60 protein-coding genes are annotated in these 52,462 nt (G+C 66.4%); 32 read left to right on the top strand and 28 right to left on the bottom strand.

Annotated features, from left to right (window positions below; translation table 11 throughout):
• A partial coding sequence (locus B2R83_RS07820) for a hypothetical protein (RefSeq protein ID WP_292039860.1) occupies positions 1-324 on the top strand: 324 nt, incomplete at its 5' end.
• Positions 325-384: 60 nt separating this feature from the next.
• Here B2R83_RS07820 and B2R83_RS07815 read toward each other — a convergent pair.
• The 3 genes from B2R83_RS07815 to B2R83_RS07805 form a co-directional block, all read right to left on the bottom strand.
• The gene (locus B2R83_RS07815) at positions 385-1,584 is read right to left on the bottom strand and encodes an NADH:flavin oxidoreductase (protein ID WP_292039858.1); all 1,200 of its coding nucleotides are present in this window, start codon (positions 1,582-1,584) and stop codon (positions 385-387) included.
• A gap of 131 nt (positions 1,585-1,715) precedes the next feature.
• The gene (locus B2R83_RS07810; protein WP_292039856.1) at positions 1,716-2,135 is read right to left on the bottom strand and encodes a hypothetical protein; all 420 of its coding nucleotides are present in this window, start codon (positions 2,133-2,135) and stop codon (positions 1,716-1,718) included.
• A 39-nt stretch (positions 2,136-2,174) separates the two neighbouring features.
• Positions 2,175-2,531, bottom strand: coding sequence for a hypothetical protein (locus tag B2R83_RS07805; protein ID WP_292039854.1), 357 nt, complete (start codon positions 2,529-2,531; stop codon positions 2,175-2,177).
• Positions 2,532-2,681: 150 nt separating this feature from the next.
• Here B2R83_RS07805 and B2R83_RS07800 point away from each other — a divergent pair, with 150 nt between their 5' ends.
• Complete coding sequence (locus tag B2R83_RS07800) at positions 2,682-4,079, top strand: DUF1254 domain-containing protein (protein WP_292039853.1); 1,398 nt, start codon at positions 2,682-2,684, stop codon at positions 4,077-4,079.
• On the opposite strand, the gene B2R83_RS07795 is transcribed toward B2R83_RS07800, so the two are convergent.
• On the bottom strand, positions 4,072-5,403 hold the full coding sequence (locus tag B2R83_RS07795; protein ID WP_292039851.1) for a cryptochrome/photolyase family protein: 1,332 nt from the start codon (positions 5,401-5,403) through the stop codon (positions 4,072-4,074). The two genes, B2R83_RS07800 and B2R83_RS07795, sit on opposite strands and share 8 nt — an antisense overlap.
• Entirely contained in the window at positions 5,396-6,070 is a 675-nt protein-coding gene (locus B2R83_RS07790) for a GntR family transcriptional regulator (RefSeq protein WP_292039849.1), read from the bottom strand. Before B2R83_RS07790 ends, B2R83_RS07795 begins: the two co-directional genes overlap by 8 nt.
• A gap of 141 nt (positions 6,071-6,211) precedes the next feature.
• Here B2R83_RS07790 and B2R83_RS07785 point away from each other — a divergent pair, with 141 nt between their 5' ends.
• From B2R83_RS07785 to B2R83_RS07765, 5 genes are all read left to right on the top strand, one after another.
• Positions 6,212-7,060, top strand: coding sequence for a fumarylacetoacetate hydrolase family protein (locus B2R83_RS07785; RefSeq protein ID WP_292039847.1), 849 nt, complete (start codon positions 6,212-6,214; stop codon positions 7,058-7,060).
• Between the two features lie 82 nt (positions 7,061-7,142).
• Positions 7,143-7,607, top strand: a complete 465-nt coding sequence (locus tag B2R83_RS07780; protein ID WP_292039845.1) for a MarR family winged helix-turn-helix transcriptional regulator — start codon at positions 7,143-7,145, stop codon at positions 7,605-7,607.
• A gap of 5 nt (positions 7,608-7,612) precedes the next feature.
• Positions 7,613-8,326 carry a response regulator transcription factor gene (locus B2R83_RS07775; protein ID WP_292039843.1) on the top strand — a complete coding sequence of 238 codons (714 nt, stop codon included), beginning with the start codon at positions 7,613-7,615 and terminating at the stop codon, positions 8,324-8,326.
• The gene (locus B2R83_RS07770; protein WP_292039841.1) at positions 8,319-9,671 is read left to right on the top strand and encodes an ATP-binding protein; all 1,353 of its coding nucleotides are present in this window, start codon (positions 8,319-8,321) and stop codon (positions 9,669-9,671) included. Before B2R83_RS07775 ends, B2R83_RS07770 begins: the two co-directional genes overlap by 8 nt.
• A 63-nt stretch (positions 9,672-9,734) precedes the next feature.
• Entirely contained in the window at positions 9,735-10,151 is a 417-nt protein-coding gene (locus tag B2R83_RS07765) for a YgiW/YdeI family stress tolerance OB fold protein (protein ID WP_292039839.1), read from the top strand.
• 12 nt (positions 10,152-10,163) lie between these two features.
• On the opposite strand, the gene B2R83_RS07760 is transcribed toward B2R83_RS07765, so the two are convergent.
• Positions 10,164-11,252 carry a mechanosensitive ion channel family protein gene (locus B2R83_RS07760; RefSeq protein ID WP_292039837.1) on the bottom strand — a complete coding sequence of 363 codons (1,089 nt, stop codon included), beginning with the start codon at positions 11,250-11,252 and terminating at the stop codon, positions 10,164-10,166.
• Positions 11,253-11,476: 224 nt separating this feature from the next.
• Between B2R83_RS07760 and B2R83_RS07755 the strand changes: the two genes are divergently transcribed.
• Complete coding sequence (locus tag B2R83_RS07755; RefSeq protein WP_292039835.1) at positions 11,477-12,862, top strand: DUF389 domain-containing protein; 1,386 nt, start codon at positions 11,477-11,479, stop codon at positions 12,860-12,862.
• On the opposite strand, the gene B2R83_RS07750 is transcribed toward B2R83_RS07755, so the two are convergent.
• The 5 genes from B2R83_RS07750 to B2R83_RS07730 all read right to left on the bottom strand — a co-directional run bounded on the left by B2R83_RS07750 (position 12,863) and on the right by B2R83_RS07730 (position 16,985).
• Positions 12,863-13,564, bottom strand: coding sequence for a potassium channel family protein (locus tag B2R83_RS07750; RefSeq protein ID WP_292039832.1), 702 nt, complete (start codon positions 13,562-13,564; stop codon positions 12,863-12,865). It lies immediately after the preceding gene.
• The gene (locus B2R83_RS07745; protein ID WP_292039830.1) at positions 13,554-14,882 is read right to left on the bottom strand and encodes a TrkH family potassium uptake protein; all 1,329 of its coding nucleotides are present in this window, start codon (positions 14,880-14,882) and stop codon (positions 13,554-13,556) included. Before B2R83_RS07745 ends, B2R83_RS07750 begins: the two co-directional genes overlap by 11 nt.
• A 157-nt stretch (positions 14,883-15,039) precedes the next feature.
• Positions 15,040-15,594 carry a PEP-CTERM sorting domain-containing protein gene (locus B2R83_RS07740; RefSeq protein ID WP_292039828.1) on the bottom strand — a complete coding sequence of 185 codons (555 nt, stop codon included), beginning with the start codon at positions 15,592-15,594 and terminating at the stop codon, positions 15,040-15,042.
• A 174-nt stretch (positions 15,595-15,768) separates the two neighbouring features.
• The gene (gene trmL, locus B2R83_RS07735) at positions 15,769-16,239 is read right to left on the bottom strand and encodes a tRNA (uridine(34)/cytosine(34)/5-carboxymethylaminomethyluridine(34)-2'-O)-methyltransferase TrmL (RefSeq protein ID WP_292039865.1); all 471 of its coding nucleotides are present in this window, start codon (positions 16,237-16,239) and stop codon (positions 15,769-15,771) included.
• A gap of 11 nt (positions 16,240-16,250) precedes the next feature.
• Positions 16,251-16,985, bottom strand: coding sequence for a ComF family protein (locus B2R83_RS07730; protein ID WP_292039826.1), 735 nt, complete (start codon positions 16,983-16,985; stop codon positions 16,251-16,253).
• Between the two features lie 97 nt (positions 16,986-17,082).
• Between B2R83_RS07730 and B2R83_RS07725 the strand changes: the two genes are divergently transcribed.
• From B2R83_RS07725 to B2R83_RS07700, 6 genes are all read left to right on the top strand, one after another.
• The gene (locus tag B2R83_RS07725; RefSeq protein ID WP_292039824.1) at positions 17,083-17,976 is read left to right on the top strand and encodes a methyltransferase domain-containing protein; all 894 of its coding nucleotides are present in this window, start codon (positions 17,083-17,085) and stop codon (positions 17,974-17,976) included.
• Positions 17,977-18,321: 345 nt separating this feature from the next.
• Positions 18,322-19,509 (top strand): cytochrome c oxidase subunit II, encoded by a 1,188-nt coding sequence (gene coxB / locus B2R83_RS07720; RefSeq protein ID WP_027867002.1) that lies wholly within the window; start codon positions 18,322-18,324, stop codon positions 19,507-19,509.
• A gap of 40 nt (positions 19,510-19,549) precedes the next feature.
• Positions 19,550-21,145 (top strand): cytochrome c oxidase subunit I, encoded by a 1,596-nt coding sequence (gene ctaD / locus B2R83_RS07715; RefSeq protein WP_027867003.1) that lies wholly within the window; start codon positions 19,550-19,552, stop codon positions 21,143-21,145.
• 2 nt (positions 21,146-21,147) lie between these two features.
• Positions 21,148-21,258, top strand: a complete 111-nt coding sequence (locus tag B2R83_RS07710; protein ID WP_209587845.1) for a cytochrome oxidase small assembly protein — start codon at positions 21,148-21,150, stop codon at positions 21,256-21,258.
• 13 nt (positions 21,259-21,271) lie between these two features.
• Entirely contained in the window at positions 21,272-21,844 is a 573-nt protein-coding gene (locus B2R83_RS07705; protein ID WP_292039820.1) for a cytochrome c oxidase assembly protein, read from the top strand.
• A 125-nt stretch (positions 21,845-21,969) separates the two neighbouring features.
• Complete coding sequence (locus tag B2R83_RS07700) at positions 21,970-22,827, top strand: cytochrome c oxidase subunit 3 (protein ID WP_292039817.1); 858 nt, start codon at positions 21,970-21,972, stop codon at positions 22,825-22,827.
• A gap of 83 nt (positions 22,828-22,910) precedes the next feature.
• Here B2R83_RS07700 and B2R83_RS07695 read toward each other — a convergent pair whose 3' ends face one another.
• Entirely contained in the window at positions 22,911-23,111 is a 201-nt protein-coding gene (locus B2R83_RS07695; protein ID WP_027867006.1) for a twin transmembrane helix small protein, read from the bottom strand.
• Positions 23,112-23,144: 33 nt separating this feature from the next.
• Here B2R83_RS07695 and B2R83_RS07690 point away from each other — a divergent pair, with 33 nt between their 5' ends.
• The 9 genes from B2R83_RS07690 (at position 23,145) to map (ending at position 29,721) form a co-directional block, all read left to right on the top strand.
• Entirely contained in the window at positions 23,145-23,930 is a 786-nt protein-coding gene (locus B2R83_RS07690; protein ID WP_292039815.1) for an SURF1 family protein, read from the top strand.
• Positions 23,917-24,528 carry an SCO family protein gene (locus tag B2R83_RS07685; protein ID WP_292039813.1) on the top strand — a complete coding sequence of 204 codons (612 nt, stop codon included), beginning with the start codon at positions 23,917-23,919 and terminating at the stop codon, positions 24,526-24,528. Before B2R83_RS07690 ends, B2R83_RS07685 begins: the two co-directional genes overlap by 14 nt.
• 55 nt (positions 24,529-24,583) lie before the next feature.
• Positions 24,584-25,696, top strand: a complete 1,113-nt coding sequence (locus B2R83_RS07680) for a COX15/CtaA family protein (RefSeq protein ID WP_292039811.1) — start codon at positions 24,584-24,586, stop codon at positions 25,694-25,696.
• Between the two features lie 92 nt (positions 25,697-25,788).
• Entirely contained in the window at positions 25,789-26,682 is an 894-nt protein-coding gene (gene cyoE, locus B2R83_RS07675) for a heme o synthase (RefSeq protein WP_292039863.1), read from the top strand.
• Positions 26,683-26,684: 2 nt separating this feature from the next.
• Positions 26,685-27,275 carry an SCO family protein gene (locus B2R83_RS07670; protein ID WP_292039809.1) on the top strand — a complete coding sequence of 197 codons (591 nt, stop codon included), beginning with the start codon at positions 26,685-26,687 and terminating at the stop codon, positions 27,273-27,275.
• Between the two features lie 73 nt (positions 27,276-27,348).
• Complete coding sequence (locus B2R83_RS07665; RefSeq protein ID WP_292039807.1) at positions 27,349-28,428, top strand: AI-2E family transporter; 1,080 nt, start codon at positions 27,349-27,351, stop codon at positions 28,426-28,428.
• Positions 28,429-28,474: 46 nt separating this feature from the next.
• Positions 28,475-28,615: a hypothetical protein gene (locus B2R83_RS07660; RefSeq protein ID WP_292039805.1), complete on the top strand. Its 141-nt coding sequence runs from the start codon at positions 28,475-28,477 to the stop codon at positions 28,613-28,615.
• Between the two features lie 102 nt (positions 28,616-28,717).
• Entirely contained in the window at positions 28,718-28,960 is a 243-nt protein-coding gene (locus B2R83_RS07655; RefSeq protein WP_051996465.1) for a ParD-like family protein, read from the top strand.
• The gene (map, locus tag B2R83_RS07650; RefSeq protein WP_292039803.1) at positions 28,957-29,721 is read left to right on the top strand and encodes a type I methionyl aminopeptidase; all 765 of its coding nucleotides are present in this window, start codon (positions 28,957-28,959) and stop codon (positions 29,719-29,721) included. The genes B2R83_RS07655 and map overlap by 4 nt, the downstream gene beginning before the upstream one ends.
• Here map and B2R83_RS07645 read toward each other — a convergent pair.
• From B2R83_RS07645 to B2R83_RS07615, 7 genes are all read right to left on the bottom strand, one after another.
• Positions 29,718-30,473, bottom strand: a complete 756-nt coding sequence (locus B2R83_RS07645) for a TerC family protein (protein WP_292039801.1) — start codon at positions 30,471-30,473, stop codon at positions 29,718-29,720. The genes map and B2R83_RS07645 overlap by 4 nt on opposite strands.
• Positions 30,474-30,547: 74 nt before the next feature.
• Positions 30,548-30,970, bottom strand: coding sequence for an HIT family protein (locus tag B2R83_RS07640; protein WP_292039799.1), 423 nt, complete (start codon positions 30,968-30,970; stop codon positions 30,548-30,550).
• 60 nt (positions 30,971-31,030) lie between these two features.
• Complete coding sequence (locus B2R83_RS07635) at positions 31,031-31,246, bottom strand: hypothetical protein (protein ID WP_292039797.1); 216 nt, start codon at positions 31,244-31,246, stop codon at positions 31,031-31,033.
• A 126-nt stretch (positions 31,247-31,372) separates the two neighbouring features.
• Positions 31,373-32,965, bottom strand: a complete 1,593-nt coding sequence (locus B2R83_RS07630) for a hybrid sensor histidine kinase/response regulator (protein WP_292039794.1) — start codon at positions 32,963-32,965, stop codon at positions 31,373-31,375.
• A 4-nt stretch (positions 32,966-32,969) separates the two neighbouring features.
• Positions 32,970-33,785, bottom strand: coding sequence for an alpha/beta fold hydrolase (locus B2R83_RS07625; protein ID WP_292039792.1), 816 nt, complete (start codon positions 33,783-33,785; stop codon positions 32,970-32,972).
• Between the two features lie 113 nt (positions 33,786-33,898).
• A complete protein-coding gene (locus tag B2R83_RS07620; protein WP_292039789.1) occupies positions 33,899-35,245 on the bottom strand; it encodes a hemolysin family protein in 1,347 nt (448 codons plus the stop codon).
• A 59-nt stretch (positions 35,246-35,304) separates the two neighbouring features.
• Positions 35,305-36,213 carry a LysR family transcriptional regulator gene (locus B2R83_RS07615; protein WP_036210749.1) on the bottom strand — a complete coding sequence of 303 codons (909 nt, stop codon included), beginning with the start codon at positions 36,211-36,213 and terminating at the stop codon, positions 35,305-35,307.
• A 158-nt stretch (positions 36,214-36,371) separates the two neighbouring features.
• Here B2R83_RS07615 and B2R83_RS07610 point away from each other — a divergent pair, with 158 nt between their 5' ends.
• From B2R83_RS07610 to B2R83_RS07595, 4 genes are all read left to right on the top strand, one after another.
• On the top strand, positions 36,372-37,418 hold the full coding sequence (locus tag B2R83_RS07610) for a DUF475 domain-containing protein (protein ID WP_292039784.1): 1,047 nt from the start codon (positions 36,372-36,374) through the stop codon (positions 37,416-37,418).
• Between the two features lie 114 nt (positions 37,419-37,532).
• A complete protein-coding gene (locus B2R83_RS07605; RefSeq protein WP_027867019.1) occupies positions 37,533-38,108 on the top strand; it encodes a TerD family protein in 576 nt (191 codons plus the stop codon).
• 55 nt (positions 38,109-38,163) lie between these two features.
• A complete protein-coding gene (locus B2R83_RS07600) occupies positions 38,164-38,859 on the top strand; it encodes a TIGR00266 family protein (RefSeq protein ID WP_027867020.1) in 696 nt (231 codons plus the stop codon).
• Positions 38,860-38,884: 25 nt separating this feature from the next.
• Entirely contained in the window at positions 38,885-39,469 is a 585-nt protein-coding gene (locus tag B2R83_RS07595; protein ID WP_036210757.1) for a TerD family protein, read from the top strand.
• Between the two features lie 164 nt (positions 39,470-39,633).
• On the opposite strand, the gene B2R83_RS07590 is transcribed toward B2R83_RS07595, so the two are convergent.
• The 4 genes from B2R83_RS07590 to B2R83_RS07575 all read right to left on the bottom strand — a co-directional run bounded on the left by B2R83_RS07590 (position 39,634) and on the right by B2R83_RS07575 (position 42,175).
• Positions 39,634-39,849 carry a helix-turn-helix transcriptional regulator gene (locus B2R83_RS07590; protein ID WP_292039776.1) on the bottom strand — a complete coding sequence of 72 codons (216 nt, stop codon included), beginning with the start codon at positions 39,847-39,849 and terminating at the stop codon, positions 39,634-39,636.
• 3 nt (positions 39,850-39,852) lie between these two features.
• Positions 39,853-40,293 (bottom strand): hypothetical protein, encoded by a 441-nt coding sequence (locus B2R83_RS07585; protein ID WP_292039771.1) that lies wholly within the window; start codon positions 40,291-40,293, stop codon positions 39,853-39,855.
• 105 nt (positions 40,294-40,398) lie between these two features.
• Positions 40,399-41,607 (bottom strand): ATP-binding protein, encoded by a 1,209-nt coding sequence (locus B2R83_RS23970; protein WP_414674376.1) that lies wholly within the window; start codon positions 41,605-41,607, stop codon positions 40,399-40,401.
• Positions 41,543-42,175, bottom strand: a complete 633-nt coding sequence (locus B2R83_RS07575) for a PAS domain-containing protein (RefSeq protein ID WP_292039765.1) — start codon at positions 42,173-42,175, stop codon at positions 41,543-41,545. The genes B2R83_RS23970 and B2R83_RS07575 overlap by 65 nt, the downstream gene beginning before the upstream one ends.
• A 199-nt stretch (positions 42,176-42,374) precedes the next feature.
• Between B2R83_RS07575 and B2R83_RS07570 the strand changes: the two genes are divergently transcribed.
• From B2R83_RS07570 to B2R83_RS07560, 3 genes are read left to right on the top strand one after another with little or no spacing between them, the layout of a single operon-like run.
• Positions 42,375-42,773: a GntR family transcriptional regulator gene (locus B2R83_RS07570; protein ID WP_209587864.1), complete on the top strand. Its 399-nt coding sequence runs from the start codon at positions 42,375-42,377 to the stop codon at positions 42,771-42,773.
• Complete coding sequence (locus tag B2R83_RS07565; protein ID WP_292039763.1) at positions 42,770-43,519, top strand: ABC transporter ATP-binding protein; 750 nt, start codon at positions 42,770-42,772, stop codon at positions 43,517-43,519. The genes B2R83_RS07570 and B2R83_RS07565 overlap by 4 nt, the downstream gene beginning before the upstream one ends.
• Positions 43,520-43,527: 8 nt before the next feature.
• Positions 43,528-44,943, top strand: a complete 1,416-nt coding sequence (locus tag B2R83_RS07560; RefSeq protein ID WP_292039760.1) for a hypothetical protein — start codon at positions 43,528-43,530, stop codon at positions 44,941-44,943.
• 7 nt (positions 44,944-44,950) lie between these two features.
• Here B2R83_RS07560 and B2R83_RS07555 read toward each other — a convergent pair whose 3' ends face one another.
• The 5 genes from B2R83_RS07555 to B2R83_RS07535 form a co-directional block, all read right to left on the bottom strand.
• Entirely contained in the window at positions 44,951-45,841 is an 891-nt protein-coding gene (locus B2R83_RS07555; protein WP_292039758.1) for a bile acid:sodium symporter family protein, read from the bottom strand.
• A gap of 166 nt (positions 45,842-46,007) precedes the next feature.
• Positions 46,008-46,982 (bottom strand): hypothetical protein, encoded by a 975-nt coding sequence (locus B2R83_RS07550; RefSeq protein WP_292039756.1) that lies wholly within the window; start codon positions 46,980-46,982, stop codon positions 46,008-46,010.
• A gap of 50 nt (positions 46,983-47,032) precedes the next feature.
• A complete protein-coding gene (locus B2R83_RS07545; protein ID WP_292039754.1) occupies positions 47,033-48,298 on the bottom strand; it encodes a GGDEF domain-containing protein in 1,266 nt (421 codons plus the stop codon).
• 126 nt (positions 48,299-48,424) lie between these two features.
• A complete protein-coding gene (gene ggt, locus B2R83_RS07540; protein ID WP_292039752.1) occupies positions 48,425-50,185 on the bottom strand; it encodes a gamma-glutamyltransferase in 1,761 nt (586 codons plus the stop codon).
• A gap of 19 nt (positions 50,186-50,204) precedes the next feature.
• The gene (locus B2R83_RS07535) at positions 50,205-50,606 is read right to left on the bottom strand and encodes a hypothetical protein (RefSeq protein WP_292039750.1); all 402 of its coding nucleotides are present in this window, start codon (positions 50,604-50,606) and stop codon (positions 50,205-50,207) included.
• Positions 50,607-50,787: 181 nt separating this feature from the next.
• On the opposite strand from B2R83_RS07535, the gene pstS reads away from it, so the two are divergent.
• The gene (gene pstS / locus B2R83_RS07530) at positions 50,788-51,825 is read left to right on the top strand and encodes a phosphate ABC transporter substrate-binding protein PstS (protein ID WP_292039747.1); all 1,038 of its coding nucleotides are present in this window, start codon (positions 50,788-50,790) and stop codon (positions 51,823-51,825) included.
• 137 nt (positions 51,826-51,962) lie between these two features.
• A partial coding sequence (locus tag B2R83_RS07525; RefSeq protein WP_292039745.1) for a response regulator transcription factor occupies positions 51,963-52,462 on the top strand: 500 nt, incomplete at its 3' end.

Below are 52,462 nucleotides of genomic sequence, written 5' to 3'. Positions count from 1 at the left end.
GTGGTGACCGCGCCCGCTCCGCTCGCGCTGCCCGAGCCCACGCGGGCGATCGCCCGGGTGGTCGAACTCGCCACCTCGGGCGCCGCGACCAGCCGCGACGGCGGCCCGCTGGGAGTCGCGTCGCTGCAGGGTTCGCCGCAACAGACCGACTACGGCCACCTCGCGGCGGTCGGCGGCTACCAGTTCCATCTCGTACTCGACATCGTCCGCGCCGCAACGGATTCGTTGTGCGGCGTCGCCGGTCTGCTCACCGCCGAGCAGGTCTGGGCGGAGTGGGCCGACGACGTCCGCGAGGCTGTCGAGTTCGCGTGGGACTGTATCTAGGACGCGAACGCGTCAGCCGTCGAGAACGCGTGCGCGTCAGCCGTCGAGAACGCGTGCGCGTCAGCCGCCGATGCGCACCGGCCCCGGGTCGACCAGTACACAGCGGGCGCCCGAGAAGATCGTCGGCATGCACTTGTTGCAGTGGATGCACAGCGACCTGGTGCGGGACTCGGCCTCGATCCGGTTGACCAGATCGGGTTCCCGCAGCAGCGCCCGTGCCATCGCGACGAACTCGAACCCCTCCTCCATCGCGGTGTCCATGCCGGCCCTGTCGGTCACGCCGCCGAGCAGCACCAGCGGCATCTTCACGGCCGCACGGATCTGCCGGGCCTCCTCGAGCATGAACAGCGGCTCGTACGGGTAGGCCTTGATGAACGCCTTGCCCACCAGCTGCACGCCGAGCTTGACCGGCTGCGGCATCGCGTTGGCGAAGTCGCGGACGGGGGCGTCGCCCTTGAAGAGGTACATCGGATTGAGCAGCGAGCTGCCCATCGTCAGCTCCAGCGCGTCGAGGCTTCCGTCGGCCTCGAGCCACTGCGCCACCTGGATCGCCTCGTCCACCCAGAACCCGCCGGGCACACCGTCGTCCATGTTCAGCTTGGCGAGGATCGCGATCCGGTCGCCGACCGCCTCGCGGACGGCGCGGGCCGTCTCCCGCACGATCCGCGCGCGATTCTCGAGCGATCCGCCGTAGTCGTCCTTGCGCTTGTTCAGCTTGGGACTCAGGAAGGAGCTCGCGAAGTAGTTGTGGCCGAAGTGGATCTCGACGGCGTCGAAGCCGCCCTCGATCGCGAATCCGGCGGCGTCGGCGTGCGCCTGGGTGATCCGCGCGATGTCCGACGCGCTGGCCGCGTGAATCCTCTTCATGCTGAGCGGGCTGAACGACGTCGACGGAGCCAGGGCCGGCAGTCCGTTCGACTTCTCGTTCGCGACGGGGCCGGCGTGACCGATCTGCGCGGACGCCGCCGCACCCTCCGCATGGATCGCGTCGGTGAGCTTGCGGAGCCCGGGCACCACCTCGGGACGCATCCACAGCTGGCCGCGCTCGGTGCGCCCCTCGGGCTGCACGGCGCAGTACGCAACGGTGGTCATACCGACGCCGCCGGCCGCGGGCTGACGGTGGAACTCGATCAACTCGTCCGTGACCAGCGCCTGGGGGGTTCGCCCCTCGAACGTCGCGGATTTGATGATCCGATTGCGCAACGTGATCGGGCCGAGCTTGGCCGGCGCGAACACATCGGGGGCAGTGATCTGGGACACCGCGAGTCCTTCCGTCGGGAGCGGCCCGAGGCTATACCGATGCCAGCGGTCTCGAAAGTGGGGGTGTCCACTGGGTGGGACACCTGCGCGGGTGGGCCACGCACGTGGGTGGGACACGCGCAGGTCCGCGATCAAGGACAGACGGTCGCCACGAGTCCGTAGATCTCACGGGACTGTTCAGCCGTCGGCGTCCGGCCGGCGTGCCCGGCACGGGCGACGATCCGCGAACTCACCGCGTCCGCGTCGACGTGGTTCCCGAGATCCTCGCACGATTCGATGGCGATCTCTGCGATATCCCCGTCGTCGCGGTCGACGGTCAGTTGGGGGTACTGGGCTCGGAACGACGCGACGAAAGCCGCCACCCGAGCCGGGTCGTACGCGCGCATCGCGGGCTGGACGTGATGGTGCTCGTCCGAGTGCGAGGGCATCACGTCGGTGGTGGCGGCCGGCCCTTCCGGGCCTTTGTGTTCGACGTGCTCGCCATCGTCGCCGCAGGAGGCGGTGAGCAGCACGACCCCGACCGCGATTCCGGCGATCACTGCTCTGGTCATGCTCAGGAGGTTCCCCGGCCACCACGTTTCGAAACGCGCTCAGCCGGTCACGCTGCGCACCGCAATACCCAGATACATGAGCATCAGGACGAACAGAAACCAGCCCGCCGCCTGCCAGATCGGCCACGTCCCGTTGCGACGCCACACGCGGTACGTCTGGACGAAAGCAGCGATACCGCCGAGCAGCAGCAGAGCCGACGGCACCACCACCACGACGATGCGTGCGGTGTCGGTGCACAGTCGCCCCTCGTCGGGAGCGCAGTCCCCGGCCCCGGACCCCACCGAGATCGTGACGGCCATCGCGATCAGGGCGAGAACGATCGTGGCCGCGTCGAAGAGCGCCGCCCGCCGAAAGGTTTGCGGGTCCGACCACCGCTTCTCCACGTCCCGTGTCATGGGCCTCCTTCCACGTGACTTCCTCCGGTCACCTACCCGAACCCGAGAGGAACGAAACCGACGCTCACCCCCCACGGATGAGGCCGACGGCGCGACGGTGCGGTTCATTCGTGGGACAGGACCGAACGGCCCGCCGACGGAGGACATGCGATGACGACACCGGACCCGAACGATGCCCCGTACGAGCTGCCCGGTGGGTACCCGACGGCAGCGTCCGCGTCCCGCGCGCGCGACGACGCCGACTACCAGCGAGCGGTGACGGCCTACCGGTTCTGGTACCCGACCGTCTCGGTCGAGGGAATCTTCAACGGCAACCGGGAGATCGGCATCGCGGACAACGTGGCCGTGGGGATCGCGTCGACCGGGCCGCTCCAGGTCGGATTCACGCTCAACTCCGACACCCCGTACGGCGCGGCCGCCCTCGACCTGACGGACGGGCCGATGGTGATCGAACTTCCCGCGGGCCCCTACATCGGTCTGGTCGACGATCACCACCAACGGTGGATCATGGACATGGGCATTCCCGGCCCCGACGAGGGCAAGGGCGGACGGCACGTCGTGCTGCCACCGGGATACGACGGCGACGTCCCGTCGGGCCACCACATCGGCCGGTCGAATTCGTTCACGGTGTTGATGGCGCTGCGCGCGCTACCCGTCGGCGGGGACATCGTCGGCGCACTGAAGGCGTTGCGCGAGGTCAAGATCCACCGCCTGGGCGCCGACACCGAGTGCCTGGACTTCGTCGACTTCACCGACAAGGCCCTCGACAGCACGTGCCTGCGCTGGGAGGACGACATCGAGTTCTGGAAGGTGCTGCACGGCATCCTCGACCGCGAACCGGTGGTGGACGAGTTCCGGCCCATGTACGGACTGCTGGCCGGACTCGGGATCCGCAAGGGCGAACCGTTCGCACCCGACGCGCGCACCACCCGAATCCTCGAACGCGCCGCCCGGGCAGGGCGGGATCAGATGCTGGTGTCCGCCTTCGCCGGAACCCGCCCCGACCGGATCGCGTGGCCGGATCGCGCATGGGAATGGGTGGGGTTGGTGCCGGACAACGCCGACTTCGAGACCCCCGCCGGGCTCGATCTCGAGGCCCGCGACCGCTGGTTCGCGCAGGCGATCGTCGCGTCCCCGGCGATGTTCCGGAGGCAGGTCGGTGGCGGTTCCCTGTACTGGCTCGGGACACGGGACGCGCAGGGCGACTACCTCGACGGCAGCATCGACTACACGCTGACGGTGCCCACACCCGTTCCGGCCGGCCTGTTCTGGTCACTCACCGTCTACGACGCCCAGACCCGGTCGCAGGTCCAGACTCCGCTGGGCAGGGCAGCCGTACGCTCGCTCTTCGAACTGCCACAGGACGACGCGGACTCGATCGACCTGTACTTCGGCCCGAACGCACCGGTCGGCGTGGAGAACCTGTGGGTCGAGACGCTCCCCGGCCGGTCCTGGTTCGCGTACCTGCGGATCTACGGTCCGCAGGAGAGCGCGTTCGACGGCACGTGGCGGCCGGGAGATTTCGTCCGGGTGCCCCCGCTCAGCTGAGCTCGCCGTACCGCGCCAGCGCCTCGCGACGTTCCTCGGCGTGGTCGACGATCTGCTCCGGATAGTTCTCCGGCCGAGCATCTTTCAGCGTGTGCACCGCCTTGCCGCCGATGCCGCGCAGTTCCGGCACCCAGCGCCGCACGTAGTCGCCGGTGGGGTCGAACTTCTCGCCCTGCCCGGTGGGGTTGAACACCCGAAAGTACGGTGAGGCGTCGGTGCCGGACCCGGCCGTCCACTGCCAGCCGTGCTGGTTCGACGCCAGATCGCCGTCGACCAGGTGCTGCATGAAGAAACGCGCCCCACGCCACCAGGGCAGGTGCAGGTCCTTCACCAGGAACGACGCGACGATCATCCGCACCCGGTTGTGCATCCAGCCCTCGGCGGCCAGTTGCCGCATGCCGGCGTCGACGATCGGGTAACCGGTGCGGCCCTCGCACCACGCCGCGAACAGCGCGTCGGCGTCGCGTCCGGCGTCGTGGCGGATCGCGTCGAACTTGGTGTCGTAGTTGCGACGTGCACTGTCCGGACGCTGGAACAGGATGTCGGCATAGAAGTCTCGCCACGCCACCTGACGCCGGTACTGCTCGGCGCCGCGGCTGCGCCGACGGGCCAGATCGGCGAGCATCGTGCGCGGGTGGATGTTCCCGAACTTGAGGTACACCGACATCCGGCTGGTGGTGTCGAGGTCGGGGCGATCGCGTTCGTCGTCGTAGCGGAGCAGGTCGTCGTCGCAGAACTCGCGCCAACGCTCGTGCGCCGCAACCTCACCCGCTTCCGGACCGGGTGCGTCGGGCGCCGGGATCCGCACCCGTCGGCCCCGGCCCTCCACGTCGTCGGGGTCGATCCAGTCGAGCGTGTCCGCGCCGGTGCCCGCCGGTCCGCGCCAACCGTGGTCGAGCCAGCGCTTGAACCACGGCGTGAACACCTTGTACGGGCTGCCGTCGTCCTTCGTCACCCGGCCGGGCGCGACGGCGTACGGCGACCCCGTGGCCACCAGGTCCACGTGCTCCGCGACGGCCGCGTCCCGCTCCCGCCCGTACGGGCCGTAGTCGGCACTAACGTGTACCTCCTGCGCGCCAACCGCTTTCGCGATCCTCGGCACCACCTCGACCGGGTCCCCGCGCACCACCAGCAGGCGTCCACCGAGTTGCTCGTCGAGCGCGGACAGGCTGCGATAGAGGAAATCGCGTCGCGGGCCGCCGGACGGGCCGAGCAGCCGGTCGTCGAGCACGAACAACCCCAGCGCGCGTTCCCCTGCCGCGCTCAGCGTGGGCAGATCCCCTACCCGCAGGTCGCGGCGGAACCAGACCAGTGACTCAGACATCGTGTGCCGCCCGCTGCCCGGCGACCAGGAGGTCGGTCGTGAGTTCTATGTGGCGCCGCAGCTCGTCCACCGCACGGTCGGCATCCCGGTCGACGGCGGCCGCCGCGATGCGGTCGTGCTCGGCGTCGACGTCGCGGGCCGCGGATTCGGGGCTTCGCACGCTCCAGCAGCGGTACACCTCCGAGACGTCGCGCAGCGATCGGGCGATGTGCACGAGCCGGGTGTTGGGACACGCCTGCAGGAGGGTGCCGTGGAAGGCGCTGTGCGCTGCGAGCCACGCCTCGGAGACCCGGCCGCAGGCATCCACGGGCGCGGTCCGTGACAGCCGGTGGCGCGCGGCGAGGACGGCCGACTCCCATTCGACGTCACCGTGCGCGATCGACCGACGCAGCGCCTCCGATTCGACGAACACGCGAGCGTCGGTCAACTCCACCAGATCCGGCACCGACACCGGGACCACGCGGAAGCCCAGCTGCGCCTCCGACACCGCGAGCCCCTGCTCGACCAGCCGGGGCAACACCTCGCGCAGCACGCCGGTGCTGACGTCGTAGCGGGTCTGCAGTTGCCCGAAGGCGAGCTTCTCTCCCGGTGCGAGGACGCCGCCGAGGATGTCGGCGCGCAGCCGCGCATGGATCTCGTCCGCGCGGGTACCGGTCGCTCTGGCCATCCCGCCAGTACAGGCCGTTCCGAATCACGAGTCAAGTTTCGAAATTATATTGCTTTTCCGATATTTCTCGGGTCTACTGGGCGCCACACTCCCCGGCGTCCCAGCCGGAAGCGCTCACCGACACAGACAGGAACGATCGCCATGCGCGTGGCCAACCTCTCCGGACGCACCGTTCTGATCGACGGCGACCGCGCCGTCGACGTCCACACGGCCAGCGCCGGCCGCTTCGGCCCCGATCCCGCCGCGGTCTACGCCGAGTGGCCGGCCTTCGCCGACTGGGCGCGCACCGTCTCCGGCACCGCCGCCGGCGAGGCGTTCGACAGCCGCGACCTCGGTGCACCGTCCCCGGCGCCCAGCCAGGTGTTCGCGATCGGTCTCAACTACCGCGACCACGCCGCCGAGACCGGGCTGGACGCACCCGACGCTCCGCCGACCTTCACGAAGTTCGCGAGCTGCCTCACCGGCCCCGACACCGATCTGGCGCTGCCGACCGACACCGTCGACTGGGAGGTGGAACTGGTCGCCGTCATCGGCCGCGAGGCGATCGGCGTGGCAGCCGACGACGCGTGGGCGTACGTCGCGGGACTGACCGTGGGGCAGGACTTCTCGGAGCGGACCTCGCAGATGGCCGGGCCGGCCCCGCAGTTCTCGCTCGCCAAGTCGTTCCCCGGCTTCGGCGCGACCGGGCCCTGGCTGGTGACCCCCGACGAGTTCACCGACCGGGACGACCTCGCGATCGCGTGCGAGATCGACGGCGAGACGGTCCAGTCCGGCCGCACCGCCCAGATGATGTTCCCCGTCGCGGAGCTGGTCGCCCACCTGTCGGCGGTGTGCGCACTGCGCCCGGGCGACCTGATCTTCACCGGCACCCCGGCCGGGGTCGGCGTCGGCCGCACTCCGCAGCGATTCCTCGTTCCCGGCAACGTCGTCACCAGCCGCATCGAGGGCATCGGATCGCTCGTCCAGCGCTGCGTGCCCGGGCCGAGGTAGGCGGTTCGCGCGCCTCTCCCCCACCCGCACCGGCGGCGTCCGATTCAGTGAACAGCATTCACAATGAACTAACATCACCGCCGTGCCCGAGGATCCCGACCACCACCACGACGCCGACGCCGCACTCGGTCGCGCCTACGTGCTCACCGAGCACCTGTCGATGTCGCTGCAGTCGGGCACCCGCGATTTCGGCCTGACGACCGCACGGACCCGGGCACTGCTGTGCGTCCTCGAGAATCCGCCGATGACGCAGCGCGATCTCGCGGGCGCGCTGCGCTGCAGCACCCGCCAGGTGACCGCACTGGTCGACGCTCTCGAGAAGTCCGGGCACGTGCGCCGGGACCCGCACCCGACCGATCGGCGCGCCCACATCGTCGCGCTCACCGAGCGCGGTCACCGCGACGCCGACCGGGTCCGGCACCTGCGCGCGAGCACCGCGCAACGCCTGTTCGACGGCGTCGATCCGCACGACCTCGACGCGTTCGTCCGGGTCGCCGACACGCTCATCGCACGATCCGACCGAGTGCGTCCGCGGCCGGAGGAGTGACGAAGATGAGGGGAAACGTCGCGGTCGCCGGGCACAATGCTCAGGTGACCGCCACCGCAACCGTCCTGGTCGTGGACGACGACCCGGACGTGCTCGCCTCGCTCGAGCGCGGGCTCCGTCTGTCCGGCTTCACGGTCCTCACCGCGTCGGACGGGGCGCTCGCCCTGCAGGTCGTCGCAGATGCCGCACCCGACGCCGTCGTGCTCGACATGAACATGCCCGTGCTCGACGGCACCGGGGTGGTGACCGCCCTGCGCAAGGAGGGCAACGAGGTCCCGATCTGTGTTCTCAGCGCCCGCAGCTCGGTCGACGACCGCATCGCCGGCCTCGAGTCCGGCGCCGACGACTACCTGGTCAAGCCCTTCGAGCTGGAAGAGATGTCGGCGCGCATCCGTGCGGCGGTACGGCGCGGCGCCAGCCAGGCCAGCAACCTGCTGGCGCACGCCGGCATCGCGCTCGACCTGGAGACCCGCCAGGCCAGCCTGCATGGCCAGCCGGTGGCGCTGACGGCGCGCGAGTACCACGTGCTGCTCGCGCTCCTGCAGCGCAGGAACGGCATCGTCACCCGCGCCCAGATCGAGGAAAGCCTGTACGGCTGGGGCGAGGAAGTCGAGAGCAATGCCATCGAGGTCTACATCCACAACCTGCGCAAGAAATTCGGCAGCGACAGCATCGTCACGGTGCGCGGCCTCGGCTACCGGCTGAAAGAACATGCGTAAGCCTGCCGGGCCCTGGTCGCTGCGCCGGCGCCTGCTGGCGGCCATCCTCGCCGCCAGCAGCGTGCTGTGGCTGGCCGGCCTCGGGACCCTCACCGCGATCGCCTGGCAGGAAACCGGCGAGGTGTTCGACGATGCGCTCGAAGAATCGGCCTATATGCTGATGGCGGCCACCACCGACCTCGATGCGCGCGGCCTGCTGGCTCCCTTGCCGCCGATGGAGGGGGACGGGGTGCGCCGGGTCGACATGCAATACCAGGTGGTGGCCGGCGGCCGCGTCGTCCAGCGCAGCGCCGGCGCCCCGGCGCATCCCTTCGTGGGCGGCTTCGACGACGAGCATGGCTTTGCCGACCTGCGGGTGGACGGCGACGACTGGCGCGTGTTCGTGGTGCGCGACGGGGCGCGGCGCTTCGAGGTGCAGGTCGGCCAGCGCGTCGACAAGCGCTTCGAGATCCTGGAAGACCTGGCCGAGGCCCTGTGGCTGCCGGCACTCGGCATCCTCCTGCTCCTGGGGCTGGTGTGCTGGTTTCTGACCGGGCGCGTGCTGGCGCCGCTGCGCCGCACCGCGGCCAGCATCGCCGCCAAGACCCCGAGAGACCTGGCGCGGGTGGCGCTCGATGGCCAGCCGCGCGAACTGCTGCCGATCGTCGGCGCCCTGAACGAGGTGCTGGGGCGCCTCGACCAGGCCTTGCAGGCCGAGCGCCGCTTCACGGCCGATGCGGCCCACGAACTGCGCACGCCGCTGGCGGGCCTGCACATGCACGTGCAGCTGCTGCAGCGCCAGCATCCCGGCCTGGCCGAGTCCTTCTACAAGCTGCGCCAGGACATCGGGCGCCTGACCGCGCTGGTCGACAGCCTGCTGGCGCTGGCGCGCCTGGACCCGCTGGCGCGCACCCAGCTGGTGAGCCAGGCGGTGGCGCTGCCGCCCCTGTTCGCGGCGCTGCGCGCCGACTATGCGCCGGAGGCGGCGCGGCGCGGCATCGACCTCGCCTTGCACAGCGCGATCGATCAGGTAGAGGGCGACCCGCAGATGCTGGAGATCGTGCTGCGCAACCTGGTCGGCAACGCGCTGCGCTATTGCCCGGCCGGCAGCCGGGTCGAGGTCGAGGCCCTGCGCCATGCGGGCCGCGACCGGATCGCCGTGCGCGACGACGGCCCCGGGGTCGACGCCGCCAGCAGGGCGCGCCTGACCGAACGCTTCTTCCGGGTGCTGGGGCAGGAGGAGGGCGGCAGCGGGCTTGGCCTGTCGATCGTCCAGCGCATCGCCGACCTGCATGGCGTCAAGCTGTCCTTCGGGCCGGGCCTGGGCGGGCGCGGGCTGGGCGTGACGCTCGACTGGCCTTCTTAAGATCGGTTTAATGTCCGGCCGGTGTAATGCGCCTGTGTCCCATCATTCACACCAGGAGCCAACATGAAACGCATTCTCCAGATTTCTGCTATTACAACCCTGCTGGCCGCATCGGCCTTCGCCATCGGCCAGCCGGCCGGCTATACCGGGCCGTCCGCCAAGCCGGCCGCGGCTTCCGCGACTCCCGGCTACAAGGGGCCGTCGAGCGTCCCCTTGACGACCGCCAAGGAACTGCTCGACAAGGGCAAGGACGACCAGCACGCGCGCCTGCAGGGCAAGCTGCTCAGCCACAAGGGCGGGGACGACTACGAATTCGCCGACCAGAGCGGCAAGATCACCGTCGAGATCGAACCCGAGCACTTCCCGGCGGGCGTGAGCATCGATCAGAACACGGTGGTCGAGCTGAGCGGCGAATTCGACAAGGAGACCTTCGGCGACTCCAGTTTCGAAGTCAAGCAGATCAAGGTCGTGGGCAAGTAAGCGCCGGCCGCTTCACGGCGCCGTCTCCGGCGGCGCCGGCCTGGCCCGCGCCAGGCGGATTTCCGGATTGGCCAGGTGGACGGTCTGGGTCGGATAGGCAAAGCCGATGCCTTCCTGCTCGAAGCGCTCGAACAGGGCGATGTTGATGGCCTGCTGCACGTCCATGTAGACGGCGTAGTCCGGCGACTGCACGATGTACACCACTTCGAAGTCGAGCGAGGAGGCGCCGTAGGCCTTGAAATGGGCGCGGTCGAACTTCACCTGCGCTTGCGCTTCGACCGCCTCGCGCAGGATGCCCGGGATGGCCAGCAGCTGCTGTTTCGTGATCTCGTAGACGACCCCGATGCCGAACACGATGCGGCGGGTCTGCATCCGCTTGTAGTTGCGGATCCGGCTTCCCAGCATGTCGCTGTTGGAGAACACGATCTGCTCTCCGCCGAGCCCGCGGATGCGCGTGGTCTTCAGGCCGACGTATTCGACGGTCCCCGACAGCTCGTCCACGCTGATGAAGTCGCCCACCACGAAGGGCTTGTCGAGCACGATCGATAGCGACGAGAACAAATCGCCCAGGATGTTCTGCATGGCCAGGGCGACGGCGACGCCGCCGATGCCGAGGCTGGCCACCAGGGTGGTAATGTTGACGCCGAAGTTATCGAGGATCATCAGGACGATCACGGCCCAGATGAAGGTGCGCGCGACGAAGCCGAGCGCGGCGGTCGAGGTGACGGCGGCGGCGTCCTGCGCGCTGCGGCGGGTGCGGTAGAACTGCAGCCAGCCGTGTACGCCGACGTCGCCCCAGCGCGCCATCTGCAGCAACAGGGCCGTCACCACCAGGTGCGACAGCAGGGTGCTTGTCTTGTCGGTGAGGGTGAGCCAGTGCGAGCCGACATACAAGCCAAGCGCGAGCATGAACAGCGGATGGGTGGCAGCCAGGACGCGTGCCGCCAGGTCGTCGACCCAGGTGCTGGTGTGGGCGGCAAAGGCTTCGATGCGCCGGACCACGATCGTACGGGCCGCGTGCAGCACGAGGTAGGTGGCGATGGCGATGCCGAAGGCGATCGACCAGGTCAGCAGGTCATTATTCCAGATCAAATAATCCATCGTCTTCCTTGTTCTGTTTGCATCTCATCAGGCTGCCATCGATACCGGCACCGTGACGCACGGCTCGGCCCGGATTATCCAGTGTAACAATGCATATTCATTGGTACAAATGTAAATACCTTAATGTAAATTAGCGGTGAATGCGTCCCAATCCCTTTTTCGGTAGAAACACGCTGGTATGATCCCGGCTGCCGGGCGCCTGCGGCGGCCACCAGGAACACACCATGAGCGAAACCGAAAAATTCTTTGCACCTCAGAGCGAGGGCCCCATTGCCAACCGTTTCAGCCTCCTGCTCGACAAGGCCGACGACGACGTGATCGATTCGAGCCTGCGGTCCGGCATCGAATTGCGCGGGGCGACTCCCTGGATCCTGATGTTCGCGATCCTGGTCGCCTCGATCGGCCTGAACATCAACTCCCCGGCCGTGATCATCGGCGCCATGCTGATCTCGCCGCTGATGGGGCCAATCGTGGGGATCGGCTACGGCATCGGGATCTACGATTTCGCGCTGATCCGCCGTTCGCTCGCCAACCTTGGCATCGCGGCCGCCATCAGCCTGGCGACCTCGACCCTGTACTTCCTTCTCACCCCCCTCGAAGAGGCACAATCGGAACTGCTGGCGCGCACCACGCCGACGCTGTGGGATGTCCTGATCGCGCTGGCCGGCGGCCTGGCCGGCATCATCGGCATGACCCGGCGCGAAAAGTCGAACGTGATCCCGGGCGTGGCGATCGCGACCGCCCTGATGCCGCCGCTGTGCACGGCCGGCTACGGCCTGGCCAACGGCAACTGGGCAGTGTTCGGCGGCGCGTTCTACCTGTTCTCGATCAACTGCGTGTTCATCGCCGTCTCGACCGTGATCGTCATCGAATACCTGCGCCTGCCGCATCGCAAGTTCGTGGACCAGACGGTCGAGCGCCGCGTCAAGCGCACCTTGCTCACGGTGGTGCTGTTGACCGCGTTGCCCAGCATCTACCTGGCGATCCAGCTGGTCGACAACGAAGTGTTCGGCCACCGCGCGCGCGCCTTCGTACGCACGGAATTCAGCGGCGGCTCCTCGCATGTGGTCGACACGCAACTCAGTCCGCTGCAGCGGCGCATCGAGCTGACCCTGATCGGCGCCCGCATGCCGCAGGCGGCAATCGCCGCCATCGAGAAGAAGCTGCCGCAGGCCGGTCTGGAAGGCGCGACCCTGGTGGTGCACCAGGCCGAGGACAGCCGCATCGACGTCGGCGTGCTGAAAGCCGACATCCTGACCGAGATTTACCGCGACACCCAGCAGGGCCTGCGTGAGCGCGACGCCACCATCGCCCAACTGCGCGAGGAACTGGCCAGGCGCACTACCGAGCGCAATGCCTGGCGCGAGACGGCGGCCGACATCGGCGCCGAATTCATCGCCCAGTATCCCACCTGCCGGGACCACTTGATGGGCGTGGCCCTGGTTCCCGGACAAGAGGGCAGGCCTGCGAGCGAAGTGCCGACCCTGACTGCCCGCTGCACGCGCGCGCTGGCGCCCGCCGACGTCAAGCGGGCGCAGGACTGGCTGGTCGCGCGCACCAAGGCGGCGGGCGCGCAACTGGTACTGGTGCCGCCGGCGCGCCGGCGCTGATCAGCGTTTCTTCTTCTCGCCGGCGGCGAACAGCTCGATCTTCTTGGTCGGGCCGGAAACGATCAGGAGGTCTGCGGGAAGGATGCGGGTCTCGGGCAGGGCATGCTGGAAGTCTTCGTTGGCGCGCTTGACGCCGACGATCGTCACGCCATAGCGCGAGCGAACGTGCGACTCGGCCAGGGTCTGGTGGTGGGTGCCGGCCGGTGCATGGATCTTGGCGATCGCAAAGCCGTCCTCGAATTCGATGAAGTCCATCAAGCGCCCGGTGATCAGGTGCGCCACGCGCGCACCCATGTCCGCCTCTGGAAAGATCACGTGATGGGCGCCGATGCGCTGGGCGATCTGGCCGTGTTCCGGCGTCTGCGCCTTGACCCAGATGTCCTTGATGCCAAGCTCGGTCAGCACCATCAGCGTCATCAGGCTGGCCGCAAGATCCGAGCCGATCGCCACGATGGCATGCGAAAAATCGGCTACGCCCAGCTGCAGCATGGTGCTCTCGTTGGTGGAGTCGGCCTGCACCGCATGGGTCAGGCGGTCGCCCCAGAACTGCACCAAGTCTTCACGGTTGTCGATGCCCATCACGTCGTGACCCAGGCGCATCAGGGACTGGGCGACGGCGCCGCCGAAGCGTCCCAAGCCGATGACGACGACGCTGTCGCTCGCCGAAAAGGCGAACTGCTCTGTAAAAATCCTACCCAACAATTGGATGTTCCTCCGGATAACGATAAGGCATGCGCCGTTCGCCCAGGACGAGCGAGGTGGCGAGCGTGATGGTGCCGACCCGGCCGATGAACATCAGCACGGCGAGCAGCAGCTGGCCGCTGGGCGGCAGCTGGTGGGTGATGCCGGTCGACAGTCCCGCGCTGCCGAAGGCGGCGATCACCTCGAAGATGATCTGGTCGGTCGGGAAGTGGGTGATGCGCAGCAGGATCACCGTGCCCACCGCGACGATGATGGAGCCCAGGACCAGCACCGTGATCGCCTGGCGCTGGGCCGAGGCGCCGACCCGGCGCCCGAAGGCTTCGGTATCGGTATGTCCTTTTGCTTCGGCGATCACCAGCAGGGCCAGGATGGCGATGGTGCCGACCTTGACGCCGCCGGCGGTGCCGCCGCTGCCGCCGCCGATGAACATCAGAAAGTAGTGCACGGCCCAGGTCTCGGGGGCGAGGGCGCCGATGTCGACCGCATTGAAACCGGCGGTGCGCGCCGCGACCGACATGAACATGCTGTTCGATAGCTTGTCGAACACGGAAAATGGCCCGATGGTCCGCACATTGTTCCATTCCAATACAACAATCGCCACGAAACCGCCCAGCACCAGTATCAGCGAGCCGGTCAGCGTCAGCTTGGTGTGCAGCGACCAGTGGCGCGGGTCGCGCCAGCGGTGGCGCAGGTCGTGCAGCACGGGGAAGCCGATGCCGCCGACGACGATGGCGATCATGATCGGCCCCAGCACCAGGGCGTCGCTGGCGTAGCGCATCAGGCTGTCCGCATGGATCGAGAAGCCGGCATTGTTGAACGCGGATGCGGAATGGAACAGCCCGTTCCAGGCGGCGTCTCCCCAATCCAGGCCATGGCCGAGGTGCAGCCTGAGCGTGAGGACCGCGAACAGCAGCAACTGGCAGATCAGGGCGACCTTGAACACGATCTTTGCCACGCTCGTGATGTCGCCGAGCCCGAGCAGGCGCGTCTCGGTCTGCGTCATCATGCGGGTGCGCAGCCTGGGCGAACGGTTGACCATCAGGCCGAGCAGGGTGGCGGCGGTCATCAGGCCGAAGCCGCCGAGCTGGAACAGGAACATGATGACGCCCTGCCCGAAGCCGGACCAGTAGCTGCCCGTGTCGACGATGGCCATGCCGGTCACGCATACCGCCGAGACCGAGGTGAACAGGGCGACCAGGGGCGGCGCCGGCAGGCCGTCGGCGCGCGCCGCCGGCAGCATGAGCAGCAGCGTGCCGACCACGATGGCCAGCAGGAAGCCCAGGGCGACGGCCCGTGCGGGATGGATAAGTGTTTTCATGCGCGCATCCGTGTCGATGCGCGCGGCAGGGCGCTAAGGGTTCGAAAGTCCATGGTGTCGTGAGGCCTGGCCGCTTGTCGGCGGCACTCGTTGCCTTGAATCACCCGAACCCTAACACATGGAGCGGGGGCGACGCCGCAAAACTGCGGCCATGCCGCTATCGGCGGCGCCGTGCGCGCCAGGTCAGCCCGGCCAGGCCGGCCGCCAGCATCGCCCAGGTCGATGGTTCCGGCGCCTGCGACATCATGGTCAGTCGGGTGTCGCTGGTCCAGTACAGGTGGCGCTCCTGGGTCATGTTTGGATTGAATTCGTAGGCGTAGTGCTGGTCGCCGGTGGTGATCAGGCGCCCGCCGCCGACCCAGCCTTCGGGATCCTGGCCGTAGCTGCCGACGCTGAAATGCAGGCCGGCATCCTGGGAAAAGGAAAAACTGGTGGCGCCGCACTGGTAGAACGGGTTGCTGGTGGCGGCGCAGGCGATGTAGTCGAGTTCGCCGACGACCAGGGCCAGCAGCTCGTCCTTTTCCAACAGGCCATTGCTGTTCAGATCATGGCCCTTGAACGAGCCGGAGATGACTTCCTCGGGCAGGAAGCTGTCCGACACGCTGTCGTAGAAACCGTTGAAGGAAAAGCCCCAGGAAATGGTGTCGCCGGGGGCCGCGTAGGCGGCGCTGCAGCACAGGAGCAGGGCGCCGGTGGAAAGTAACTTCTTCATTTGAAACCTCAAGCAAAAACAGGGGGGGCGCCGATCGACAACGCCACGTGGCCAGCGTACTCCTGTTCGCCAAATACTGTCGCGTTAAATTGTAGATATTTCTACATTGTGTCGTAACTTCGCGACAATAAGTAACATTGCCATTGAGAATGCTCGAAGTTCTCTGAGGCGCTCTCAGCTGCCGCCGGCGTAGCCGTTCTGGCGCCAGGCCTCATAGACGACTACCGCGACGGTATTGGAGAGGTTGAGGCTGCGGTTGTCCGGCATCATCGGCAGGCGGATGCGCTGGGCTGGCGGGAAGGTCTCGCGCAGGGCCGGGTCGAGGCCGCGCGATTCGGCGCCGAACACGAACACGTCGCCCGGCCGGAAACCGGCGTCGGCGAAGGGCGAGGAGCCGTGGGTGGTCAGCGCGAACATGCGCGAAGGATCCGGTTTCACGTCAAGCAGGAAGGCGTCCCAGTTCTTGTGCACCTTCATGGTGGCGTAGTCGTGGTAGTCCAGGCCGGCGCGGCGCATCTTGGCATCGTCGAGCGGGAAGCCGAGCGGCTCGATCAGGTGCAGCTGGACGCCGGTGTTGGCGCACAGGCGAATGACGTTGCCGGTATTCGGCGGGATTTCCGGTTCGACCAGGACGACGTGGAACAACATGTTCTCCTTCAATTTCTATAGGTGGGCGGCGTACGCGCGAACACCAGGTTGGTGACGCGTGCCGCGCCGGCGCGCTTGAGCACGCCGGCCAGTTCATCGAGTGTGTGGCCGCTGGTCATGACGTCGTCGACCACGCCGACGTGCACGCCTTCCAGGGCCGGATGGCCTTCGGCCAGGACGAAGGCGCCGCGCACGTTGCGGCGGCGCTCGCCCGGCGCTACGCCTGACTGCGCAGCCGTTTCCACCTGCCGCTCCAGCAGGCGCGGCGCCAGCGGAATCGTCAGCGCGCTGGACAGCGGCCGGGCCAGCTCGAGCGCCTGGTTATAGCCGCGCTCGACCAGGCGGCGCGGCCCGAGCGGCACCGGGCACAGCAGCTCCGGCAAGTCCGCGCCGCGCGCCCGAACGGCGTCACGCAAGCGGCCCGCCATCCACGGCGCCAGCGCCAGCCGGCTGGCGAATTTCAGCTGCAGCACCAGTTGGTCGACCGGCGCGCCATAGTCGCAGGCCGCCACGGTGGCGTCGAACGCCGGCGCATCGGCCAGGCAGGCGCCGCAGCGGCGGGCGCCGTCGGCGTTGCCGACCGGGTTGGCGCAGCAGGGGCAGCGCGTGTGCAGGTCCCGCGCATGCGCCTGCGTGCAGGCCGGGCAGACCGCTTGCTCTCCCAGGCTGCCGCACAGCACGCAGCTGGACGGCAACAGCGCATGAAGAACACGCGGCAGCAGGGAGTGGAAAAGCAGGGGCATCTACTCGAATCCACAGGAGCATGTACACTCCGCCATTATCTCACCAAGTTATCGCACTGAGCGCTTCACCACCATGGCTTCACCGCAACCTTCCCGCATGAGCGCGCCGATCGACCTCGAGCGCGTCCGTACCCTGTTCGTCCAGCCCGGCCGCATCCAGGCCTCCGATTTCCTGCGCCGCGAGATCGCCCAGCGCATGCACGAGCGCCTGCAGCTCGTGAAGATCGCGCCGAAGCAGGTGCTCGATGCCGGCTGCGGCACGGGCGCCGACCTGGCGCTGCTGCAGAAGACCTATCCGGCCGCGCAGATCCTCGGCATCGACGCCACCCCCGCCATGGCCACGGCCGCGAAAGCGCCGGCGCCGGCCACCCGCTCGCTGAACCAGATGCTCAGCCGTTTGCTGCCGGCCAAGGCCGGCGTGGACATCGTATGCGGCGACTTCGGCAACCTCCCTTTCGGGACGAACTCGCTCGACTTGTTGTGGTCGAACCTGGCGCTGCACTGGCATCCGCAGCCGGACCGCGTGTTCGCGGAATGGCGGCGGGTCTTGCGGGTGGACGGCCTCCTGATGTTTTCGAACTTCGGCCCGGACACCTTCTCCGAGCTGCGCAGCGCCTTTGCCGCCATGGACGAAACGCCGCACACGCTGCCTTTCGTCGACATGCACGACTTCGGCGACCAATTGGTGGAGGCGGGGTTTTCCACCCCGGTCATGGACATGGAGCGCATCACCGTCACCTACGACACTGCAGAGAGCCTGCTGCGCGACGTGCGCGCCTTCGGCGGCAACCCGCTCGATACGCGCCGGCGCGGCCTGGTCGGGCGCGCGGCGTGGCGGCGCATGCTCGATGCCTTCGAAGCCCAGCGCCGCCCCGACGGCAAGCTCGGACTCAGCTTCGAGGTCATCTATGGCCACGCCTTCCGTCCAGCCCCGCGCACCACCGCGGCAGGGGAGGCGATCGTGCGTTTCCAGCCACGCAAGTCTCAATAACTGCCGGCAACAACGACGCCCGATTTTCCTTGAATAAAAATTACTGATTTGATTATAATCAGTAGCTATTTTTGTCGTCTGGACGAGGAAAACGCTGAAAAAAGCAGCAATCCAGGCGCAAAAATAGAAATACAACGAGAAATGAATTGCAGCATCAGCAGAGCCGCTGATGGCGGGTAGCACAAAGCGACCGGCCCCCAGCGTGTAGGTTCCCACCGATTCCGCAGCGCAATTTCGCGGTACTGGTATAACCGTTCTGCGAATTACGTTTCGGAGCGGCGCCAGTTCGTTCATGGAGCTGTCGACCGTTAAAAAATATTTTTATTTTGGGTGGTTGGGGACAACATGACATACGCATCGCGACTTGGGGCCTGGATGTTCGGCCTCGCAGCAACGGCCGGCATCCCAGCATGGGCGGCTCCGGAAATCACGGGCCGGCCGGTGGAACACCAGTTGAACATGCAGCTCCCCGTGACCGGCGTCGGCGCCGATATCTACGACCTGCACAACTGGATGATGATCGTCTGCCTGGTGATCTTCGTCGGCGTGTTCGGTGTCATGTTCTATTCGGTGTTCAAGCACCGCAAGTCGCTCGGCCACAAGCCCGCCACCTTCCACGAATCGACCGCCGTCGAGATCGCCTGGACCATCGTTCCCTTCCTGATCGTCATCGGCATGGCCCTGCCGGCCACCAAGACCGTGGTCGCCCTGAAGGACACCTCGAACGCCGACATCACCATCAAGGCCACCGGCATGCAGTGGAAATGGGGCTATGACTACCTGAACGGCGAAGGCGAGGGCATTTCCTTCCTGTCCAACCTGGCCACCCCGCGCGCCCAGATCGGCCTGCCGGGCCAGGCTGCCACCGAGAAAAAGGGCGAGAACTACCTGCTCGAAGTGGACAACGAGATGGTCGTCCCGGTCGGCAAGAAAATCCGCATGGTGTTCACCGCCAACGACGTGATCCATGCCTGGACCATCCCGGCCTTCGCCATCAAGCAGGACGCGATTCCGGGCTTCGTGCGCGACGGCTGGTTCAAGGCCGACAAGATCGGCGTCTACCGCGGCAATTGCGTCGAACTGTGCGGCAAGGACCATGCCTTCATGCCGATCGTGGTGCGCGTGGTGTCCGCCGAGGACTACACCGCCTGGGTCGCCGGCGAGAAGAAGCGCATGGCCGCCCTGGCCGACGACCCGAACAAGGTCTGGACCATCGACGAACTGAAGACCCGCGGCGAGCAGGTCTACGCCGCCAACTGCGTGGCCTGCCACCAGGCCAACGGCAAGGGCGTGCCGAACGCCTTTGCCCCGCTGGACGGCTCGCCGAACGTGCTGGGCGCCAAGGCGCACCAGATCGACATCCTGCTCAACGGCCAGGACACCCCGGCCTATCCGTCGGCGATGCCGGCCTGGAAGCAGCTGTCGGACACCGAGATCGCCGCCGTGATCACCTATACCCGCAACACCTGGTCGAACAAGGCTGCGGAAAACATCGTGCAACCGGCGGAAGTGCTGGCTGCCCGCAGCAAATAACGTAGCACTGTGTTAGCTATCTAAGCTTCAGGGAATCGACATGACTACCAGCACCATCGATCACGCACACGACCACGGCCACGACCACGCGCACGACCACCCACACGGCTGGCGCCGCTGGCTGTTCGCCACCAACCACAAGGACATCGGTACCCTGTACCTGTGGTTCTCCTTCATCATGCTGCTCTCGGGCGGCGTGCTGGCGCTGATGATCCGCACCGAACTGTTCGAGCCGGGCCTGCAGTTCTTCCGCCCCGAGTTCTTCAACCAGCTGACCACCATGCACGGCCTGGTGATGGTGTTCGGCGCGATCATGCCGGCCTTCGTGGGCTTCGCCAACTGGATGCTGCCGCTGCAGGTGGGCGCCTCGGACATGGCCTTCGCCCGCATGAACAATTTCTCGTTCTGGCTGCTGCCGCCGGCGGCAATCCTGCTGGCCGCGTCCTTCCTGTCGCCGGGCGGCGCCACCGCGGCCGGCTGGACCCTGTACGCACCGCTGTCGACCCAGATGGGCCCGGGCATGGACATGGCGATCTTCGCCATGCACATCATGGGCGCTTCGTCGATCATGGGCTCGATCAACATCATTGTCACCATCCTGAACATGCGCGCACCGGGCATGACCCTGATGAAGATGCCGATGTTCTGCTGGACCTGGCTGATCACCGCCTACCTGCTCATCGCCGTGATGCCGGTGCTGGCAGGCGCCATCACCATGACCCTGACCGACCGCCACTTCGGCACCTCGTTCTTCAACGCGGCCGGCGGCGGCGACCCGGTGATGTACCAGCACATCTTCTGGTTCTTCGGCCACCCCGAGGTCTACATCATGATCCTGCCGGCCTTCGGCATCGTCTCGCAGATCATCCCGGCCTTCGCACGCAAGCCCCTGTTCGGCTACGCCTCGATGGTCTACGCGACCGCCTCGATCGCGATCCTGTCCTTCATCGTGTGGGCGCACCACATGTTCACCACCGGCATGCCGGTGACCTCGCAGCTGTTCTTCATGTACGCCACCATGCTGATCGCGGTGCCGACCGGCGTGAAGGTGTTCAACTGGGTCGCCACCATGTGGAAGGGCTCGATGACCTTCGAAACCCCGATGCTGTTCGCGGTGGGCTTCATCTTCGTGTTCACCATGGGCGGCTTCACCGGCCTGATCCTGGCGGTGACCCCGATCGACATCCAGGTGCACGACACTTACTACGTAGTGGCGCACTTCCACTACGTGCTGGTGGCGGGCTCGCTGTTCGCCCTGTTCGCCGGTTTCTACTACTGGGCGCCGAAGTGGACCGGCCACATGTATCCGGAATTCCGCGGCAAGGTGCACTTCTGGGCTTCCTTGATTACGTTCAACGTCACCTTCTTCCCAATGCACTTCCTGGGCCTGGCCGGCATGCCGCGCCGCTATGCGGACTACGCCACCCAGTTCACCGACTTCAACATGATCGTCTCGATCGGCGCCTTCGGCTTCGGCCTGTCGCAGGTCTACTTCCTGTTCGCGGTCGTGCTGCCGACCATCCGCGGCGGCGCCAAGGCCCCGGCCAAGCCGTGGGAAGGCGCGGAAGGCCTGGAGTGGACCGTGCCGAGCCCGGCGCCGTTCCACACCTTCGAAACCCCGCCGCTGGTGAAGTGATCATGGTCCAGGAACCGCGCAAGCCCAGCAACCTGCGTACCGCCCTGATCCTGGGCGGGATCGCGCTGTTCTTCTTCGCCAGCGTGTTCGTCAAGTTCACCTGGCTGAGCTGAAGGTAGCGTCGAGATGAGCGCGAGCAAACGGCTGCTGCAACTGAACCGCACCACCTTGATGAAGTTGGTGGTGGTGGCGGTGGTGATGTTCGGCTTCGGTTACGCGCTGGTGCCGGTGTACCGCCAGATCTGCGAGGTACTCGGCATCAACGTGCTGACCCAGGGCGAGTTCGTTGAAGCGCCCAAGAATACCCAGATCGACAAGAGCCGCAAGATCGTCGTCGAGCTGGATGGCAATGCGCAGGGACCGTGGCGCTTCCGCCCGGTCCAGCGCAGCATCGAAGTGCATCCCGGCGAACTGACCACCGTCACCTACGAGGTGGTCAACACGCAGGCGAGGGCGGTCAAGGCGCAGGCGATCCCGAGCTACGCACCCCAGGTCGTCGCGCCGCACTTCAAGAAAGTGGAATGCTTCTGCTTCCAGGAACAGACGCTTGCCGCCAACGAAGCGCGCCAGATGCCGGTGGTCTTCTTCATCGACCCGGCGCTGCCGCGCGAGGTGAAGAACATCACGCTGTCGTACACCTTCTTCGAGATCGGCGGCGCGGTGCAGACGGCGTCGGCGAAGGCGGCGACAGTCAAGTAAGGGCAGTAGACAAGAGTAGAGCGCCTAACAAAACCCCGAGGGCAAGCCATCGGGGGAATTGTTGGGCGCTCTTAGCGACACAAAAGAATCACCCGATAACACAAAGAGTAGATGAGGAGATGAAAATGAGTTCGCCACAAACCGCGCCCTACTATTTCGTGCCAGGCCCGTCGCGCTGGCCGATGTGCGCCGGCATGTCGATGCTGGTCACCATGGCCGGCGCGTCCGGCTGGGTCAACAGCGCCCCCTGGGGCCCGGCAGTGTGCCTGGCCGGCATCGCCGCCACCCTGGTGGTGCTGTACTTCTGGTTCGGCGACGCCATCAAGGAATCCGAGTCGGGCATGTACGGCAGGCGCATCGACCTGTCCTACCGCTGGTCGATGAGCTGGTTCATCTTCTCGGAAGTGATGTTCTTCGCCGCCTTCTTCGGCGCGCTGTTCTATGCCCGTGCGATCAGCATGCCCTGGCTCTCCGACCTCGACCACAAGATCATCTGGCCGGACTTTGCACCGACCTGGGGCAACACCGGTCCGGCCGGCGTGGTGGACCAGTTCCAGACCATGGGGCCGTTCCCGATCCCGACCATCAACACCGCGCTGCTGCTGCTGTCGGGCGTGACCCTGACGATTTCGCACCACGCGCTGCGCGCCGGCCACCGTTCCAAGACGGCGTTCTGGCTGTTCGCCACCATCCTGCTGGGCGCGATCTTCATGGGCTTCCAGGTCTACGAATACATGCACGCCTACGCGGACCTGAACCTGAAGCTGACCTCGGGCATCTACGGCTCGACCTTCTTCATGCTGACCGGCTTCCACGGCTTCCACGTGACCATGGGCGCGATCATGCTGTCGGTGATCCTGTACCGTGTGCTCAAGGGCCACTTCACGGCGGACAACCACTTCGGCTTCGAAGGCGCGGCCTGGTACTGGCACTTCGTCGACGTGGTGTGGCTGGGCCTGTACGTCGTCGTGTACTGGCTGTAAGAAAGATGTTGGCGGCGATGTCCGCCTTCCGTGGGGTGGGCGGCTTTGCCGCCCACCTTACATTTGTACTGTAAGCAAGCTCGTCAGCGAATACCGGTCGGGGCAATCCACCCCATCTTGTAGGCGCCGAGCAGGCACAGGAACAGGGTAATCGACAGCCCGACCCGCAGCGCCAGCGCATGCACCGTCCGGTTGCTCTGGCCTTTGTCGCGCATCAGGAAGAAAAGGGCCGACGCAAGGCTGGCTAGGATTAGGATGAAGGCAATCGCAACAAGCAGTTTCATGGTTGGCCCAGTCAAGGTTGAGGCATCATTGTAATGCGCATCCCCTTCCATTTTCGCCTCATTCCCTTCATCGCCGCACTGCTTGTTGCCCTGGTAGGTATTGCGCTGGGTAACTGGCAGCAGGGCAGGGCTGCATACAAGCTGGCCGTGCAGGAAAAGCTGGCCACCCTCGCCACCGAAGCACCCATGGCGCTCGGCAGCACCCTCACGCCCGCCGCCCAACTCGAATACCGGCATGTCAGCGTCAGCGGCGAGTTCGTCGCCGGCTGGCCGCTGTTCCTGGCCAACCGCCCGATGGCCGGCCGTCCTGGCTACTACCTCGTCATGCCGTTTAAAATCGCGGGATCGAACACACATGTGCTCGTGATGCGCGGCTGGTTGCCGCGCGAAGCGGAATACGGCAAGCTGCCGGCCTTCACCACGCCCTCGGGCACGGTCACGGTCGAAGGCATCGTCGTGGCCTCGGCCGGGCACGTGATGGACCTGGGCGAGGCCGCGCCGCTGGCGCCGAGGGCGATCGTCCAGAACATCGATCCGGCCCTGGTGGCCAAGGCCACCGGACTGGTGCTGCAGCCTTTCTTCGTGCAGCAGACCGGGCCGGACCAGCCGGGCGAGCTGGACGACATGCTGCTGCGGGTCTGGCCCTCGCCCTCGAGCGGCATCGACAAGCACCGCGGCTACGCCTTCCAGTGGTATGCGCTGGCGGCCATGGCCATCCTATTTTTTGTGATAACAGGGTTCCGAAGTGGAGCAAAGAGTGGAGCAAAACAAGCCGATGCAGGAAAACCTGAAGCAGAAACCAGTGATGCAGGCAACTGATCCCGCCAAGGATCCGGTGAAGGCCCGCCGCACGGGCCGCTGGAAACTGTTCGCCGTGCTGCTTGTCTGCGCGGCGCCGATGATCCTGTCCTATCTCACCTATTACGTCATCAAGCCGACCGGGCGCACCAACTACGGCACCCTGATCGACCCGCGCAGCAGGCCGATCCCGGCCATGGCCAGCACCACGCTCGACGGCCGTCCCGAAACGCTGGAGCAGTACGCGGGCAAGTGGATCATGCTGAAGGTCGGCGGCGGCGAATGCCTGGAAGCCTGCCAGAAGCAGCTGTTCGCGATGCGCCAGTGGCGCACCATGCAGGGCAAGAACATGGACCGCGTCGAACGCGTCTGGCTCGTCACCGACAATCAGCCGCTCGACACGATGACGATCCGCCAATACGACGGCATGCACCTGCTGCGCGCGCCGAAGGAGGCCGTCGACAAGTGGCTGCCGGCCGACAAGGGCACGCAGCCGTCCGACCACATCTACCTGATCGACCCGCTCGGCAACCTGATGATGCGCTTCCCCGTCAATCCGGACCCAGGCAAAGTACACAAGGATATCGCCAAGCTGCTCAAGGCTTCCGCGATCGGCTGACCAGGCCCGATCCCATCCAGGGCCATGCGCATGGCCCGCGACACCCTGATAGATAATGCAAGCTTCTTCCCTGATCCAACTGGCCCTGATGGGCGTGCTCGTGGCCATCCTGCCACTGTCGATGGTCTGGATGTCCTCGGACCCCAACAAGTTCCGCAAGCTGGTCTGGGTCGCCGTTTTCCTGACCTTCGACCTGATCGTCTTCGGCGGCTTTACCCGCCTGACCGACTCGGGCCTGGGCTGTCCGGACTGGCCGGGCTGCTACGGCATGGCCAACCCCTTCCTGGCGCACGAGCAGATCTCGGCAGCCGAAGCGGCCATGCCGACCGGGCCGGTCACCGTGGTCAAGGCCTGGATCGAGATGATCCACCGCTACCTGGCGATGGGCATCGGCGTGATCATCATGGCCCTGCTCATCACCGCCACCGTGCAGTGGCGCAAAACGAAGGTGCAGGCCTTCAAGCCGGGCATCCCGCTGGCGCTGTTCATCTTCGTGTGCATCCAGGGCGCCTTCGGCGCCTGGACCGTCACCCTGAAGCTGCAGCCGGTGATCGTGACCATCCACCTGCTGCTGGGCATGGGCCTGCTGGCCCTGCTGACCTGGCTTGGCGGGCGTGAAGACTACCTCATGCACAAGCCGCCACGCGCCGGTGACGACGCCGCGCTGCGCGGCATCCGCACGCTGGCGCTGCTGGCGGCGGTCGTCATTACCGTGCAGATCGCGCTGGGCGGGTGGGTGAGCACTAACTACGCGACCCTGGCCTGCGATGAATTCCCGCTGTGCGACGGCCGATTGGTGCCGGAAATGGATTTCGAGCACGGCTTCCACCTGTGGCGCGAGCTGGGCAAGACGGCGGCCGGCCACTACCTGCCGTTCTCGGCCCTGGTGGCGATCCACTGGGTGCACCGCAACTTCGCCATCCTGGTGGTCGCCGTCGTCGGCCTGCTGGTGTGGCGCGCCTGGCGCCATGTCTATCTGGCAAAACATGCCAAATGGCTGGCCGGGGTGCTGGTCGTCCAGCTGCTGACCGGGGTGGCCACGGTCTACTTCGACTTCCCGCTCGCCATTGCCGTAATGCATAACGCGGGGGCGGCCCTGCTGGTCCTGCTGGTGACCATGTTAAACTATCGGGTGAGACAGCAACTTGAAGTGAACCGCGCCGGATGAGCAGCGATTTGAGCCTCGACGAGAGCCGCGACCTGGCCGGTGCCACCGCGACCCCGGCCTTGCCGCGGTTCGAGTCCCCACGCACCCCATCGATGACGACCCAGACAGCCCTCCATAAACCCCCGAGCCGCGTTGCCCAGTACTGGGCCCTGACCAAACCACGGGTCACGCAGCTGGCCGTGTTCTGCGCGGTGATCGGGATGTTCCTTGCCACCGACGGTTTCCCGGGCTGGCAGGTGCTGGTCGCCGGCACCGCCGGCATCTGGCTGCTGGCGGGCGCCGCCTTTGCCGTGAACTGCCTGGTGGAGGCGGAGATCGACGCGCGCATGGCGCGCACGGCGCGCCGCGCCACCGCCATGGGCGAGCTTACCAGCACCCAGACGATCATCTTCTCGACGATCATCGGCGGCCTGGGCATGGGCGTGCTGTATTTCCTCGTCAATCCGCTCACCATGTGGCTGACCTTCGTCACCTTCGTCGGTTATGCCTTCATCTACACCATGCTGCTCAAGCCGGCCACGCCGCAGAACATCGTCATCGGCGGCCTGTCGGGCGCCATGCCGCCGGCCCTGGGCTGGGCCGCCGTCGCCAATGAAGTGCCGATGGAAGCCTGGCTGCTGGTGCTCATCATCTTCGTCTGGACCCCGCCGCACTTCTGGGTGCTGGCCATGTACCGCCGCGAAGACTACGCCCGCTCCGGCCTGCCGATGCTGCCGATTACCCACGGCATGCAGTACACCGGCCTGCAGGTGTGGCTGTACACCATCGCGCTGGCGGCGACCACCTTGCTGCCTTTCGCCGTCGGCATGAGCGGCCTGATCTACCTGGCCGCGGCCGTCGTGCTGAACGCGGTCTTCCTGCGCCACTCGTGGCGCGTGCACAAGCATTACAGCGACATGGCTGCGCGTAATGCCTTTACCTGGTCCATCGTCTACCTGTCGCTGCTGTTCGCCGCGCTGCTGGTCGACCATTACTTCAAGTTCTGACCATGAAAAAACTGCTGACCGCCCTGATGCTGTCCGCGGCGGTGCTGGCCGCCGGCTGCGACAAGCTGTCGAACAAGACCCCGGCCTTCGTCAATACCGACATCACCGGCCTCGATTACGCCAAGGGCTTCTCGCTGACCGACCATACCGGCAAGCCGCGCACGCTGCAGGACTTCCGCGGCAAGCTGACCGTGGTGTTCTTCGGCTATACCCAGTGCCCGGACGTGTGCCCGACCACGATGGCCAAGATGGCCACCGTGATGAAGGAACTCGGCCCGGCAAGCAAGGACGTGCAGGTGCTGTTCATCACGCTCGACCCGGAGCGCGACACCCAGGAACTGCTGAATGCCTACGTGCCGGCCTTCCACCCGAGCTTTATCGGCTTGCGCGGCGACGCCGAGGCCACCGCACGCACGGCCAAGGAATTCAAGGTGTTCTACGCCAAGACTCCATCCGGCGACGATCCCAAGAACTACACAGTGGACCACATGACCGGCAGCTATGTGTTCGACCGCGAGGGCAGGGTGCGCCTGCTGGTGCGTCACGAGGCCGAGCCGGGTGCAATCGCATCGGACCTGCGCCAGCTCCTGTAAGCGCCCGTTCCTCTAAGTCATCCTTAACAAGTCTGCTGTTATGATGGTGTAAACACCACTCGACAGGGACGGCATGGAACAACGCCAGGGCAGGAACTACACCCGCATCGCCATTGTCGTCCTGCTGACGCTGGGCTGCCTCTACGTCCTCAAGCCTTTCCTGGCCGCGATCCTGTTCGCGGCCTGCGTCGTGATCTCCTCCTGGCCGCTCTATCTGCGCCTGCAGTACGCGATGCGCGGGCACCGCACCCTGGCGGCGCTGACCATGACGCTGTCGCTCACCTTGCTCGTTATCATCCCGCTGTCGATGGTCGCCTACAACCTGGCTGACGACGTCGCCAGGGGCTTCAGCGAACTGCGCACGGCGGTCGAGCACCGCGAGCTGATTCCGCCGTCCTGGATACGCGAACTGCCGCTGGTGGGCGCAACGATCGACAACTACCTGCGCGAGCTGGTCGCCAGCCGCGAGCAGATGATCGCACTGGCCCAGCGCATGCTGGAGCCGGCGCGGCGCTACCTGATCGCCGGTGGCCTGATGCTGGGCACCGGCGTGGTCCAGCTCAGCCTGGCCGCTTTCGTCAGCTTCTTCTTCTACCGCGACGGCAAGGCCCTGCTCGAGGTGATCGCCGTGACCATGCGGCGCGTGATGGGCGAGGGCGCCGAATCGGTCGCCAACACGGTGAGCCAGACGGTGCGCGGCGTCATGTACGGCCTGCTCGGCACCGCGCTGGCGCAGGCGGTGGTGGCGGCGATCGGTTTCACCATCGCGGGCGTGCCGGCGGTGCCGCTGCTGTCGGTGATGGTCTTCATCTCGTCCCTGATCCCGGTCGGCCCGCCGCTCATCTGGGGCGGCGCGGCTTTCTGGCTGTTCATGCATCACGAGACCGGCTGGGCGATCTTCATGGTGATCTGGGGCACTTTCCTGATCAGCGGCGTCGACAACGTCGTGCGACCCATGCTGATCAGTCGCGGCAGCAGCCTGCCTTTCCTGCTCACCCTGCTGGGCGTGCTGGGCGGGGTGATCGCCTTCGGCTTCGTCGGCATGTTCATCGGGCCGACCCTGCTGGCGGTCGGCTACTCCCTGATGACCGACTGGACCGGCACGCCGGACCGGGTGATCCGCCAGGGTAGCAACAGCGAGGGTCAGGTCTGACATTTGGACACGGCCTCATCCACATCATTGTTGGGTCCGTGTCTCAATGTCAGACCTGACCCTGATGACCGTGGCAATGCTCGAGGACCGCGTCCGCATCAAGGAGGGCAAGCCCCAGCCGTACGGCAGCCAGCTGAGCGGCAATCCGCTGGGCTTCGATTCGACTACGCCAAGCGCTTCGGGTTGACCTACACGCCCAAGGGCAAGCAATAGCTGGATTGACCAGCATCACTTGTGCTTGTTCTTGATGTGTATATAATCCATATATGGAACGTATATGGAGAGTATAGTGGGCATCGTAAACATCGACGACGAAGTACATGACCAGATCCGCAAGGCGAGCAGCGTGTCCTGCCGCTCGATCAACGCGCAGGCGGCCTTCTGGATCAAGATTGGCATGCTGTGCGAGATGAACCCGACGATGAGCTTCAACGAGATCGTCGCGCGCGAACTGAAGGCCGCCGGGGTGGCGCCGGAAAGCGTGCGGGTAGCGGGAGGACCGCCGGACGCCGTCAAGGCAGCGGCGGCATGACCAAACGGCCTGAAGAAATTGTGCTGATGGCCGAATCGGGCCGGCTGCTGGCGGGTGTGTTCGCTCACCTGGACAGCCTGAACCTGATCGGCATGTCGACCATGCAGGTCAATGACCTGGTCGAGCGTTTCATCGTCGATGCATTGGGCGCACGTCCGGCCAGCAAGGGCCAGTACGGCTATGCCTATGCGCTGAATTCCTCCCGCAACAACGTGGTCTGCCACGGCGTGCCCTCGCACACCGAGATCCTGCAGAGCGGCGACATCGTCAACCTCGATATCACGCTCGAGAAGAACGGCTACATCGCCGACTCCAGCAAGACCTACCTGGTGGGCGAGGTGTCGCCCGCCGCCAGGCGGCTGGTGAAGGTGACTTATGAGGCCATGTGGAAGGGCATCCGGGCCGTGCGTCCCGGCGCGCGCCTGGGCGACGTCGGCCATGCCATCGAGCGCCACGCGCGCAAGCATGGCTATACGGTGGTGCGCGACTACTGCGGCCACGGCATCGGGCGCGAGATGCACGAGCCGCCCCAGGTGCTGCACTGGGGACGGCCGCAGACCGGGCTGGTACTGCGCGAAGGCATGACCTTCACCATCGAACCGATGCTCAACCAGGGACGGCACGCCGTGCGTACCGAAGACGACGGCTGGACTGTCGTCACTTGCGACGGCCAGCTGTCGGCGCAGTTCGAGCACACGGTAGCGGTCACGCGCCAGGGCGTGCGGGTCTTGACCCTGCGCCCTGGCGAGACGACGCTCTAGATCCTCGGCGGCAGGGCCTTGCGCCTGGCGCGGGCCCGGATGTTCAGCGCTTCCACCACCAGCGAGAACGCCATCGCGGCGTAGATATAGCCCTTCGGGATGTCCGCTTCGAAGGCTTCCGCCGTGAGCGCCATGCCAACCATCACCAGGAAGGCCAGCGCCAGCACCTTGACGGACGGGTGGCGGTCGACGAAGTCGCCGATCGGCTTGGCCGCCACCAGCATCACCAGCACCGAGAAGATCACGGCCGCCACCATCACGCTGATCTGGTCCACCATGCCGACCGCGGTGATGACCGAGTCGAGCGAGAACACGATGTCGATCACGGCGATCTGGCCGATGATGCTCCAGAACAGCTTGTTGGTCGCCGCCGCCGCGGCGGCGGTGCCGGCCACGTCCTGCGGCCCGGCCTGGTCCTTGGCTTCCACCTCGACGAAGATCTCGTGCGAGGCCTTGTAGAGCAGGAACAGGCCGCCGAACAGCAGCACCAGGTCGCGTCCGCTGATGCCCTGGTCAAATACGTTGAACAGGTCCGCGGTGAGCCCCATTACCCAGCTCAGCGAGAACAGCAGCAGCAGGCGCGAGACCATGGCGAAGCCCAGGCCCAGGCGCCGCGCCTTGTCGCGCATCTCGGGCGGCAAGCGGCCGACCAGGATCGAAATGAAGATGATGTTGTCGACCCCGAGCACGATCTCGAGGGCGCTCAGCATGAGGAAGGCGATCCAGACATTCGGGTCCGCTAGCAGTTCCATGGCCGCTCCGTTGTGAAAAAAGCCATGGTAGCAGCCTCCTGCTTTATGCAGAGCACAGCCGCGGCGACACCCGATCAGGCGTGCAGGGCGGCCACGATGCGGGCGGCAATTTGTTGCAGCTGCCCGGTATCCGCCGGCACCGCGGCGTGCGGCCGGAGCGCCGCCGCCCCCTCACGCGGCACGATATGGAAGTGGACGTGCGGGACGGTCTGGCCCGCCGCGCTGCCGTTGAACTGGGCGACCATGATGCCCGGCGCGCCCATCGCGGCCTTGACCGCGGCCGCCACCTTCTTGGTGCTGCGGATGCAGGCCGCCGCGGCGTCGTCGGACAGGCCGAACAGCTCGACGGCCGCCTCTTTCGGCAGCACCAGCACATGGCCAGGGGCCTGCGGCATGATGTCCATGATGGCGAGCGTGTGCTCGTCTTCGTAGACCTTGATGCAGGGCAGTTCGCCGCGCAGGATGCGGGCAAAGGGGTTGTTGGGATCGTATTCCATTTGCTTGCTCCGTCGAAGTCGATCGGCGCCCTGACGGACAAAGTCGGGGCCAGGCCTTCGCTATGTTAACTTACGGTCCCAGGACATCACGTTCCACATGAAGACGAAAAAGGTCCAGAAGACGAGGACGCTGACGACGGCGCCAAGGAAGTAGAAGCCGCCCGGAACGGAAATGCCGCTCGCCAGGGAAAAACCCCAGATTCCCGCTGTCGGCAGCGTGAGGGAGAAGGCGTAGAAGGCCAGCTGGACGCGTAATGAAAGCGCAAAAATTTTCAAGGGAGCCTCGGGAAATCATGTCAACGCGGAAGCGCTGAGCATAGCACCGTGGAGGCAGGTCAAAATTTGCACATTGTCACTGCGACTGTTCGCGTGCCTCGCATACGATCCGAGCGCCGCCCGGAATCAGCCGGACAGGCTCTGGCCATGCTGGCTCGACCCCAGCACGCTGCGCAGCCGGTCGAAGTCGATCGGCTTGGTGAGATGGTGGTCGAAGCCGGCGTCGAAGGCGCGCTGGCGGTCCTTTTCCTGGCCCCAGCCGGTGGCGGCGATCAGGCGCATGTGCCGGCCCGTATCGGTAGCGCGCAGGCGCCGCGCCAGCTCGTAGCCGTTCAGGTCCGGCAGGCCGATGTCGAGCAAGGCGACTTCCGGCGCGAATTCCTGGGCCATGGCCAGCGCGGCGCTGGCGCTGTGGGCCGCGCGCACCTCGCAGCCGAACAGTTCCAGCGCCATCAGGAGCATCTCGGCGGCGTCGGCATTGTCGTCCACCACCAGGATGCGCGCCGGCGCCGGCGCGGGCGCCGCCGCCGGTTCCGGCAGCGCGGCAAGCTGGGCCAGCGGCAGGCGTACCGTGAAGCAGCTGCCGCGGCCTTCGCCCTCGCTCTCGGCGGCGATGCTGCCGCCATGCAGGTCCACGATGCCGCGCACCAGCGACAGCCCGATCCCCAGGCCCCCGCGCGAACGCTGCAGCGCCGGCTCCAGCTGCGAGAACATGTCGAACACGGTCGCCAGCGCGTGGCGCGGCAGGCCGATGCCGTTGTCGCGCACGGATAGCAGCGCCATGCCATCGTCGACCGCGAGCGAGAGTGTGATGCGCCCGCCGTCGGGCGTGTACTTGGCGGCATTGGTGAGCAGGTTGACGACCACCTGGTTGATGCGCGTGGGATCGGCGTCGATCGTGACCGGATGCGCCGGCAACTCGACCGACAAGCGGTGCCCGGCCTGCTCCATCAGGCTGGCGGTGTCGCACACGGCGGCGCGCGCCAGCACGGCCAGGTCCACGGTCTCGCGCCGCAGTTCCATCTTGTCCTGGGTGATGCGCGAGACTTCCATCAGGTCGTCGACCAGGTGGGTCAGGTGGTGCAGCTGGCGGTCGAACACCGACAGCAGGCGCGCGCTGGTGTCCTCCGCCATCGTGGAATGGCGCATCACCTCGAGGGCGCTGCGCAGCGGCGCCAGCGGGTTGCGCAGCTCGTGCGAGAGCGTGGCCAGGAATTCGTCCTTGCGCCGGTCGGCCTCGGACAGCGCGGCGTTCAGGGCCTGCAGCTGCAGTTCGGCGCCGCGGCGCGCTTCCAGCGCTTCCTCGGCGGCGCGGCGCGCGTTGCGCAGCTCGCGCTCGTAGGACTGGCGCTCGGTGGCCATGAACAGGGCCCACTGGTCATGGACGACATCGCCCGTCGGGCCGGCTTCGCGCCGCCGCACGATGTTGACCAGCATCGGCAGGCGGGTGCCGTCGCGGTGGCGCAGGTCGATCTGCATTTCCGCCACCGAATCGCGCGCCTGCAGCACCGGCTCGCAGTGCGTGTGGTGGAACAGGCGCGCGCCGACGGTCATCAGGTCCTGGATGCGCACGATCCCGGCCAGCTCCGGCAGCGTGAAGCCCAGCCAGGCGCAGGCGGTCGCGTTGGCGTGCAGCAGCAGGCCGTCGGCGTCGGCCAGCAGCAGGCCGCAGGGGGCGTCGTCGTACAGCGCGTCAAGGGAGGTGGCGGCGCTGTCCATGGCTTCAGTCCAGGGTGGCGGCCAGGAAGGCGTCGATCGCGCGCGAGCTGGCGGTCGGCGCGCTCATGTGCGGACAATGCCCGATGTTGTCGATCACGTGGAGCTGGGAGCGGGGCAGGTGCCGGGCCAGGTACTCGCCGGCGCTGCGCGGGGCGATCAGGTCGTCGCTGCACTGCAGGATCAAAGCCGGCGTCGTGGAGCGGGGCAGGTCGGCGCGGTGGTCGGACAGGAAGGTGACGCGCGCGAAGTGCTTGGCGATGTCGGGATCGTTGCGGCAGAAGCTGTCGGTCAGTTCCTGGCGCAGGGCAGGGCGGTTGGGCGCGCCCATGATGGCGGGCGCCAGGCTGCTCGACCAGCCCATGTAGTTCGCTTCCATGGTCTCGAGCAGTTCGGCGATGTCCTCGCGCTCGAAACCGCCGACATAGCCGGGATGCTTGCTCAGGTCATTGATATAGCAGGCCGAGGGCGCCACCATCACCTGGGCCACGAAGCGGCCCGGATCCTCGATGGTGGCGAGCATGCCGATCATGGCGCTCACCGAGTGGCCGACCAGGATTACCGGCCCGGTCGCGAATTCGTCGAGGATCTCCAGCAGGTCGGCGGCATAGCCGTGCAGGCTGGCGTAGCGCGTCCGGTCGTAGGCGGAGAGGTCGGAACGGCCGCTGCCGACGAGGTCGTAGGTGATGACGCGAAAGCGGTCTTCGTAGGCGGGCGCCAGGTAGCGCCACATGGCCTGGTCGCAACCGAAGCCGTGGGAGAACAGCATGGTGGCCCCGCCCTGGCCGGAAACATGCACGTTGTTGCGGACTTGCAGGGACATCATGGCTCCTCGTGGTTGCAACCGCCGGGAATCCCGTCGTCCACGAGTATGCGTCAGGAGTATTGCAAGCGCAACAACTTTGTATATTTCAATGCTGGAAAGGTTTCAATCCGTCAGTCGCGTTCGTCGTGCCCGTCCTCGCGCTCTCCCTTTGGAAAGACCTTCACCAGGAGGATGCGCGGACCGTTCATCTTCTTGACCACCACGTCGAACTGCGGGAAGCCGATGCGCTGTCCCTGCTTGGGGATGTCGCCCAGCTTGGCCATCAGCAGGCCCCCCACCGATTCGACGTCGTCCAGGCCCATCTCCTCGTTGTCGATGTCGATCCCGAGCAGGCGCTCGAGCGAGAAGATCGGCAGGCTGGCCTTGCCGATCCAGGTGCCGTCGGGCTGGGACATCCAGTCGTTCTCGTTCATCCGGAACTCGTCACGGATCTCGCCCACCATGGCGCCCAGCAGGTTGTCGAGCGTGATGAAGCCGACCGGGCGCTTGCCCTTTTCGCCGATCAGGGCGAAGTGCGGGGCGCCGCTCTTGAAGCGCCGGAAGATGTCCTGTGCCTTGGTGCGCGCCGAGATGGTCTCGACCGGGCGCAGGTGCTGGGTCAGGTCGGTGATGGTGCGCCCGGCCTGCTGGGCGAAGAACAGGTCCTTCAGGTGGATCACGCCCAGCACTTCCTCGCCTTCCTCGTCGAAGTAGGGGTAGCGCGAGAAGCGGTTGCGGCGCACCGTCTCCATGTTTTCCTCGAGCGAGCGGCTGGCGTACAGCGCGCTGACCTCGTTGATCGGCCGCATCAGGTCGGACACGGCCAGCTGGGTGAAGTCGAGCGACTGCGCCAGGATGTTGCGCTCGTCGTTCGTGAATTTCTCGCCCGGCGCGCTGGTGTTCGAGCGCAGGATCATCTTCAGCTCGTCGGTCGAGTAATGGGTCTCGTGGCTGCCGCTGCCGGCCAGGCCGGCCACGCGCAACACCATGTTGGCGCTGGCGTTGAGCAGGGCGATCGCCGGATACATCGCCCAGTAGAAGGCGTACAGCGGGATGGCGCACCACAGTGCCACCGCTTCCGGCAGGCGGATCGCGAGCGACTTGGGCGCCAGTTCGCCCACCACGATGTGCAGGAAGGAGATGACCGAGAAGGCCACCACGAAGGAGACGCCGTGGATCAGCTCGGGCGAGGTGACGCCCAGCATGGCGAACACCGGTTCGAGCAGGCTGGCAAAGGCCGGTTCGCCGACCCAGCCCAGGCCCAGCGAAGCCAGGGTGATGCCGAGCTGGCAGGCGGAGAGGTAGGCGTCGAGCTGGCCGTGGACCTTGCCGAGGATGCGTCCGCGCAGGCCGGTGGTCCTGGCGATGGCATGGACGCGGGTCTTGCGCAACGTGACGATGCTGAATTCAGCCGCCACGTAGAAGCCGTTCAGCGCCACCAGGAACAGGGCGAGAACGACGAACAGAAAGTTTTCCATTGAAGAGATTTAGTTAAAAAATGGCAATAGCCGACATCATTGTACCGCTCATGCCTTCCTCATGTGCCTGCCAATACCCCCTTGTGCACTGCGGACAGGATGGCTTCGACGGCCGGATGCTTGATCTTGCGCTCGTTCGAGATCGCATAGAAGTGCTCGCGCACCTGCGGTACCCGTCCCACCAGCAGCGCGTTGAACTGCTCCTCGAGGTCGTGCACCAGGGCGGCCGGCGCGAAGAACAGGCCCAGTCCGCGCCGGCCGAAGGTATTGAGCAGGGCATTGTCCATGAACTCGCCGACGATGTCGGGGCGCACGCCCTGCAGCTCGAACCATTCGTCGATCTTGCCGCGCAAGGCATTATTGCGGGTCGGTAGCAGGAAGGGCGCGCCGTTCAGCGAGCGCGGGAAGTCCGCGCCCCAGTCCTTCACCAGGCCGGGCGCGCCGACCACGATGGTCTCGCTGTCGCTCAGCAGGTGGCTGAACACGCGCAGCGTCGTGCCCGAGCGCACCGCGCGGTCGGTCAGCACCACGTCGAGCTTGTGCAGGGCCAGGTCGGCCAGCAGCTCGTCGAATTCGCCTTCGTAGCAGACCAGCCGCACCGGGCGCGGCAGCTGGGTGGCGATTTCCAGCAGCCGGTAGGCGGTCAGCTTGGGCAGCGAATCGGAAATGCCGACCGTCAGGCGGGTGCGCGCGCTGTCGGACTCGGCCAGCGCTTCCTGCATCTGCTCTCCCAGAAGGAAGATCTGGTCGGCGTAGGACAAGGCCAGGCGCCCGGCCTCGGTTAAAGTCAGTCTCCGGCCCTGCTGGGTGAACAGGGACTTGCCGAGGGACAGTTCGAGCTGTGCCAGCTGGGTACTGACGGTCTGGATCGCCAGGCCCAGGCGTTCGGCGGCACGCGTGATGCTGCCTTCCTTGGCGACGACCCAGAAGTAGTACAGGTGGCGGAAATTCGGAGGCGTATGGTTCATATCTTCTGTTTTTGCGAAGTAATTCTTCGATTATCTTCGCTTTTTCAATATTCGGCCAGGCCTCATACTGCGTGGGTCTTCTGGACGAAAAATGATACTGACACAACAACTCATCGCATATTCAAAAACTTAACTGAAAAATAAGGGGAAACGACAACATGAAGCACTTTACGTGGTCATTCATCGTGACCGCAGTCTGTATGGCATTGGCAGGCTGGTGGGGTTACGACCATGGCGGCGTCGCCGGCATGATAACGGCGCTGGGCGTGACGGCCATCCTCTCGGTCATGGAAGTCTCACTGTCTTTCGACAACGCGGTGGTGAACGCCTCGGTGCTGAAAGGCTGGGACGAGTTCTGGCTCAAGCTGTTCCTGGGCCTGGGCATGATCATCGCCGTGTTCGGCATGCGCCTGGTATTCCCGCTGGTGATCGTCGCCGTGGCGGCCGACCTGGGCATGATGGAGGTCTGGAACCTGGCCTTGACGAATCCGAAGGAGTTCTCGGGTCACCTGACCGAGCACCATGCGGAAGTGGCGGCCTTCGGCGGCATGTTCCTGCTGCTGGTGTTCCTGAACTTCATGCTGGATGACGAGAAGGAAGTGCACTGGCTCGGCAACATCGAGCGCAAGATCGGCTCGCTCGGCAAGGTGTCCTCGATCTCTGTGCTGGTGGCGCTGGCTGCGCTGATGTACTCGACCAGCTGGATCGCCGAAAGGCAGAAGATGATCGTCCTGATCGCCGGCCTGTGGGGCATCCTAGTGTACATCGGTGTCGACATGATTTCCGGCCTGCTCGAAAAGAGCGAGTCGGATGCAAGCAGCGACGTGGGCGAGATGGTCAAGCGCGGCGGTATCGGCGGCTTCCTGTACCTCGAAGTGCTGGATGCATCGTTCAGCTTCGACGGCGTTATCGGCGCTTTCGCGATCACCAGCGACGTCGTGATCATCATGCTGGGCCTGGCGATCGGCGCGATGTTCGTGCGTTCGATGACGGTCTACCTGGTGCGCCAGGGCACGCTCGACGAGTTCGTCTACCTGGAGCACGGCGCGCACTATGCGATCGGTATCCTGGCCGTGATCATGCTGGTCAGCATGCACATGCACGTGCCGGAACTGATCACCGGCGGCGTCGGCCTGGCCTTCATCCTGGCCTCGCTGTGGAGCTCGATCCAGCACAAGAAGAAGCACGCGGCAATCGAAGCATAAACAAGGGGCAGGCCTGGCCTACCCTGCAAGAACCGCACGGCGAGTGGCAGAACACCAGCTCGCTGTGCTCATACCCCCGGTGTTCAAGAAGTCATTTTTAGGAGAGTCACAATCATGGCAATCAGTCTGCAAAAAGGCGGCAACGTCAACCTGTCGAAAGAAGCTCCCGGCCTGACCCAGCTGAAGGTCGGCCTCGGTTGGGACACCCGCGCCACCGACGGCGCAGCGTTCGACCTCGACGGCGCGGTGTTCCTGCTGAACTCGTCGGGCAAGGTGCGTTCGGATGGCGACTTCATCTTCTACAACAACCTGAAGTCGGCCGACGGCTCGGTGGTCCATTCGGGCGACAATACCACCGGCGCAGGCGAGGGCGACGACGAAACCGTGTCGATCGACCTGAGCAAGGTGCCGGCCGACGTCGACAAGGTCGTGCTGGCCGTGACCATCCACGACGCCGAAGCGCGCCGCCAGAACTTCGGCATGGTCGGCAAGGCCTTCATCCGCTGCATCAACGCTGCCAACAACAGCGAGATCGCGCGCTACGACCTGTCGGAAGACAGCTCCACCGAAGCGGCGATGATCTTCGGCGAGGTGTATCGTAACGGCGCCGACTGGAAGTTCCGCGCGATCGGCCAGGGCTTCGCGGGCGGCCTCGGGCCTCTCGCCAAGAACTACGGCGTCAACGTTTAAATAACAATGCTCGCGGCCCGCGCCAGGTGCGGGCCGCTTACGAAAGGAAGTCCACATGCCAGTATTTACCGTGACCGGGGACGTCGATCCCTTCCTGCATGTCTCGATGCGGCGCGGCGAAACCATCTATTGCGAATCGGATGCGATGGTGATGATGGAGTCGACGCTCGACCTGAAAGGCAAGATGAAGGGCGGCCTGGGCAGCGCGTTGATGCGCACCTTCGCCAACGGCGAGTCCTTCTTCCAGCAGCACATCGAGGCGACCCGCGGCGACGGCGACTGCCTGCTGTCGCCGACCCTGCCGGGCGCGATGCAGACCATCGACTGCGGTCCGAACCAGTACATCATCAGCGACGGCGCGTTTGTCGCCGCCACCTCGGGCGTGGACCTGAAGGTGCGCACCCAGAGTCTCGGCAACGCCCTGTTCGCGCAGAGCGGCGGCTTCTTCGTCACCGAGACGACCGGCAGCGGCCAGGTGGTGGTGTCGGGCTTCGGTTCGATGTCGATGCTGGAGGTGGAACCGGGCAAGGACGCGATCATCGACAACTCGCACGTGGTCTGCTGGGACAGCGGGCTGCGCTACGAGATCTCGATCACGACCGGCCAGAGTGGCGGCTTCCTGGGCAACCTGATCAACAGCCAGACCAGCGGCGAGGGCATGGTATTGCGCTTTTCGGGCAAAGGTCGGGTGTATGTATGTTCGCGCAACCGGATGGCATTCAAGGCCTGGATGCAGACGCCGGCGCGCTGAAGCTCAATAAATTAGGGAGAACGATATGTCAGTAAATCTGAGCAAGGGCCAGAAAATCTCGCTGGACAAGGAAGCCGGCGGAGCGCTGAGCCGCGTGACGATGGGCCTGGGCTGGGACGTGGCCAAGTCGAAGGGTTTCTTCGGCTTCGGCGGCGGCGCCGGCCAGCCGGTCGACCTGGACGCATCGGTCGTGATGTTCGACGAGTCGAACCGTCCGATCGACGTGGTCTGGTTCCGCCAGCTCAAGAGCAAGGACGGCAGCATCACCCACACCGGTGACAACCGCACCGGCGCCGGCGACGGCGACGACGAGCAGATCCAGGTCGACCTGTCGCGCGTGCCCGCCAGCGTGAAGTCGCTGGTGTTCACCGTGAACAGCTTCACCGGCCAGAACTTCTCGACCGTGGAAAACGCCTACTGCCGCCTGCTCAATGCCGGCAACAACCAGGAAGTGGCGCGCTTCAACCTGTCGGTGCAGGGCTCGCACACGGCCCAGATCATGGCCAAGCTGTACCGCCACAACGGCGAGTGGAAGATGCATGCGATCGGCGAAAACGGCTCGGGCCGTACCTTCGACGACCTGATGCCGCTGATCACGCCGCACCTGTGATCATCGCTTGATGTATTGGAGAGCCGGGCTTGCCCGGCTCTTTTCGATTACGCCGCTTCTTCTTACCGGGGTCAGGTCTGACATTTAGACACGGACTGAGCAGTACAGCACGCTAATGCTCGAGCTCGTGTCCGAATGTCAGACCTGACCCCTATGAGGTGGGCTCAGTCCGGGGCTTCCTCCAGCGAGAACAGTTCCTCGACGCTGACGCCGAGCGCCCGCGCCAGCTTCAGCGCCAGGATCGTCGAGGGCGCCATGGCCCCGGTCTCGATGGCGTTGATGGATTTGCGCGTGACGCCCGCCCGTTCGGCCAGCCCGGCCTGGGTCAGGTCGAGCCTGGCGCGCTGCACTTTCATCGTCGTCTTCAAGTGTTCCGTCATGGTTCAGCGGTCGTGATACAGCAGGCTGGCAAGGAACACGGTAAGACCGGTCGCGATCGTCAGGACCGCCATCAGCGCGACCGGGTAGGGCGTGGACAGCCAGGCCAGGCCGGGCGCCAGCACGACCTGCGCCGCCAGCACGGCGAGGAAGCCATTGCGGCTCGCCTTCTGCTGGCTTGCCTGGCGCAACTCGTCGTCCACCAGCGCGCGGACCTCGGCGCTGGTCGGGGCGCCGCGCCCGCCGCCCGTCTTCAGGGCGGCCACGGCAAGCACGATCACGATCGGCAGGAGGGAGAACAGGCGCGCCGGAGCTTCTGCACCGGGAAATGCCAGCAGGCCCACAGCGGCGGCGGCGAGCACGAGTACGGCTCCCAGCGCAAACCACAACTGGCGGCGCGAGAATGCGACGAGCTTGTCCTGGTAATCGTGAACGGCGGTTTTCATGAGAGTGTCTCCTTTATTTGTTGATATGGAGCACTGTAACACAAGACGGACAAAAAGCAACCGATAAGTTACACAAAGAGTCGCATGGGTAGCTTTTCGAGCCGATCAGGCCAGGGGCAGCCAGACGGTGAACCTGCAGCCCTTGCCCGGCCCATCGCTGTGCGCCTCCACCTCGCCGCCGTGCAGCGCCACCATGGTCCGCACCAAGGCCAGGCCGATGCCCAGGCCGCCCTGCGAACGGTCGGGCGTGCGCTCGGCCTGGGTGAACAGGTCGAACACCTGCGGCAGCAGCCCGCCATCGATGCCGATGCCGTTGTCCTCCACGCACAGCCGCACGCGCATGCCGTCACGGGCGGCGCCGAGGGCGATCCTGCCGCCGTCCGGGGTGTACTTGGCGGCATTGCCCAGCAGGTTGGCGATCACCTGCACCAGGCGGGTGGCATCGCCATGCACCCGGGCCGCGCCCAGGTCCGGCGCCATCTCGAGCGTCAATGCATGACCGCGCGCTTCGACCAGCGGGCGCGACTGCTCGACCGCGCTGGCCACCACCGTCCCGATGCCGACCAGGGTCTTGTCCAGCTTGATCAGCCCGCGCGTCACGCGCGACACGTCGAGCAGGTCGTTCACCAGCGACGTCATGTGCCGCACCTGGCGCGCGATCACCTCGCTCGCAACGCGGACGCGCCCGGGATCGGCGGCGATTCTCAGCACCTCGGCGGCGGCGGCGATCGGCGCCAGCGGGTTGCGCAGCTCGTGGGACAGCATCGCGAGGAACTCGTCCTTGCGCCGGTCCTGCTCGCGCAAGGAGCGATACAGCCGGGCGTTGGCGAAACCGGTGGCCGCCAGCGCGGCCAGCTGCGCCAGGATGGCTTCGTCCTGCTCGTCGAAGCCGCCAGCCTTGCCGGCAACCCGGATGTGGCCGATCCGCCGTCCCTTGCGGTCGAGCAGGGGCAGCGCCAGGCTGGCGCCGGGCGCTGCGCCCGGCGCGGCCGCGGAGGCGTCGCCGGTATCGCCATCCAGCGCGACGTCGACCTCGGCCGCGCCGAGGATGGCGCGCACTTCCTGGCTCAAGGCATCGGCGATGTCTTCGCTGGACAGCGCCGTGTGCAGGGTGCGCGCGGCGCTCGCCACCTTGGCCAGCAGGGCCGACTGGCGCCGCTCGCTGTCCAGCCGCTGCAGCAGTCCTTCCTGCTGGGTCACGCTGTCGTGGATGTCGCGGTTGGCGCCGACCCATTCGCGCACGCTGCCGTCAAGCCCGAGGAGGGGAATGCCCTTGACCGCCGTCCAGCGGTAACTGCCGTCGGCGCGGCGCAGGCGGTATTCGGTTTCGTAGATGGCGTGGCTGGCGATGGAAGCGTCCCGGGGCGGTGCTGCTCCAGACGATCTGCGAGGTCGCCATCGCCAGGGTCCGGAAGCGTTCCTCGCGTTCGCGCAGGATGGTTTCGGCCTGGATCCGTTCGGTGATGTCCTCGTGCATCAGCATGACCTCGACCACCCGGCCCTGTTCATCCTTGATGGGATGGGCGCGCGCGGTGACCCAGCGCGCCCGGCCGGATTGCCCGAGCGCGGCGGTGTCGTAATGGATCGCCGGGATTTCGACCGACTCGCCAGCCATCGCGCGCGCCAGGCAGGAGGCGACGCCGGTGGCGACCAGCTGGGGATCAAGCAGCAGGTTGTAGTCGCGGCTCATCACGTGGCGCTTCAGCGCGCTGCCTTCGTGGATGTGCCAGAGCGCTTCCCAGGCCCGGTTCACCCGCATCGTGTAGCCCTGCGGGTCGAGGATCTGCAAGCTGACGGGCGCCTGCTCGAACAGTTCCCGGAAGCGGACTTCGGGATAGGCCTGGAATGCGGCGCCGGCGCCTGTTTCTGCAGTGGGGGACATGGTTCCTTGTTCGTCTCTGTTCAGTGCATGGAAGCGGCGCCCACGCGGCCTCGGCGTGCGCATCATGTCATAGATTTGTTTGAGACGGGAAATATACACAGGGCATAACTTGCGCCAGTCGCTTGACAGGAAAAACTGGCGCGGATAGTGTATTACTCAATTAATACACATATACGCAGCGTCAACGACAACCCAGCCCATGCCGATCCATCCACCCCAGCTGTTTTCGATCACGCCAGGCTCGACCGAACCGATCTACCGGCAGCTCGTCGAGCAGGTGCGGCGCCTGGTGGCCGGCGGCCAGATGGCGCCCGGCGACGAACTGCCCTCGGTGCGCGAGGTAGCGCAAACCCTTGCCGTCAATCCGATGACCGTGTCCAAGGCCTACGGCCTGCTCGAGGCCGAGGGCCTGCTGGCGCGCCGGCGCGGCCTGGGAATGCTGGTGGCCGAGCGTCCGCGCGCCGCGCAGGGCAGGGCCGAGCGGATCGCGCTGCTGCGCCCGACCCTGGAGCGCGCCGCGCGCGAGGCACGCGAACTCGAACTCGACTCCGACACCGTCCTTTCCCTGTTCACCCACATCCTGAAGGAAGAATCGTGACTGCACCCATCATCCAGATGCGCGACGTGGCCAAGTACTACGGCAGTGCCAGCGTCCTGAGTAGCCTGAACTGGGAAGTCGGGCAGGGCCAGGTCATCGGCCTGCTGGGCCGCAACGGCGCCGGCAAGTCGACGCTGATGGAATGCCTGCTCGGCCTGCGCGAGCCGGATGCCGGCAGCATCCGCCTGTTCGGCGAAGACGTTGCCGCGCTGTCGGATGCGACCCGCGCCCGGATCGGCTACGTGCCGCAGAAGCACGGCCTGTTCGAGTGGATGACGCCGCTGCAGATGCTGGATTATTTCAAGGCCATGTATCCGCGCTGGAACGGGGTCAAGGTCGATGCGCTGCTGGAACGCTGGGGCTTCGGCGACATCCTGCTCCACAAGCCGATCGGCCGCCTGTCCGGCGGCGAGCAGCAGCGCCTGTCGATCATCCGCGCGCTGGCGCACGACCCGGAACTGCTGGTGCTGGACGAGCCGGTGTCGGCGCTGGATCCGGCCGGCCGCCGCGCTTTTCTCTCCGAGCTGGTGGACGGCGTGATCGAACGCGGCACCACGGTGGTGTTCTCGACCCACATCCTGACCGACCTGGAACGGGTGGCGCTCGACGTCGCCTTCCTGAAGGGCGGCCGTATTGCGCTGCAGGGGCCGCTCGACGAACTGCTCGAAGGAGCGCGCAGTACCACAGAGGGGCGGCGCGCCGAGCCGGTCAGCCTGGAAGACCTGTTCATCGAGGTGACCCAGTGAACGCGGCGATGAACGCGTGCCTGCGCGACTACAGGATGCTGTGGCGTGCCGCGGTGACGCATGCCAACCCGCGCATGTCGGGCGTGATCCGTTGGGGCGCGATCATCATCGCGGTCGTCTTCGCCGCCGCGCAGGCGGTGAACGAGGGGCCGCGCGAAGGCCTGGCCACGTTGTGGACCGCTGCCTCCGTGCTTCTCCTGCTGAACTGGGCATGGCGCTTCATGCCGGGCGCCATGAAGCTCAATACGCCGGTGAATGCCTGGCTGGTTCCGCAGATGCGCCGGCGCCTGGTAGAGCTGTCCTGCCTGGTGTGCCTGGCCGGTATCGCCGGCTTCGCCAGCGCGCCCCATGCCGATACCAGTGCGCTCGGGTTCTGGTTGTTGTGGCTGGTGATCTTCGTCGTGGGTGTCGGCCTGGGCGCAGCGGGACACCGGGCGGCCGAACCGATCATCACGACGCTGTGTTTCAGCTGGTTGCTGGTGGAGTGGCTGCCGAAAGACCTGACCGCGCTCCTGTCCCATCCTGTGGCCGTGGTCCTGGCGTTGCCCATCCATGCAGGCGTTATCGTGGTGGCGGTATGCGCCATGTTCCCGCAAGGAGGCGAGCGCCACTGGGAGATGATGGCCAAGCGCCTGCGCTGGGTCGCCTCGTCCGGCCAGCCGGATCCGCTGATCGAGCAGATGGCGAGCAAGCAGACCAGAGGCTGGTACGGCAAGACGCTGCGCCGCGACAGTGCGAGGCGCGACGGCCGGCGCCTGGCGCTGCATGCGCTCGGGCCCACCCGCCACCTGGCCGAAACCGTGGCCGTGCTGGCCATCCTGGCCGTGGTCGTGATCTGTACCGGCATCCTCGCCACCTGGCGCGCCGATCGTGAGGTCACGGCGGGCATCGGCTGGCTGTTCGCTTGCACGCTTCTGGTCGTTCCTCTCCTGCACAGCGTGCGCCTGGCCCAGCTGCCGGCGGACCTCGCCGCCGAACAGGGGCTGGTGCGGCTGGCGCCCGCCATGCCGGGCAGGGCGGCGGCGTTCAACGCCCAGCTCGGGCGCAGCTTGCTGCTGCAGACGCTGGCAGGCTGGGCGCTGGCCACCGGCGCCGCACTGCTGCTGGCGGCGCTCGGCGGTGCGGGACCGGAGGCGCTGTTGCGGGTGCTCTGCGTCGCCTGCATCGTCCTGCCTGTGGTGGCGGTCCCGCTGCGCAAGCACGCCAGCCGAACGGGAAATGCAGCCGGCGCGGCGGCAACACTGCTCCTGGTGTCGATCGTGGAAGGCGTCATCCTCGGCCTTGCGCTCAGTTCCATGGCCGGCATCCCGGCGCTGCCGGTAGCCGCCCTGGCCAGCATCGGCCTGACGATGGTCGTCGTCATGCGCGGACTGCGCACGATGCGGCGCGCGCCCTTCGCCTTCCCGGCAGGGCGCATGGATTGACAATCCCTCAGCTGGACGCCGGCGCCGCGGCGCCGGCCGTTTGCTTGCGGCCCAGGATCAGGAAGCCGAAGGCGGTGGCGAACACGTACATGCTGACCGAGTAGATCGCCGCCGGCAGCATCAGCTGGAAGTCGCCCAGCACCGACACCGCCACGAAAATCGCCAGGGTGGAGTTGTGGATGCCGATCTCGTAGCCGATCGCGATGGCGTTCGGCTTGTCCAGGCCCAGCATGCGCGGCACGTAGTAGCCCAGGCCCAGGCTCAGGATGTTGAAGAGGATGACGGCCAGGCCGATCGAGGCGAAGGAGCTCGTGATGGCCGTCCATTCCTTGGCGATGGCGATGATGGCGAGCAGGGCCAGCACGGCCATCGAGAAGCGCTTCATCGGCTTGTCCATGCGCGCGGCGAAGCCTGGGGCGCGGCTTTTCACGAACATGCCGATCGCCACCGGAATGAGCACGATGACGATCACCTCGATCACCTTGGCGGTCTGCATCGGCACCACCTGCCCGCTTTTCGCGAAGGTGGCGATGGCGAAGTTGGCGATCAGGGGCAGGCTGACGATCGACAGCACGGTGTTGATCGCGGTGAGCGAGATGTTCATCGCCACGTTGCCGCCGAACAGGTGGCTGAACAGGTTGGCCGAGACGCCGCCCGGCGATGCCGCCAGCAGCATCAGGCCGACCGCATACACGGGCGCCACGCCCAGGCCATTGACCAGGCCGTAGCAGATCGCCGGCAGTACCATGGCCTGCAGGACCAGGGCCAGCACCACGGCCTTCGGGTGCTTGATGAGGCGGCGGAAGTCGGCGAGGGTGAGGGACAGGCCCAGCCCGAACATGATCAGCGCCAGCGCGCCGATCAGGAGGGTGGGCAACAGGGTGATGAAGTTGCTCATGCGTTGTCTCCGTCGTTATCGTTATTCGGTCGCGCAGGCTCGGCGGCCGTCCTGACAGTGTAGTACCTTGCTGAGCTGTACAGACGAAAAAAATGCGGCGGCACCGGATGGAGACGGCGCGCCGCACGAAGGCGTGACGGGAATCGCACGCATGGAGACGGGGTGGCTACTGGAGCGCGCTTGCCTCCTCCAGCACGGCATGCCAGTCGATGTTGTACAGCACGCCGATCAGCCGCCCGGCATTGCCGACCGGGTCGATGCGCTTCTGTACGAGGTGCAGCTCGCTGGGGATGAAGGCCCCGACGTAGACGGTCATGAACTGGATGTCCGAGCGCGGCCGCGCATCGTCGAGCAGGTCGGGGTTCACCTGCGTGTCGTCGGCCGGACCGACGAGCAGCGGGCGGTCGGTATTCGGGATCACGAACATGTAGCCGTGGCGCAGCACGGTCATGCCCTTGTAGCTGCCGGACGAGCGGCGAGAGCCGATTTCTTCCGGATTGTTCACGGTGATTTCGAGGACCGGGCCCTCTCCAGGGGTGTGGAAGCTGCCATCCGGGTAGCGCTTCGTCTTCGGGTCGTCCAGGCTGATCGGACGGGCGAGCATCGAGATGTTCGCCACCAGGGGCCGCTTGCCGCCGTCGTAGCCGAAATTGGCGCTCCAGGTCAGGCTCGCGCCGCGGATGCCGACCAGGGCCGGGTGCTCCATCACCCGCGCGATGATCCGTTCGAGCCTGCGTTGCAGCAGGGCGTAGTCCGCCCCCTTCTTGCTGGCGCCGAACTTCGAAGGTATGGGCATGATCCAGCCAGGCGCGTCGAGCTCGGGCGTGCTGCCGCGGGTCAGGGCGTCCGGCCGGCTCCAGTAGTCGATGATGTAGTCGGCGTGGAAGGGTTCGCCGTTCTCCAGGCGCATGCGCTGCTCCCTGGCGCCGGAGCGTACAGTGGGAGCGCCGGCGGCTGGGGCGGCCGGGGCCGCCGCCGCCGCGGCCTTCGCCGTCGCGTGCCTGGCCACCGCCTGCACGGTGTCGCCCACCACCTGTTTGGCCAGCTTGTCGAGGAAATCGTTGGCCGCGGCCGGCTGCGCCGCGACGAGGGTGGCGCAGAGCATTGCCAGCAGGGCAGGGGAAGAGCGTCGCTGAGTCATACCGGTCCGTAGTGTGGATTGTCCGGTACGCACTCTAGCGCTGCGCTGCGCTAGAAAACAGCCCCCGTCGTGGGGGCGGTGTCCGGCGCCGCGCCGGCGGCGCTGCCGGCAGCGCCGTGCATATTCGGCGCAGGGCCCGGTTCGGCGCGCGCGAACGACAGCATGCCGCGGCCGCCGTGCTTGGACGCGTAGAGCGCGTCGTCGGCGGCCTGCATCACGCCCTCCAAGTCGGCGCCGTTGAGCGGGAAGCCCGCGGCGCCGATGCTGGCGCCGACCGCGTTGTCGGCCAGGCCTGGACGCAGGGAGGGGTACAAGCAGTCGATCAGGCGCCGGCCGACGCTGGTGATTTCGTTGCGCGAAAACTCGCCGTCCATCAGCACCACGAATTCGTCGCCGCCCACACGCGCCAGGAATTCGCCGCTGCGCAGGACCGACTGGAAGCGCCGCGCCACTTCCTTCAGCACCTCGTCGCCGGCCGCGTGGCCGTGGGTGTCGTTGACCTCCTTGAAGCGGTCCAGGTCGATGGCCAGCAGGGTAAAGGGCTTGCCGCTGCGCTGGCTCCTGGCCACCAGGCGGCGCGCCCAGCGATCGAAGTAGCGCCGGTTCGGCAGGCCGGTGAGGACGTCGTGCGAGGCTTCCATCGCCAGGCGCTTGGCCAGCTCGTTGTTGCGCCGCGCAGCCGCCGACAGCGAGCGCCAGGCGTGCACCGTCATGGCGACCACGGTCGACAGCATTAGCACCAGGATCATGGCGGCGCGCAGCAGGCGGCGGTTGAAGTCGTCGATGAGCGCTTCGCGGACCACCCGCAGCCGCGTCACCTCGTCCTGGATCAGCCGGCGCGCTTCGCGCATCTTGCTGCGGCCGAAGCCCTCGCGCACGATGGCCAGGGCGGCGGCATCGTCGCCGCGCTTCTTGAGCTGCACGGTGCGCTCGATCTCGTCGAGCTTGCTCTCCGTGACCAGGGCCAGCTTGCGCACGTTGGCGAGGAACTGCGCATCGTGGTAGCCGGACTGCTCGGCCTGCGCCAGGTTGTCGCGCACGCTGCCGCGTCCGAGCTGGTAGGGCTCCAGGTAGGCCGGGTCGCCGGTGAGCAGGAATCCGCGCTGCCCGGTCTCGGCATTGAGCAGGTTCATCAGGACGTTGCGGACCTGGATGCGCGCCACGTCGTTCTGCCTGAGCTGGCCCATCGCGTCGCGCAGGTCGACGACCTCGCGGACGAAAAAGATGCTCATCGTCGTGATGAGCACGAGCGCGAGGACCAGGGTCAGGGCACTCCGGCGGATCGGCAGGGTGGGCACGACGTAGGAGGTGGACATAACAATATGAACAGTGCTGATGCTCGTATGTTATCCCAATGTAAGACCATTCCTACATGAAATTAGTGTTTTAACCACGAAAGATATTGAACATGTGCGAAACGCCCAACGCCAGGGGATGTTTCTCTAATGACCGCGGCGCTGTACCAGGGCGGTGCCGACCCCGTGGCGCTTGCTTTCGCTGACCGCGGTGACGGTGCCGTCCGGGTTGAACACCAGGGCATTCGCGGCGCCGATTTCTTCCGGCTCGGCCTCCCAGCGGTGGCCGAGGCGTTCGAGCGCGCGCGCTTGTTCGCTGCCGGCGAAGCCCGGCTCGATCGAGGTGGCCTCGCCGTTGCGCTCCGAGATGCGCGGCGCGTTCACGGCCTGGTCCATCGGCATGCCGAGGTCGATGTAGTTGACGATGGTCTGCAGCACCGTCGTGATGATGGTCGAGCCGCCCGGGCTGCCGATGGTGAAGGCCGGCTTGCCGTCCTTGAGCGCGATGGTGGGCGCCATGCTGGAACGCGGGCGCTTGCCGGCTTCGGGCACGTTCGGGTGCGGACCGCTGAAATCGAAGTCGGTCAGCTCGTTATTCAGCAGGAAGCCGTAGCCCGGCACCACGATGCCGCTGCCGCCCCAGGATTCGATGGTGAAGGTATAGGACACCACGTTGCCGTCCTTGTCCGACACCGTCAGGTGGGTGGTGTGGGCGTTTTCCAGCTGTAGTTTGGCGGACTGGGGGGATACGGCCTCCCGGCGCAGCGGCACGCTCAGGTCGCGCTGGTAGCCGTAAGGGTCGCCCGCTGCCACATTGCGCGCGGCCTGCGCCCCGATCAGCTTGCGCCGCTGGGCCGCGTATTCCTTGGACAGGATGCCGGCCAGCGGCGCGTCGATGTATTCGGGGTCGGCCAGGTAGGCGTTGCGGTCGGCGAAGGCCAGGCGGCTGGCCTCGACGTACAGGTGCTCGGCCTGGGCGCGCGGCAGCTTTTTCAGGTCGTAGCCTTCCAGGATGTTCAGCGCTTCGGCCACCGTGGCGCCGCCGCTGCTGGGCAGCGGCATGCCGACAATCTCGTAGCCGCGGTAGGTGCTGCGCAGCGGCTGGCGGATACGCGCCTCGTAGTTGGCCAGGTCGGCCATCGTCATCTTGCCCGGGCGCGCGCTCTTGCCCGGGGCCAGCGGCGGCTTGTTGACGGCATCGACGATGGCGCGCGCGAGCGGCCCTTCGTAGAAGGCCTTGACGCCGCCCTCGGCGATCTCGCGGTAGGCCTTGGCCATGCCCGGATTGCGGATCAGGGTGCCCGGCTGCACCGCCTTGCCATTGCGCAGGTAGAGCGCACTGGTCGGCGCATATAGTTGAAATTTTCTTTCATTTTGAGCCGTCAAATGACTGAATATTTCAGTCACCGTATAGCCCTTGTCGGCGACCTCGATGGCCGGCGCCAGCACCTGGCTGAAGCGCATCGTGCCGTAGCGCTCGAGCGCTTCGTGCCAACCGCGCACGGTGCCGGGCACGCCGACCGAGGCGCCGCTGGCGACCGCCGTTTCAAAGTCGACCGGCTTGCCGTTCTCGAGGAAAGCCAGGGGCGCGAAGCTGGCCGGAGCCGTCTCGCGGTGGTCGATGGTGATGGCGCGCTTGTCCTTGGCCAGGTAGATCACCATGAAGCCGCCGCCGCCGATGCCGCAGCTGAACGGATCGGTGACGCCCAGCGTGGCCGCGGCCGCGACCGCCGCGTCGACCGCATTGCCGCCCTTGTTCAGGATCGCCATGGCCGACTGCGAGGCCTGCTCGCTGATGGTGGCGACCGCGCCGCCGGTGCCGGTGGCTACCGGCGTCTTCGCCGCGGCCGCGGCCGGGTGCAGGACGATGGACAAAGTCAGCCCGCAAGCGAGCAGGGTCGCCTTCATGGGGTCTTCCTTCGAGCGCCTAGTAGGCGTACATGTTGAAGGTCACCGGATACGACACCGGTGCGGCGCCCGCGATGCCGCGCGGCGGCTGCGGGGTCAGGTGATCGAGCTGGATGAGCGAGCCGCGCAGCGCCGGCGACATGTAGCCCGGCCGGCCCGGCACCAGGTAGAAGCCCTGCGCCACGTTACCGATGCGCATCGTGAAGCGGTAGGCCAGCTGGCCCGGCCAGATACAGCGCGCGTTATCGGGGCAGCGGCTGTCTTCCGCGCCTTCGTAGGTGATGGTCAGGCCTTCGCCCAGCGGCAGCACCTGGCGCTCGGTCAGGGTGTAGCGCGCATCGGGCAGGCGGTCGGGGGTGGCGCAGCCGAGCAGCAGCGAGGCGGCGCAGCCGAAGGAGAGAACACGGAGCAGGGGATGCATGCGATGTCCACCGGGTTGTTTTTTTGGAATCCTCATCATAGCAAACCTGCCCGCCGCGGTCGCGCACATGCGGTCACGGAGCGGTCACATTGCCGTCATATTCCGGTCATATCGGCGGACTAGACTTTGCCGCGTGGTCCAAAACACACCTCCATCAACCAGGAATAGGAATAAGAAGCCAATGTTCAAGAAGATCCTCGCCGCCGCAGCCACCACTGCCGCCGTGTTCGCGATGTCGACCTCCCACGCCGCAGACATGACCGGCGCCGGCGCGACCTTCCCGTACCCGATCTACGCCAAGTGGGCCGAGTCGTACAAGGCTGCCACCGGCAATGGCTTGAACTACCAGTCGGTCGGCTCGGGCGCCGGCATCAAGCAGATCAAGGCCAAGACCGTGGACTTCGGCGCGTCGGACATGCCGCTGAAAGCCGAAGACCTGGACGAAGCCGGCCTGATGCAGTTCCCGGCCATCATGGGCGGCGTGGTCGCCGTGGTCAACGTCGAAGGCGTGCAGCCGGGCCAGCTCAAGCTGACCGGCCCGGTGCTGGCCGACATCTACATGGGCAAGATCACCAAGTGGAACGCGCAGCCGATCGCCGCGCTGAACCCGGGCGTGAAGCTGCCCGACGCCGACATCACCGTCGTGCACCGCGCCGATTCCTCGGGCACCTCCTTCCTGTTCACCGACTACCTGGCCAAGACCAGCCCCGACTGGAAGAACAGCATCGGCGCCGGCACCACCGTGAAGTGGGCCGTGGGCGTGGGCGGCAAGGGCAACGAAGGCGTGGCCGCCAACGTGCAGCGCATCAAGGGCGCGATCGGCTACGTCGAGTGGGCCTACGCCAAGAAGAACAAGCTGTCGCACACCCAGCTGAAGAACAAGGACGGCGCCTTCCTGCAGCCGGACGACGAGGCCTTCAAGGCCGCCGCCGCCGGCGCCGAATGGACCAAGGCCCCGGGCTTCGGCGTGGTGCTGACCGACGCCGCCGGCAAGCAGAGCTGGCCGATCACGGGCGTGTCCTACATCCTGATGCACAAGACCCAGGCCGACGCCGCCAAGGGCCTGGAAGTCGTGAAGTTCTTCGACTGGGCCTTCAAGAACGGCGCCCCGGCTGCCGCCGAGCTGGACTACGTGCCGATGCCGGCATCGGTCGTCAAGCTGGTGCAGGCCAACTGGAAGGCCAACCTGAAGGATGCATCGGGCAAGGCGATCTACTGATCCCCGCATCGCCGCGGCGCTAACGTAGGGTGGGCGGCTATGCCGCCCACGCGTTCAACTCACGTAAGCAGGCCGCATCGTTTCATACACCGTTTGAACGCGTGGGCGGGAAACCCGCCCACCCTACATTTCACTCTATGACAACGGCTAACACGATCGTCCTGGTCGTCGACGACAAGCCGGCCATCGCCGAGCTGCTCAAGTATTCGCTGCACGAAGACGAGTGGGTCTGGCACAGCGTGCCGAGCCTGGCGCAGGCCTGGGATTTCATCGGGCGCGAACGCCCCGAGCTGCTGCTGCAGGAATCGATGCTGCGCCAGGAAGGCGGCCTGCGCCTGCTGGCGCGCCTGCGCGGCGATCGGCGCCTGCGCGAGAAACCGGTGATCCTGCTCGCCGCCGAATCCACGGACGGCGAACGCGCGGCGCCGCCCCCGCCCGCCGAATTCATCCCCCAGCCGCCGCCGGACGACGCGCCGGACGAGCGCCTGCTGTGCCTGGGGCGCCTGGTGCTCGATCCGCTCAGCTGCAGTGTGCGCGTCGGCAACCACAAGGTCGAGGTGCGCCACGCCGAATACCGGCTGCTGCGCTTCCTGCTGTGCCACCCGGGCCAGGTGTTCTCGCGCGCCCAGCTGCTCGA

The organism is Massilia sp. UBA6681 (assembly GCF_002454935.1).
GTDB lineage: Bacteria > Pseudomonadota > Gammaproteobacteria > Burkholderiales > Burkholderiaceae_D > Telluria > Telluria varians.
Note: the sequence above shows the minus strand (reverse complement) of the source record. Positions and strands in the feature narration are given on the sequence as shown.

Excerpts from the sequence above, each read along its gene's own strand:
- B2R83_RS07810 (WP_292039856.1), bottom strand. The coding sequence starts at position 2,135 with ATGACCAGAGCAGTGATCGCCGGAATCGCGGTCGGGGTCGTGCTGCTC.
- B2R83_RS07805 (WP_292039854.1), bottom strand. The coding sequence starts at position 2,531 with ATGACACGGGACGTGGAGAAGCGGTGGTCGGACCCGCAAACCTTTCGG.
- B2R83_RS07800 (WP_292039853.1), top strand. The coding sequence starts at position 2,682 with ATGACGACACCGGACCCGAACGATGCCCCGTACGAGCTGCCCGGTGGG.
- B2R83_RS07795 (WP_292039851.1), bottom strand. The coding sequence starts at position 5,403 with ATGTCTGAGTCACTGGTCTGGTTCCGCCGCGACCTGCGGGTAGGGGAT.
- B2R83_RS07790 (WP_292039849.1), bottom strand. The coding sequence starts at position 6,070 with ATGGCCAGAGCGACCGGTACCCGCGCGGACGAGATCCATGCGCGGCTG.
- B2R83_RS07785 (WP_292039847.1), top strand. The coding sequence starts at position 6,212 with ATGCGCGTGGCCAACCTCTCCGGACGCACCGTTCTGATCGACGGCGAC.
- B2R83_RS07775 (WP_292039843.1), top strand. The coding sequence starts at position 7,613 with ATGAGGGGAAACGTCGCGGTCGCCGGGCACAATGCTCAGGTGACCGCC.
- B2R83_RS07770 (WP_292039841.1), top strand. The coding sequence starts at position 8,319 with ATGCGTAAGCCTGCCGGGCCCTGGTCGCTGCGCCGGCGCCTGCTGGCG.
- B2R83_RS07765 (WP_292039839.1), top strand. The coding sequence starts at position 9,735 with ATGAAACGCATTCTCCAGATTTCTGCTATTACAACCCTGCTGGCCGCA.
- B2R83_RS07760 (WP_292039837.1), bottom strand. The coding sequence starts at position 11,252 with ATGGATTATTTGATCTGGAATAATGACCTGCTGACCTGGTCGATCGCC.
- B2R83_RS07755 (WP_292039835.1), top strand. The coding sequence starts at position 11,477 with ATGAGCGAAACCGAAAAATTCTTTGCACCTCAGAGCGAGGGCCCCATT.
- B2R83_RS07745 (WP_292039830.1), bottom strand. The coding sequence starts at position 14,882 with ATGAAAACACTTATCCATCCCGCACGGGCCGTCGCCCTGGGCTTCCTG.
- B2R83_RS07740 (WP_292039828.1), bottom strand. The coding sequence starts at position 15,594 with ATGAAGAAGTTACTTTCCACCGGCGCCCTGCTCCTGTGCTGCAGCGCC.
- B2R83_RS07730 (WP_292039826.1), bottom strand. The coding sequence starts at position 16,985 with ATGCCCCTGCTTTTCCACTCCCTGCTGCCGCGTGTTCTTCATGCGCTG.
- B2R83_RS07725 (WP_292039824.1), top strand. The coding sequence starts at position 17,083 with ATGAGCGCGCCGATCGACCTCGAGCGCGTCCGTACCCTGTTCGTCCAG.
- coxB (WP_027867002.1), top strand. The coding sequence starts at position 18,322 with ATGACATACGCATCGCGACTTGGGGCCTGGATGTTCGGCCTCGCAGCA.
- ctaD (WP_027867003.1), top strand. The coding sequence starts at position 19,550 with ATGACTACCAGCACCATCGATCACGCACACGACCACGGCCACGACCAC.
- B2R83_RS07710 (WP_209587845.1), top strand. The coding sequence starts at position 21,148 with ATGGTCCAGGAACCGCGCAAGCCCAGCAACCTGCGTACCGCCCTGATC.
- B2R83_RS07705 (WP_292039820.1), top strand. The coding sequence starts at position 21,272 with ATGAGCGCGAGCAAACGGCTGCTGCAACTGAACCGCACCACCTTGATG.
- B2R83_RS07700 (WP_292039817.1), top strand. The coding sequence starts at position 21,970 with ATGAGTTCGCCACAAACCGCGCCCTACTATTTCGTGCCAGGCCCGTCG.
- B2R83_RS07695 (WP_027867006.1), bottom strand. The coding sequence starts at position 23,111 with ATGAAACTGCTTGTTGCGATTGCCTTCATCCTAATCCTAGCCAGCCTT.
- B2R83_RS07690 (WP_292039815.1), top strand. The coding sequence starts at position 23,145 with ATGCGCATCCCCTTCCATTTTCGCCTCATTCCCTTCATCGCCGCACTG.
- B2R83_RS07685 (WP_292039813.1), top strand. The coding sequence starts at position 23,917 with ATGCAGGCAACTGATCCCGCCAAGGATCCGGTGAAGGCCCGCCGCACG.
- B2R83_RS07680 (WP_292039811.1), top strand. The coding sequence starts at position 24,584 with ATGCAAGCTTCTTCCCTGATCCAACTGGCCCTGATGGGCGTGCTCGTG.
- cyoE (WP_292039863.1), top strand. The coding sequence starts at position 25,789 with ATGACGACCCAGACAGCCCTCCATAAACCCCCGAGCCGCGTTGCCCAG.
- B2R83_RS07670 (WP_292039809.1), top strand. The coding sequence starts at position 26,685 with ATGAAAAAACTGCTGACCGCCCTGATGCTGTCCGCGGCGGTGCTGGCC.
- B2R83_RS07665 (WP_292039807.1), top strand. The coding sequence starts at position 27,349 with ATGGAACAACGCCAGGGCAGGAACTACACCCGCATCGCCATTGTCGTC.
- B2R83_RS07660 (WP_292039805.1), top strand. The coding sequence starts at position 28,475 with ATGTCAGACCTGACCCTGATGACCGTGGCAATGCTCGAGGACCGCGTC.
- map (WP_292039803.1), top strand. The coding sequence starts at position 28,957 with ATGACCAAACGGCCTGAAGAAATTGTGCTGATGGCCGAATCGGGCCGG.
- B2R83_RS07645 (WP_292039801.1), bottom strand. The coding sequence starts at position 30,473 with ATGGAACTGCTAGCGGACCCGAATGTCTGGATCGCCTTCCTCATGCTG.
- B2R83_RS07640 (WP_292039799.1), bottom strand. The coding sequence starts at position 30,970 with ATGGAATACGATCCCAACAACCCCTTTGCCCGCATCCTGCGCGGCGAA.
- B2R83_RS07630 (WP_292039794.1), bottom strand. The coding sequence starts at position 32,965 with ATGGACAGCGCCGCCACCTCCCTTGACGCGCTGTACGACGACGCCCCC.
- B2R83_RS07625 (WP_292039792.1), bottom strand. The coding sequence starts at position 33,785 with ATGTCCCTGCAAGTCCGCAACAACGTGCATGTTTCCGGCCAGGGCGGG.
- B2R83_RS07620 (WP_292039789.1), bottom strand. The coding sequence starts at position 35,245 with ATGGAAAACTTTCTGTTCGTCGTTCTCGCCCTGTTCCTGGTGGCGCTG.
- B2R83_RS07615 (WP_036210749.1), bottom strand. The coding sequence starts at position 36,213 with ATGAACCATACGCCTCCGAATTTCCGCCACCTGTACTACTTCTGGGTC.
- B2R83_RS07610 (WP_292039784.1), top strand. The coding sequence starts at position 36,372 with ATGAAGCACTTTACGTGGTCATTCATCGTGACCGCAGTCTGTATGGCA.
- B2R83_RS07605 (WP_027867019.1), top strand. The coding sequence starts at position 37,533 with ATGGCAATCAGTCTGCAAAAAGGCGGCAACGTCAACCTGTCGAAAGAA.
- B2R83_RS07600 (WP_027867020.1), top strand. The coding sequence starts at position 38,164 with ATGCCAGTATTTACCGTGACCGGGGACGTCGATCCCTTCCTGCATGTC.
- B2R83_RS07595 (WP_036210757.1), top strand. The coding sequence starts at position 38,885 with ATGTCAGTAAATCTGAGCAAGGGCCAGAAAATCTCGCTGGACAAGGAA.
- B2R83_RS07590 (WP_292039776.1), bottom strand. The coding sequence starts at position 39,849 with ATGACGGAACACTTGAAGACGACGATGAAAGTGCAGCGCGCCAGGCTC.
- B2R83_RS07585 (WP_292039771.1), bottom strand. The coding sequence starts at position 40,293 with ATGAAAACCGCCGTTCACGATTACCAGGACAAGCTCGTCGCATTCTCG.
- B2R83_RS07575 (WP_292039765.1), bottom strand. The coding sequence starts at position 42,175 with ATGTCCCCCACTGCAGAAACAGGCGCCGGCGCCGCATTCCAGGCCTAT.
- B2R83_RS07570 (WP_209587864.1), top strand. The coding sequence starts at position 42,375 with ATGCCGATCCATCCACCCCAGCTGTTTTCGATCACGCCAGGCTCGACC.
- B2R83_RS07560 (WP_292039760.1), top strand. The coding sequence starts at position 43,528 with ATGAACGCGTGCCTGCGCGACTACAGGATGCTGTGGCGTGCCGCGGTG.
- B2R83_RS07555 (WP_292039758.1), bottom strand. The coding sequence starts at position 45,841 with ATGAGCAACTTCATCACCCTGTTGCCCACCCTCCTGATCGGCGCGCTG.
- B2R83_RS07550 (WP_292039756.1), bottom strand. The coding sequence starts at position 46,982 with ATGACTCAGCGACGCTCTTCCCCTGCCCTGCTGGCAATGCTCTGCGCC.
- B2R83_RS07545 (WP_292039754.1), bottom strand. The coding sequence starts at position 48,298 with ATGTCCACCTCCTACGTCGTGCCCACCCTGCCGATCCGCCGGAGTGCC.
- ggt (WP_292039752.1), bottom strand. The coding sequence starts at position 50,185 with ATGAAGGCGACCCTGCTCGCTTGCGGGCTGACTTTGTCCATCGTCCTG.
- B2R83_RS07535 (WP_292039750.1), bottom strand. The coding sequence starts at position 50,606 with ATGCATCCCCTGCTCCGTGTTCTCTCCTTCGGCTGCGCCGCCTCGCTG.
- pstS (WP_292039747.1), top strand. The coding sequence starts at position 50,788 with ATGTTCAAGAAGATCCTCGCCGCCGCAGCCACCACTGCCGCCGTGTTC.